This window comes from Micromonospora sp. NPDC048063, assembly GCF_043202855.1.
GTDB lineage: Bacteria > Actinomycetota > Actinomycetes > Mycobacteriales > Micromonosporaceae > Micromonospora.
This window is the reverse complement of sequence record NZ_JBIDBG010000001.1, coordinates 734,110-789,991: the sequence shown is the minus strand read 5'-3', so window position 1 is coordinate 789,991 and position 55,882 is coordinate 734,110. Positions and strand designations below refer to the sequence as shown.

Genomic DNA, 55,882 nt, shown 5'->3' with positions numbered 1-55,882 from the left:
CGGGCGGCACCCGCTCGTCGGAGGCGCGCCGCGTCCCACCTGGACGGCGCCGGGCGGGGCCCGACCCTCCCACGGGAGAGCCGGGCCCCGATCCGGTCGGACGGTCAGTCCGTGCAGGACGGCTGGTCGAAGTGCCCCGGGGTGCCGGGGAACGCCACCCCGGCGCCCTGCTCGCGGTTGTCGCGCGGGTAGACGTACGACAACTCGAGGAACGCCGAGGTGCCGGCCGTGGTCACGTCGGTCGCGCTCCGACCGGCGCCGGAGGCCCAGGCCAGGCTGGTCAGGAACTCCTGCATGGCCGGGCTGTGCTGGCGGACGTCGTTGAACCCGCCGTAGGCCGAGTTGCAGTGGGTGAACAGGTTGTAGGCGCCGTTCCAGTCGAAGAGCCGGTCACCGTTGTTCGGGCCGTTCGCCGTCACGTCACCCTGCAACACGTCCCGGTCCCAGCCGCCGTACATCCAGTCGGTGCCGTGGTGGTGCTGGTTGTCGGCCACGGCGTCGTTGTCCAGGTTCGTCATCTCGAACCACAGGCACGGGTCGACCGTGCCCGAGGCCAGGTCCACGGGCCAGGCCCCGGCCGCGCAGTTGTCCGGGTACGACCCGCGGGGACGGAAGTCCAGCAGGTCGGAACTGAGCACCGCGGTCACGGCCGGGCCGTCGGTCGCCCCGGCGCCGCCGAAGAGGTGGTCGACGTACTGGTCGCTGTCACCTCGGGCGGCGGCGCTGAAGACGCCGTCCACCTGGCACTGCGGGTTGGCCGCGTCAAGCACCGGGTCGCAGCCCTTGCCGCCCCACAGCACGTCCGACCCCTCCGACCCGAACAGCTGGTCGCCGCCGCTGTCGCCGTTGGCGACGTCGTCACCGAACCCGGTGTGGATGTTGTCCGCCCCGGCACCGCCCCGGACGCGGTCCCCCGAGCCGGCGGTCAACCCCGAGTGCGGCATCGGCGCCGAGGTGGAGCTGCCGATCCAGGCGTCCCCGTCGGTGTCGTGCAGCAGATCCACGCGCCGGTCGTAGGCACCGGCCCGGAATCCGGTGTACGTCTCCTGCGGCACCGACGACAGCGTGGTGGTGAAGCCCAGCGCCGCCACGTCGTCGGGGTTGAGGTACTGGCTCACCACGCCGCCCCGGTCGCCGAGGATGGCGTCCCGGCCGTCGTCGCCGTACAGGGTGTCGGCGCCGAGCTCACCGAGGAGGTCGTCGTCGCCGTCGCCGCCGCGGATCGTGTCGTCGCCGTCCTGACCCCAGACGCCGTCGTTGCCGGCGTCGCCGTAGAGCTGGTCGCCGCCGAACGCGCCGGCCGGCTCGCAGGTGGCCTGGGCGGTGGTGCAGAACCGGGTGGACGGGCCGGGCAGGGCCGGATCGTGGGTACGGGCCCGGGTGGCGTCGGCCGGCACGGCGCCGGTCGGGTACCGCTCGGTGTAGACCCGCTCGGTCGGGCTGCCCTGGACCACGGTCACGGTCCGCAGCAGCGACCCGTTGTCGCCGAGGAGCACGTCGTCGGCGCCGTTGCCCTCGATCACGTCCCCGGTGTCCCGGAAGCCCGGGGCCGAGCTGCCGCCGATCAGGTCGTCCTGCCCGGCCGGCGTGCCGTCGCCGACGAGGTCGGCCACGGCCGCCGGGTCGCCCGGCCAGCCCGGGTCGGGCAGCGGGACGATCGTGGCCCGTCCCGCCGCCCCGAGGGCGCTGTCCCCACGCAGGACGTCCGCCCCGCCGTTGCCCTCCAGGTAGTCACCGTCGCCGTCACCGGTCAGGGCGTCGTCGCCGTCCTGACCCCAGAGCGTGTCGACGCCGTCGCCGCCGCTGATCCGGTCGTCGCCGTACCGGCCGGCGGTGGCCGCCGCCCGGTCCAGCAGCACCACGATCCGCGGGCCGAAGAGGGTGCCGCCGGCACCGACCCGGACGGTCGCCGAGGTCGGCTGCTCGCCGGCGAGCGGGCGCAGCACCGCGCCGTTGTCGCCGATGACGGCGTCGGACCCGGGGCCGCCGAAGACGGCGTCCGCGGTGTCCGGCTGACCCGTGGTGGCCGCTCCGGTTCCGTCGTACGCGGTGCTGGAACCACCCACGAGGTCGTCGTCGCCGTGGTTGCCCTCGACCCAGTCGGTGCCGGGACCGCCCTCGGCGAAGTCGGCGCCGCCGTCGGCGTGCACCCGGTCGGGCCCGCCCTGGCCGAAGATGACGTCGTCGGAGTCCCCACCGAAGATCAGGTCGCCGCCGCTGGTGCCGGCCGCCGGGGCGAACCCGAGGTCGAGCAGGGTCACCTTGCGCGGCGGGCCGGCCCGGCCCTGGGTCACCCGGGTCGCGTCGGCGTCCGCCGGCGCGAAGCGGGCGTTGTCCCCGGCGATCAGGTCGCTGTCGCCGTCACCGTGGAGCTGGTCGCCGACGTCGGGCCGGCCCGTGCCGGCGGTCGGCTCCTGGCCGGAGCCGCCGACGATCTCGTCCCGGCCGTGGTCGCCGTGGATGAGGTCGGCGCCGTTGTTGCCCTCCAGCCGGTCGTGCCCGACGTCACCGTTGATCCGGTCGTCGCCGAGCCCACCGTAGGCGAGGTCGTCGTCCCCGCCGCCGGAGATCACGTCCCCGGCGCCGGCCCCGGCCGCGTCGCCGGCCAGGTCCAGCGGGTACGGCCCGACGTCGCCGACGCGCGGGGTGCCGTTGTCGCCGACGATCCGGTCCGTCCCCTCCTCGCCGTAGAGGCGGTCTCCACCGTCGGCCGCGTCGGCGGTGCGCCCACCGCCGTAGAGCACGTCGCCGTCCCGGCCGCCGAAGACCTGGTCGCCGCCGGCGTTGCCCTCGGCGGTGTCCGCGCCGGTGCCGCCGAAGAGGCCGTCGTCCCCGGCGTTGCCGAAGAGCAGGTCGTCGCCGTCGTCGCCGTGCAGCTGGTCGACGCCCACCGCGCCCCAGGCCCGGTCGGCGCCGCCGCCGAGGTGCAGGGTGTCGTCGCCGAGCTGGCCGCAGGCGCGGTCGTCGCCGCCGCCGAGGTCGGCCCGGTCGTTGCCGCCACCGGCCGAGACCACCTCGACCCCGGCGCCGCCGAGGACGAGGTCGGCGGCGCCGGGGTCGGCGGGGGCCGGCTGGGCGTCGGCGAGGGTGGCGTCGGCGCAGGTCTCGGCGGGCAGGTGCCGGTCGCCGAAGACCGTCGCGCCGCCGTCGCCGCCGATCACGTGGTCGCTGCCGAGTCCGCCGACGAGCAGTTTGGTCTGCGACTGCGTGCCCGCGGGCAGCGGCTCGTGGGTGACCTGGCGGAACGGACCGTAGCCGTCCGACCCGTCCGGCTCGCCGACCTGGGAGGGCTCGGCGATCACGTAGTCGTCGTCGGGGCCGCCGAAGAGCTCGTCGGTGCCGTAGCCGCCGACCAGCACGTCGTCGCCGCCGTAGCCGTAGACGCGGCCGGTCTGGCCGTTGGCCGAGTGCGAGACGACCAGGTCCACGCCGGCGCTGCCGTGCACGACGTCCTGGCCGGCGCCGGTGTCGACCTGGTTGACCAGCCCGGCGTCGCCGGTGCCGGCCTGGTCCGCGTCAACGGGGACGTCGGTGTCGTACGTGTGGATGGTGTCGTCGCCCCTACCGCCGTTGACGGTGTCCGCGCCGGCTCCGCCGACCAGCGTGTTCGCGCCGTTGGGCCGGTCGTCGACGAGCACGCCGAGCACGTCGTCGCCGCCGTTGCCGTAGACGGTGCTGGCGCCGTGCCCGACGGTGACGTGGTCGTCCGCGCCGGCGTGGTCGCCGGTGGGGGCGTCCAGGGTCGTCCAGTCGACCAGCCCGTTGAGGGTCTTGTCGCCGGCCCCGGTGCGCACGGTGGTGGCGCCCCGGTCGGTGCCGCCGAGGCCGCTGTCGCCGGCGACCACGTTGTCCCCGTCGCCGGTGGTGATGCTGTCCTGCCCGGCGCCGCCGGCGACCCGGCTGACCGTGCCGGCCGCCTCGGCGGTGACGATCACGTCGTCGCCGCCGCGGCCGTCCACGTACGCCGGCCCGGTCCCGGTGCGGATCCGGTCCTTGCCGTCGGAGCCGAGCACCACCGCGGTCTTGTCGAACGCCGAGGTCCTCGTGCCGTCGCCGCTGGTGTCGCCGTCGCCGAGGAGCAGCACCGACAGGGACGTCTTGTCCGGGTCGGCGACCTCGTAGCCGCGCCCGTCGACGACCACCCGGGTCAGGGCCGGGTCGAGGAACTCCTGCCGGCGGCCCAGGGCCTCGACCGCGAAGCCGTCGAAGTCGTCCGTGGCGCCCGGGGTGTCCGCGTCGGCGTAGTGCAGCGCGTACACCTTGACCACGTCGCCGGCGTAGGTGTCGGCGCCGTTGTCCCACGCCTTGTCGCCGCGCTGGTCCTTGGTGCCGAACTTGCCGGCGAAGACGACCAGGGTGTCCCCGGCGGTGCCGGCGAGTTCCGGTGGCGGCGGGGAGCAGTCCGGTTGCGCCCGGAAGTCGAGCAGGGTCGCGTCGACCAGGGTGAAGGCGAATTTCTTCTTGAACAGGAACAGGTCGATGGTGACGTAGACCCGCAGGAAGACCGAGAGCCGCCCGCTGGTGGTGAACAGGCAGATCGGGTTGACCAGGAGCGCCTGGAGGAACTCGCTGGTGCGGAACTTCCCGTCGTTGTTCGGGTCGTTCCAGCTGAAGCCGACGGTGAGCTGGATGCCGCCCTCGATGCCGACCTTGACGATCAGCACGCTCACCTCGGCCCCGGCGGCGATCTCACCGCGCAGGGTGACCACCGGGACGGCCTTGCCGCTGCTGTCGGCGGTCTTGAAGTACAGCCCGTCGAGCAGGCTCACCGCGTCGACGGACGTGCCGTCGGTGGCCGCCTCGATCGCGTGCCGGATGCCGGCGGTGTCCAGGCCGGCGATGAACCGGGCGGTCACCGAGGCGCTGCCGGACAGCGTGACGAAGACCGGCGGCGGGGCGTAGACCGGGCCGAACGACTGCCGCCAGCTGAAGCCCAGCTCCAGCGGGCCCGAGTCGAAGCTGATCAGCTCGACGTCCTGGCCGAGCAGGAGCCCGAACAGCGAGCCCGGGTTGTCGAAGATCGGGAAGCTGAAGCCCGTCTTCTGAGCGTTGCTCTTGCCGTCGGCGGCCGGGGTGAACAGCTTCTCGCCGTCGTCACCCGCGGCGTCGTCGACGCGCGCCTTCACCTGGGCCCCGGAGGCCGGGTTGTACTCGGAGGTGCGGTCGATCAGGCTCTCGGCCGAGGCCGGCGAGACCTCCGTGGTCAGCGCCTTGGCGCTGTCCATCTTGAACCCGCCGAGCGGGATGGAGCAGCCGGAGTCGCAGTCGGGTATCCGGTTGATGAACGTGACCACGGCGCGGACGGTGTCGATGAAGTCGAGCTTCGGACCACCGTTGAGGGTGCTGAAGGTCTTGGCGAGCCAGACCAGGGTGATGTCGGGGCCGCCGGTGGCCTTCGACAGGTCCGACAGCACCGGGATCGGCGCGTACAGGGTGTCGATGACCGGCTGCAGCGGCCCGGTGACGGCCTTGAGCTTCTCCACCACCGGCTTGAGGATCTTGTCGAAGAAGGCGCCGGCGTCCAGGGCGATGTCGGTGAACGTCACCTTCAGCGGCGTGGTGACGCCGTCGCCCGTGGCGGTGAGCCCGCCCCGCTTGTGCTTCAGGCCCCACTGCAGGCCGAAGGTGGCGCTGATGCCGGGCAGCGCGGAGTCCTCGCCACCGGTGTCCACCGCCGCCGCCAGCTTCCAGTCGATCTTGACCTCGGCGGTGAGGTCGGTGGCGAGCAGCGAACCCAGGTCGGCGAACTCGGCCAGGGTCAGCCGGTCGTCCGGGTTGGCCGTGCAGTCGGCGGTGACGGTGGGGTCGAAGCAGCTCTTCTCCCCCGGCGAGCCCTTCAGGTCGATGCCGAAGTACGCCTTCACCAGCGGGTCGGTGGCCCGCTTCGTCGCCTTCACCTGGATGAAGGCGAGCTGGGCGGCGAGGTCGCCGGTCATGTCGAACTGGGCGCCGACCTGCACCTCTGGCGAGGTGTCCCCGTCGTGGGTGGGGACGTAGAAGCCCTCGTCCCGGTCCAGGACCAGGTCCAGGTGCAGCTTCCAGCCCAGCTTGGCCTGGATGCCGTCCGGGGCGCCCTTCTTCGCCTTCAGCGACAGGCCGGGGATGCCCAGGTCGAGCGGCACGTTGAGCTTGAGGCACTCGTCGGACGCGCTCGCGTCCTTACACCCGTCGGCCGCGGAGGGCGCGCCCTTGGAGGTGGTGAGCTTGATCCGGATCGCCTGGAAGTCCTCGGGCGCGCAGGGCGCCGTGACGCCGCTGCGGCAGCTGACCACCGCGCTCACGCCCGGGTCCAGGTCGGCGAGCACCTCGTTGAGGGCCGCCTGCACACCCGCGCTGTTGAGCGTGGCGTTGGCCAGCACCGGCCCGATCGCGGCCTTGACGTCCTCGCGCAGTTGCGCGACGAAGCGCTGGCCCTGCTGCAGGTCGTCGCCGACCAGGGGCAGCTTGCCGTCGAAGCTGGCCAGCCGCAGCGCCTCCTCGACCTTGGCCAGGTACCCGTCGATTCCGACGTTGAAGTCGGTGAGCTTGAGCGACAGGTTGGCGAAGCAGGAGTCGAGGTTCGGGATGCCGGCCGTGGGCGTCAGGTCCAGGCCGACGGTGAAGGTGAGCAGGTTGGTGTCGTCGTCCGGGTCGCAGTTGTTGACGAACAGCGGCGCCTTCGCGCAGAGCGGCACGTCCGCGCCGCCGATCCCGTCGCCGCAGTCGACGCCCGCGGTCGTGAACTTCGGCGTCAGCCCGAGCAGCCCGCTGATCGGCCCGTCCTCCGTCAGTCCGTTCAGGCCGACGCTCAGGTTGGCCTTCACGGTGGCAAAGTCGGGGTCCTTGCCAAGGTCGAGGGCGAGCGGCCCGACGCGCGCGGCGATCGCCGCGTCGGTGACCCCGCCCGCGACGGTGACGCTGGCCGAGGAGCTGCGGTCCAGCAGCGGCGCGGCGTTCAGTCGCAGGGGCAGCAGCAGGCCGAGCTGCGCCCGGGCGTCGACGTCGACCGCGAACGTGCCGGAGCTGTCCAGGGTGATCAGCTCGCGGTGGGCGTCCCAGGCGAAGTTGAGCGGCCCGCCGGTGTGGAACTTGCGCTTCCAGTCCAGCCCGAGCCGCAGGAACGGCCCGCCCGCGCGCTGGTCCAGGGTGAAGCTGATCCCGCTGTCCTCGCCGATCGCCGCGTTGAGCTTGTCGAGGGCGTCCTGGAGGTTGTCGGGGGGCGAGGCGAGCAGCTTGTCCAGTGCGTCGGCCAACTCCGGGCGCAGGGCGTACGCGCTGCCGTCGGCCGGCTTCGGCGTACCGGCCGCCTCGACGCGCAGCGTCTGCCCGTCGATCTGCTTCAGTACCCGGTACGCCTTGCTGCCGATCACGACGGTACGGCCCTCGAGCCGGGCGTCGAAACCGGAGTCGCCGTCGCGGGAGGCGTCCTTGAGCAGGAAGTTCGCCCCGTCGGCGACGAACGTGACGTCCTTGCCGACGCCGCTCTCGTCGGCGCCGAGCAGCTGCCGCGCGGAGCGGCCGAGCAGCGGGATCTCCTTGTCCAGCGGGCCGCTGCCGCCGGGCTGGGACAGCGCGACGTTGATCAGCCGCAGCGCCTCGACGACCACCGCGAAGAGCGCCTTCGGGTCGTCGGGGTTGAAGTCGACGGCGAACAACTCGGACAGCGCCGAGGTGTCCACCACCGGCTGCCCACCTGCCGTCCAGCTCACGTCGACGCCGATGCCCTCGCCGAGGGCGCCGGTGGCGCCGGGCACGCTGACCGTGACCCGGCCGGTGGTCTTCACCGACGACGACACGGCCAGCAGGTTCCCCGGGTCGGACTTCAACCGCGCGAAGAGCGTGCCGAGGCTGATCTCCTGCGCCTGCTTGAAGCTGACCTGGAGCATCCGCTCGCCGGCGGCGGCCGGGCCGACGGCGAGGTCGCCGGCCAGCTTGACCTTGAGGAAGCCGGCGGTGGCGAAGAAGTCCACCCCGGTGGTGATCGGGAAGTCGGCGGCGAACAGCGGCGTCGCCGGGTCCGTGCGCAGCAGCACCCGGTCGACGTTGGCCTTCGGGTCGGTGATGCCGTCACGCAGGTCGAGCACGAGCGTCACCGACGCGCTGTAGCGGGGCTTCACCTTGGCGAAGCTGGCCTGCGCGTTCGCCGCCCGCAGGCCGACCTTCTTGTCGTCGCCGACGGGCTTGGCGAGCGTGCCGGCCAGCTCGACGGCGCCGATGTTCGGGCTGGAGCCGCTGATCACCCACACGCTGTCGTTCGGCGGCTGCCCGCCGATCCAGTCCTGGGTGAGGGTGACGGAGTTGGCGGTGTTGGCGGCGACGGTGCCGGCGGAGGTGCCGGCCACCACCCGCTGGCCGACGAGCTGGCCGGGCGTGAACCGGTCGCCGCTGACGCTGAAGCCCTTGGCGGCGAAGGTCGCCCCGCGCCCGGACAGCTCCGCGGCGCCGGGGTCGAGCGGAACCTCCACCGTGGACTCCCGCTCCAGCTTGACCCGGAACACCAGCTTGTCGTTCTCGAAGGAGAGGTTGTCCACCGGCAGCCCCTCGGCGGCGAGCAGGGCGAGCAACTGCTGGATGGAGCTGAACTTCGGCTGCCCGGCCAGGGCCGGGTCGTCAGTGTCCGGGTCGAACTGCGGGTCGTCCGGCCGCGGGTGGACGTACTTGCGGAGGAAGTCGGTGAGCTTCTCGTTGACCTTCACCGCGTCGGCGAACGTGCCGCGCAGGAAGGGCAGGTTGAGGTTGCCGGCCGGGCCGCTCTGTTGCACGCCGCTGAGCAGGGTGGCGAGCTGCGCGAGCCCGGAGGCCAGGTCCAGCGGGCTCATGTTGCGGAACTTGGCGATCGTCTCGTCCAGGCCGGTGGTGGTCACCGTGGGGGTGCCGACGGAGATGTCGTTCCAGTCGACGTTCACGGTCGCCGCCACGGCGGGCAGCGCGAAGGGCGCGCCGGAGACGGCCGCGCCGAGCTTGACCACGCCGTGCACCGAGCCGGGGCCGGGCTCGGTCTCGGTGTCGGAGATCTTCCCACCACCGGAGTTGTCGAGGGCCACCTGCAACAGGCCGGCGAGAGAGCCCGCCGCGCCGAGTTCGCCGGTGTTCGCGCCGGCGGCCGTGTCGAAGGCGAGCCGGCCGTCGCCGTTGGGGTCGGTCACGGTGACCTTGAGGTGGGTCCGCGCGGTGAGGGTGCTGCCGGCGGTCAGCGTGACCCCGAGGATGCCGACCGAGGCGGTGGCCTGGTCGAGGTCGGCGCGCAGCCGCGCCGCCGCGTCGATGTCGATGCGCGGGGTGTCCCCGTCGCGCACCAGGTAGGTCTCCCCGGCGGCGGTGTGCCGGGCCCGCAGGTGGAGGGTCGCCCAGCCGGTGACGCTGACCGCCTTGTCCAGCGTCACCCCGGCCAGGGTGAGGTCCTTGTCGACCACTTCGCGCTTCGTGGTCAGCAGCACGTCCAGCAGGTGGTCGCCGCCGCTGGTGCTCACCGAGCTGGTGAGCCGGGTGCCGCCGCCGAGGTCGACGTCGTCCTTGGTCAGGCCGCTGGCCAACGCGTCGGACGCCCTGTCCACGAGGGTGTCGGCGTCGACGAGCGCGCCGGGGCTGACGCCGAGCAGAGGCAGCGGCTGGCCGAGCAGCCCCAGCTGGGAGAGTCCGCCGTCGGCCCAGGCGGCCGTGCGGGACATCAGGTTCTTGAACCCGCTCTCCCACGCCTCGTCGGCCTGGGCTGGGGCCGCCGTCCACACCAACCCCATCGCGGCGGTCACCGCCGTCGCGATCGCCACGGCTAGCAGCCGTCGTAGAGCCACCATGAGCCACCTCGTTCTTCCGATGGCCGTCACCGACGGCGCTGGTCCGCGCCAGCACATCGATCGCGGGAAATGCTCACAACTCGTGTGTCGGCATGGTGACAGTGCGTCAGACCGAACGGTCGGCACCACCGGACCGGGTGGCCCGGGAAGACTGCGCTGCGGGCCGTACCGCCCGGCCATGTCGCGCCCGTCCCCGCCCCCACCGTCACCGCCACCCCGGCCGAGGGACGCGCCAGCCATCGGCCTCGGGGTGCGTCCCCGTTTCTGGCACCGTCGGAGGAGCCGCCCGTACCGCGCCCGGTGAGGAGACGATCGTGGGCCACGCCGCCGTGCACCACCGGACCGTCGACGTCGACGGGATCAGGATCTTCTACCGGGAGGCCGGGCCGGCGGAGGCCCCGGCGGTGCTGCTGCCGCACGGCTATCCCGCGTCGTCGTTCCAGTTCCGTCACCTCCTGCCCGCCCTCGGCGACAGGTGGCGGGCGATCGCGCCCGACCAGCCCGGCTTCGGATACAGCGACGCACCCGAACCGGCCCGGTTCGCGTACACCTTCGACGCCCACGCCGAACTGCTCCGCCGGTTCGCCGAGACACTGGGCCTGACCCGGTACGTCATCTACCTCCAGGACTACGGCAGCCAGTTCGGGCTGCGCCTCGCGATGTCCGCGCCGGGGCGGGTCGCCGGCCTGGTCATCCAGAACGGCGACATCTATCCCGACCAGCACGGCCCCAAGTACGAGCCGCTCAAGCAGTTCTGGCGCAGCCCCACCGACGAGGGCCGGGAGCGCCTCGCCGCGGCGGTCGGCGAGGAGGGCTTCCGCAGCGAGTTCCTGGGCGAACTGCCCGACCGGCTCAGGGACCGGGTGAGCCCCGACCTGTGGCGACTCGCCGCGGCTTCCGCCGCCACCCCGCAGCGCCGCGCCAATCTGGTCCGCCTCCTCGCCGACCAGGGCAGCACCGTCGCCTGGTTCCCCCGGCAGCAGGCGTACCTGCGCGACCATCAACCGCCGACGCTGATCGTCTGGGGACCGCACGACGGCTACATGCCCGAGGGTGCCGCGCGCGCCTATCTGCGCGACCTGCCCAACGCGGAACTGCACCTGCTCGACGGCGGGCACTGGCTGCTGGAGACGCACCTCGACGAGGTGGTCCCACTCGTCCGCGACTTCCTCGGGCGGGTCCATCCCTGACCACCCACGCGGCCGCACGCCGCACCCCGCCGGGCCGGCTCGGCGGAGTGGGTCGTCCTGCTGACCGGGAGGTGCTTCCGCTAGGTTCCGACGCATGACGGTCGCCCGCTCGATCCTGCTGTTCCTGTTCGCCGCGCTCGCCGAGATCGGTGGCGCATGGCTGGTGTGGCAGGGCTGGCGCGAGCACCGAGGGCTGCTGTGGATCGCGGCCGGAGTCATCGCGCTCGGGTGCTACGGCTTCGTCGCCACCTTCCAACCCGACCCGAACTTCGGCCGCGTCCTCGCCGCCTACGGCGGCGTCTTCGTCGCCGGCTCCCTCGCCTGGGGCATGGTCGTCGACAAGTTCCGCCCCGACCGCTACGACATCATCGGCGCAGCCATCTGCCTCGTCGGCGTCGCCGTCATCATGTACGCCCCTCGCAGCGGCTGATCCCTGGTACTCCGCGACCCAGACCTTGAAGCGGAACCACGAGTCGCTATCCCGCGACCAGCGGCAACGGTGGTCGGCACCTGCTCGGCCCCTGCCCGTGACCGGCTAGATCAACGGCTGCGTCCGGCACCGTCGGGCCGCGCGTCGCCCACCGTCGCCGTGGCAGCGTTCAGCACGGCCCGGAGCGGGGCGTGTGGAAACCTGTCGCCCGTGCCGGTGTCCGGCCCTAGCCGGGTGCTGTAGAAGGGTTCGTCGTGGCGGTCGTCCTGACGGGCCCACAGGTTGCCGGCCTCGTCCCGCTGCCAGATGACGTTCTGACCACGGAAGTCGGCGCGTTCGAGCCAGTCGGCGCCGCACGGCCAGTAACCCTCCCACTGCGGAGGGCGCAGTGCGGCGTATGCCTCGTCGACGGCGGCGACGGCCTGGTCCACGTCGTCATCGTCAAAGACGGCCGCGAATCGGCACAGCAGGGCCAGCGGCGCCCCGGGGTGCTGTAGCTGCGGATCCCGCGCGGCGATCGCCCGGCAGATCAGGTCGAGCTCGGACCAGCGCAACGCGTACGGGTGCCAGTGTGCGAGATCGTCCCATCCGAGCTCGGCCGGCTCGGCCGAGTCAGGGGTGGTGACCTCCAGGCTGTAGGAGTCGACCGAGGCGTCCATGCTCAGGACGACGTGGTGGCCGTCGCCGACCTCGAAGGCCACGTCGAGCGACGAGTCGTCGGAATCCTCATCCGCATCGTCGTCATCGTCGTCGTCCAGCAGGTCTTCGAGGTCACCGAGCCGATCCGCCCCCGGTCCCTCCTCGTGGGCGAAGGTGTACCGCGCCCAGAACACCGGATCACGCAATGACTCTTGCAACACTGATGGAGCCGCCACCACGAGAACTATAGGGACCGCACGAGCGGCATCCCGACCGGGGCCAGCGGCGTGGTGGGCCTCTGCCATGGGCACACCCTGAGACTGGACGCTGGTCCAGAGACAGGTCAGCGGCTGCCATAAGGGGGCGGCTGGTCGTGCGCGCCAGCGGGAGAGGTCTGTCGAGGGACCTGTCCCGGGGGCGGCTGACCGCTCGCCACCGGGGATCGTGCGAGCGTGCGGTGCTTGCCGGGGCTCACGCCGTGGATCCGTTTGAAGGCCGCGCTGAAGCCGAAGGCGTCCGCGTACCCGAGCCGGCGCGCCACGGCCGCGACCGTCTCGGTGGTCTCGGCCAGCATGTCGGCGGCGAGTGTCATTCGCCAGTCGGTCAGGTAGGTCAGCGGTGGCTCGCCCACCAGTTCGGTGAACCGTTTGGCCAGCGTCGTGCGGGACACCCCGGCCCGGGCGGCCAGGGAGGCGAGCGTCCACGGCTCACCCGGCGCGTCGTGCATGGCGCGCAGCGCCGGGCCCACCGTGCCGTCGCTCAGCGCCCGATACCAACGGGGTGCCTCGGCGCCCGGCTGGTCGAACCAGTCCCGGATCGTGCAGACCAGCAGCCAGTCCAGCAGACGGTCCAGCACGATCTGCCGACCCGGGCGGCACCCGCCGAGCTGGAAGTCCAGATAGTCGCGGAGCGATGAACAGTCGTGTCCATCCGGTACGACCAGCACCGGCGGGAGCACTCCGAGCAGCCGCTGCGGCGTCTGGCTCCGGACGTGGTACGCCCCGGCCAGCAGCACCATCTGCTCGGCCGGGCCGGTGTCCGGTGGCTGGGCCACCAGTGACTGGCCACAGCTGACGTCCCGCAGCTCGTCCGGCCGGAAGCTCGACCGGGGCTCGGCGGAGAAGACGAACGGTTCCGGTCCCCGCACCACGACGGCCTCGCCGACCCGTACCAGAAGTGGCTTGTCGCTCTCGGGGTGGACGATCCAGCCCTCGCCACGCAGCGGCACGCAGAGCGTCAGGGGCGCGCCGTCGGTGAACCGCAGCGCCCACGACGGTGACAGCACCGACCGGCCGAAGGCGGCACCCTCCGCGCGTACGTCCCGCAGCAGACTGTCGAACGGGTCCATTCCTTCACGATAGGGCGCGGACGATCACACATGCCCGGCGTACGACCAGCCATGTCCGGCCGGCGGTCGGGCCGGTTGACTCGTGGCCATGACGAAAGAAACGACCGAGATCCTCGTCATCGGGGCAAGCGGGAAGACCGGACGCCGGCTGGTGCGCGTGCTGCGGGCGGCGGGCGCGCGCGTCCGGGCGGCTTCCCGCTCGGGCGAGGTGCGATTCGACTGGACGCAGCCGACCACCTGGCGGCCGGCCGTGGAGGGAGCGTCGGCGGTCTATCTCATCGCTCCGGCGGACCCCGAGACGGCTGACGACTTCGTGTCGCGGGCGGTGAAGGCGGGCGTCGGCCGGTTCGTGGCGCTCTCCGGACGCGGAATCGACAAGATCGACGGGGATTTCTCGCCGAGCATGGTGGCCGCGGAGCAGGCCGTGCGCGACTCCGGCGCGGAGTGGACGATCATCCGCCCGAACAACTTCAACCAGAACTTCGACGAGGACGTGTGGCGCCAGCCGCTGGCCGACGGCCGCCTGGCCCTGCCGATGGGCGCCACGCCGGAGCCCTTCATCGACGCCCAGGACGTCGCCGACGTCGCCGCGACCCTGCTGACCGAGGACGGCCATCACGGGCAGGTGTACGAGCTGTCAGGCCGCCACGCGCTCACCTTCGCCGAGGCGGTGACGACGATCGCCAGGGCGGCCGGTCGATCCATCCGGTACGTGGAGTTGACGCCGGAGGAGTACCGGACCGAACTGCTCGCCGAGGGTTACTCGACGGCCGACGCGACGGCGCTCAACGCCATGTTCGCGGGGATGCGCGCCGGGTATCTCGCCGAGCCGACCGACGCGGTGCGGCGACTCCTCGGACGCGACCCGATCGACTTCGACGCCTACGCCGCGAGGGCTGCCGCGGCCGGCGGATGGTCGTGACGCAGCCGGGACAGCAGCCGATCCAGTAACCCAGCCCGGGTGAGTCGACGGATGAGCCGTGGACGGTGGTTGAGGCGTTGCTGCCCGCGCCGGGTCGGCGTTCGGGTCCGGTGGCGGGATCACCGGCAGGTGATCAACGGGATCTGTGGAAGCTGCTGACCGGGACGTGGGATCGGATCCTGGCCCACGCGCACGAGCCGGTGCTTGTTTGTCGCACCCACGCGGCTTTGGTAGGAATGCACTCTTGCCTCTCGTCGGAACGGGGTCACGGTGACAACAACCGACTACGACAACTTTGCGGACGCCTACTCGGCGGAGAACGAGTCCGGCCTCTTCAACGCCTACTACGAGCGACCCGCAGTGCTTCGCCTCGCCGGCAACGTCTCGGGCCGCCGAATCCTCGACGCGGGGTGCGGTTCCGGCCCGTTGTCAGCTGCGCTGCGCGCCAAGGGAGCCGTGGTCACCGGCTTCGACGTGAGTGCGGCCATGGTCGACCTGGCCCGTCAGAGGCTGGGTGAAGACGCCGACTTGCACGTGGCGGACCTGAGCGCGCCGCTGCCGTTCGCAGACGCCGAGTTCGACGACGTCGTCGCGTCCCTGGTCCTGCACTACCTGGAGGACTGGTCCGGCCCTCTCGCCGAGCTGCGTCGCGTGCTGAAGCCAGGCGGTCGCCTGATGCTCTCGGTCAACCACCCCGCCGGCTATGCGATCGAGTATCCCGAGGCCGACTACTTCGCGCTTACGAAGTACTCCGAGGACTACATCCTGGACGGCCAGACTGTGTGGCTGACCTTCTGGCACCGGCCGCTGCACGCCATGGCAGATGCTTTTGCTGCTGCTGGGTTCCGCATCGCGACGATCAGCGAGCCGCCCCCTTCTCCGGACACTCCTGCAGAGCTGCTTCCACCCGTCAAGGGCTCCGGGTCCTTCATGTGCTTTCTCTTCTTCGTCCTCGAGTCCGCCTAAAGGCGTGTTTCATAAGCCGCTCGGTTATGAAACGCCGGGGGCGGCTTCGGGCCAGACGAGCAGGACGGGACAGGGGGCATGGTCGACGATGAAGCGGCTGGCGGGGCCGATACTGCGAGGCCCGAGGTGGTTACGGCCGCCATCGCGGGCGAGGATGAGCAGGTCGGCGCCCTCGGCGGCGGCCACGACCTCCCGCTCGACGCGGCCGGTGCGCTCAACACGCTTACAGGGACGCCCCAGGCGCTGCGCGGCTTCGGCGAGGAGCCGTTCGGCGGAGGCGGGGGCCAGGTGCTCGACCGCGGTGCCGGGGTCGCGTTCGGGATGGCCACGGCCGAGCAGCCCGGCAAAGGCGCCGTGCGCGGCGCCGGGGGCTTCGGGGCCGGTGACATGCAGCAGCACGATGTCGGCGGCCTCGGGTGCGTGGCTGCGGGCGGCGTCGATGCAGGAGGGCCAGGTGCCCTCGGTGATCCAGGCGATGACTCTCACGGTGATCAGCCTCCGATAACGGTGAGCGAGGCCCACAGTGCCACCACCGCGAGCAGCAGGGCGGCAGGCACGGTGAACAGGCCGAGCCGGGTGAACTCACCGAACTCGACGTCACTGTCGTGTTCGTGCACGATGCGCCGCCACAGCAGGGTGGCTAGGGAACCGGCGTAGGTGAGGTTGGGTCCGATGTTCACCCCGAGCAGCACCGCGAGGACGGCACCGGGCCCGGACGGTGCGGTCAGCGGCAGCAGCACCAGCACGGCGGGCAGGTTGTTGATGACGTTCGCCAGCACCGCGGCCAGCACCGCGATAGCGAGCAGGGCCGCAAAGCCGGTGCCGCCGGGGACCAGATGGCCCAGGCCGGTGGCAAGGCCGTTGTCGACGACCGCGCGGACCACGATGCCCAGGGCCAGAACGAAGGCGAGGAACGGGACCGCGGCGGCGCGCACGATGGCGGTGGGACTGGTGCGGCGCTGCCCCAGAGCACGCACGGCCAGGACGACGGCACCGGCGAAGGCCGCCCAGGCAGGATTGACTCCGAGCGCGGAGGTCAGGACGAACCCGGCCAGTGTGCAGGCCACGGTGGCCAGGGCGAACACCGGCAGCTCACGGGATTCGGCGGTGGGTGGGGCCTGGGCTCCGGCGTCCAGGTCGGTGGCGAAGAACCGGCGGAAGACCACGTACTCGGTACCGATGGCGGCCAGCCAGGGCAGGACCATCAGGGCGGCGAAGCGGGTGAAGCTCAGTCCGCTGGCAGCGAACGCGAGCAGGTTCGTGAGGTTGGAGACCGGCAGCAGCAGCGAGGCGGTGTTCGACAGGTGGGTGCAGGCGTAGACGTGCGGTTTGGGCCGGGCACCGAGCCTGGCGGCGGTGGCGAAGACCACCGGGGTGAGGAGCACGATGGTGGCGTCCAGGCTGAGCACCGCGGTGATCACTGATGCGGCTGCGAACACCTGGACCAGCAGGCGGCGCGGGCGACCTGCCGCGGTACGGGCCATCCATGCTCCGCACGCGTGAAACAGGCCCTCGTCGTCGCACAGCTGGGCCAGGACCAGGACGGCGGCGAGGAAGCCGATCACCGGTCCGAGCCGCGCGGCCTCGTCGCGGGCATGGTCCAGCGAGATCGCTCCGGTGGCAATGACCACGCCTGCGGCCGGAACGGCGACGACCGCCTCCGGCCAGCCGAACGGGCGGACAACGGCGCACGCCAGCACCGCCAGGAGCAGAACGACGGAGACAGCCTCCGCCAGCGAGGAATTCACGATCAGGTCTTCTCCGCGATGGTGCGGACTTCGGAGACCTGCCGGGCCAGCACGCTCACCCCCGGCTGCAGCACCCGGTTCCGGCGCAGCCAGCCCACCGAGTGATCGAACAGCGCCTTCGGCCCCTCCGCGTACGCCGTCCACGCCCGGCCGTGCAGGAACGCCCTGAACCGCCGGCCCTGGGCATGGTCCTCGTACGGGTGGTTGCCGTACGCGTCACGGATCTCCCACGCGTGCTCATACGCCGTCTTCAGCCGCTCGGTGTACTCCTTGACGCAGGAGACATCCTCAATCTCCAGCTGCTCGGCCAGACGCTCCACCACCGGCCACGGAACGGCCAGGGAGTCCTCCAGGAACAGCCCGATGTACCTCACCCCGTGCACATCTCAAGCGCGAAGCCGAGACGGTTGTGGTCACCGCGCCGGTTCGCGATCAGCTTCCAGTCCTCGTCGTCGAGAAAGAAGAATCGCTCCAGCCCGGGCCTCGCCGGCTCCTCAGCGAACTTCCCGTACGCCTCAGCCTGCTTATCAGTCAGAAATTCCACCGGCATGCGGCGGACGGTAGCCACTCCTCACCAGTGATCGAGGATCTTCCGGCGAACCCCCGAAGAAGACCGATCACCTGTGCTAAACGTGTTTCGTAAGCCAGGCTGACGGCATCGAGGTCACGGCGTGGCCGCCGAAGTGGGAGAAACGACAACTCATCGACGGGATCCGGTGGCGAATCCGGATCGGTGCCCCATGACGTCCCGGCCGAGTACGCGCCCTGGCCCACCGTCTACGGCCTGTTCCGCCGCTGGCAGCGTGACGGGACCTGGGACAAGATGCTGTCCGCGTTGCAGGCGGCCGGCGACGCGACCGACCGGATCGCCTGGACGGTGAGCGTGGACTCGATGACCAGTCGCGCCCACCAGCACGCCACCGGCGCCCGCACCGACGGGCATCCGCAGAAGGAACCGCCCGGCGGCGTGCACGACGAGCCGGCCGACCACGCGCTGGGACGATCGAGAGGCGGGCTGACCACCAAAATTCATCTGGCCTGCGAGCAGGGACAGAAAGTCCTCGCCCTGATCGTGACCGCCGGGCACCGTGGTGACAGCCCGCAGTTCATCCCCGTCCTGCGCCGCATCCGCGTGACCCGCCTCGGTGTCGGCCGGCCCCGCACCTGCCCCGACCTGGTCCTGGCAGACAAGGCCTACACCAGCCGCGGCAATCGCAGCCATCTCCGCTCACGCGGAATCAAGTCCTGCATCCCCCGCAAGACAGACCAGGACGCCTACCGCAAGGCCAAAGGCTCCAAGGGCCGCCCACCCACGTTCGACAAGGACCTCTACCGGCTACGCCACGCCGTCGAGAACGGCATCAACAGGCTCAAACGCCACCGTGGCGTCGCCACTCGCTACGACAAGCTGCCGGTCCGCTTCCAAGACCATCACCATCATCACCGAGCCGGTTTATGAGACACGCCTTGGTCGCCAACCGGCGCCGTCCGGAACGTTCGCCGATACGCACGCGGCGACACCCCGGTGGCGGCCAACAGGTGCTGCCGCAGCGAACCACCCGATCCGAACCCGGCCTGCTCCGCGATCCTGTCCACCGGGAGGTCCGTGCACTCGAGCAGTTCCCGGGCGCGTTCGACCCGCTGCTGGGTGAGCCAGGTCATCGGGCTCACCCCCACTTCGTCCTGGAACCGCCTGCTGAATGTCCGCACGCTCATGTTCGACCGGGCGGCAAGCTCGGCCAGGACCAGCGGCCGATCAAGGTGTTCGAGCGCCCACGCTCGGGCCGGTGCCGTCGTCGTCGTGTCCGCTTCGACCACGGGCCGCCGGATGTACTGGGCCTGGCCCCCGTCGCGCCAGGGTGGGACGACGCAGGAACGCGCCGCCTCGTTGGCGATCTCACTGCCGTGGTCCCGTCGGATCACGTGCAGACACAGATCGATTCCCGCCGAGACGCCCGCCGAGGTGAGCACGCTGCCGTCGTCGATGAAGAGAACATCGGCATCGACCATGAGGTCCGGGTAGAGGCCCTGAAGGTGGTCGGACTCACGCCAGTGAGTGGTCACCCGGCGTCCGTCGAGGATGCCCGCCGCCGCCAGGACGAAGGAACCCGTACAGATCGCCATGACGCGCGCGCCGGGGCGGACGAGCCCCAGCGCGTCCCGCAGCGGCGCAGGAAGTTCCTTCTGTTCACCCCATTCTCGCCCGCTGGCCGAGGGAGGGATCACCAGGGTGTCCGCCTGGGCCAGCGCCGTGTGGTCGTGGTCCACGGCGATCGCGAAGTCGGCCGAGGTGCCGACCGGGCCGCCATCGAGCGAGCAGGTGGTCACCGAGTACAGCGGCTTGCCGTCGGGGCCGAGGGCGGCGCCGAAGAGCCGCGAGGGGATGGCCAGCTCGAACGGGACGACGCCGGGAAGCGCGAGCACAACGACGCGATGCATGGCCAGATCCTGACACATGTTGTCCATCTGGCCACTGTAGCGGCCCTGCCCCTCCGGAGATGCTGGACGGGCGCGGCCGCCCGATGCGGCCGGGACGACAGGTGAGGAGCACAGTGACAACCAGCTCAGGGCGAGCGCCAGACCGCATGCTCGCCGTCAGCCAAGACGTGGCCGGGACACCCGACGTACTGAAGATCATCGAGATGGAGCGCCCGGTCCCCACACTCGGCGAGATCCTCGTCCGCGTCCATGCCGCTGGGGTGAACCCCACCGACTGGAAGACCCGCGCTCGAGGCCAGTTCGCCACCGGCGCGCTCCCCCCGTTCGTCCTGGGGTTCGACGTCTCCGGGGTGGTCGAGGAGGTGGGGCCCGGGGTGACCCTGTTCGCGCCGGGCGACGAGGTGTTCGGCATGCCGCGCTTCCCGCATCCGGCGGGCGCGTACGCGGAGTTCGTGACCGCCCCCGCCCGGCACTTCTGCCGTAAACCGACAAACATCGACCACACGACCGCCGCGGCGTTGCCGCTGGCGTCCCTGACCGCGTGGCAGGCTCTCGTCGACACCGCCGACATCCAGCCGGGCCAGCGCGTCCTCGTCCATGCCGCCGCCGGCGGAGTCGGGCACCTGGCGGTGCAGATCGCCAAGGCGCGCGGCGCACGGGTCGTCGGCACCGCAAGTGCCGGCAAGCACGACCTTCTTCGCGGGCTGGGCGCGGACGAGTTGATCGACTACACGACGGAGGACTTCGGCGTCCTCCGAGACATCGATGTCGTGCTCGACACCGTCGGCGGGGACTACACCCCGCGCTCACTCCGGACCCTGCGCAGGGGCGGGATCCTCATCTCGCTTCTGCCCATGGCCCCGGACTTCCCCGTCGACCTTGCCGAGGAACTCGACGTCCGCGCCACCCGAATCCTCGTCGAGCCCGACCATGCGGGCATGAAGGCGGTCGCGGATCTCGTCGCTCGCCGGCAGCTGCGGCCACTCGTCGACACCACTCTCCCGCTGAGGGAGGCGGCTCGGGCCCACGAGCGCGGCGAGACCAACAGCACCACCGGGAAGATCGTCCTTTCCGTCGTCGCCTGAGGCCCGCCCTCGCACGCGACGCTGCTCCAACCACGTCACTGACAAAGGAGTTCCATCCGCATGAGCAACACGACACCTCCCAGCACGGCCGCCGTCGTCGAATCCTTCTTCGCGCGATTCGGCGCCGGTGACGTACCCGGACTCGTCGACCTCTTCGCCGACACGTTCGACTTCGCGGTCAACGGGACCCCCAACATCCCCTGGTCCGGGCAGCGCTCCACCCCGGCCGAGCTGCCGGACTTCTTCGGCTCGTTCGGACGCGTACTCGGACCGGCTCAGGAGTACAACGTCACGGCGACGGTCGTCGACGGGGAGAACGCGGTCGTGCTCGGGCACAACAAGTTCGAGGTCCTCGCCACGGGGAAGACGTTCACCAACCACTTCGCGCTGCACATCGGAGTCAAGAACGGCAAGATCACGACCTATCACATGTACGAAGACACCTATGCGATCGACGCCGCGTTCGCCGCATGAGCCGCGGACGAGCTGACCACGGTTGAGCCGTGCGGTGATCGGAATCGGCTGTCCGGATCCGATCACCGCACGCTGTGCCTCACCACCCGTTGCCGAGCAGCGAGAACCGCGGTCATGCGATCGACGCAGCCCGATAGCGATCCGATACACGCTCAAGCAGCAGTACCCGACTCTGTTTGCTCCCTTGCGGCTGGCTCGGTTGCCGCATTTCCCCGCTGCGCAGCCGGCCAGGGCTCTCCGCCATGAAGACCGGCCACCTCGCGTTTTGGGATCCGTGCCACGAGAACAATCACCCGCTCGGGGTCAGCCGGTGCCCGTCCGAGCACGCGCACTTCGGCCTGCTCGGCGAGGGTTGCGTCAGCCAGGATGGAGAACACGAGGTCGCCGTCCGTCCGGCTGTACCCATCGGCCGCCAACTCGACGACCGCGCCAGAATGCAGCTCAATGACCCAGCGGGTCGGTGGTCCGGCAGCGAACCTCACGGCTCGAAGGCTAACGCCCGGAACAGCTGGGCCAACGCCGAGTCGGAGGTCCATGCCAGCGGCACACGGTTTAGGAAGGCGACTGCGGCGGGTTGGTGAGCTTGCCCTTGACCTGGACGTTCGCGTCGGTCATGCGCCGGACGAGTCAAGATCATTGCACATACTCTGCACGGCTCTCGGTCCGGCGCCTTCGACTGCTGGGTCCGCCCGACCTGCCGCATTGGGGTCCGTGAGCCAGCGATGGTCGTAGCCAAGGTGGTCCCAATGGGAACGCATCCACTGCTGCTTCCGGGCAGAGGAGGTGCGCCACAGGTACCTCAAGTTGTCACTCACCAGATGCCGCCGCTCGGGAGCGACACAACCGGGTAGCCCATGGCACAGGTCGGCGAGTTCGTTGATCTGTTTACGCCGCTTCAGCAAGGTCTCCAACGCCTGGTCGTCGTCCACCGGAGCCGTGTAGAGCCGGATCTCCAGGAAGGCCAGGTGCAGGAGTTGCAAGACGGCCTTCTCTGTAACTACCTGCGGCGGCTCGACGATCGTCACCGGACGATTCTCTCCTGGGCCGCTGACGAGTCGACACGCGTGCAGTCGTCTTTCGGCAACCGCAGTTTGGAAGATCTGCTGGACTACGCCGTCGCGTTCCTCACCGAACGGGTGCTGGCCGACGGCGACCGGCTCTCCCCCGCCTACACCGTTGACGGCGACCCGGTCCCGGACCAGGAGGAGCTGGGTTACCTGGCGGGCTATCCAGGGGCGCCGCCGCGGGTCGGCAACTGGGTCCGCGGGCAGTTCCAGCTCGATGTCCTCGGCGAGACGCTGCTGCTGCTGGCCGTCGCCGGGCGGCACGACCGGCTGGACCAGGCCTCGTGGCGGGCGTTGGAGCTGACGGTCCGGATCATCGGGAAACGCTGGCGCGAGCCGGACTCCGGCATCTGGGAACTGCCGCCCCGCCAGTGGACCCATTCGAAGCTGATCTGTGTGGCCGGGCTGCGCGCGGCGGCCGGGGTCGCGTCGGGCGGACAGGCAGGACGATGGCTTGCCCTGGCCGATGCGATCCTCGCCGACGCGGCAGCCCACGGGCAGCATCCGTCCGGGCGCTGGCAGCGGGCGTACGACGACGGGCGGGTCGACGCCGCGTTGCTCTTCCCCGGCATCCGGGGCGCGGCGCCGGCAGGGGACGCGCGGACCGAGGCGACCCGGCGGGCGATCCTGGCGGAGCTGGAATGCGACGGATACCTGTACCGGTTCCGCCCCGACAGCCGCCCGCTGGGGGACGCCGAGGGAGCGTTCCTGCTCTGCGGTTTCGCGGCCGCGATGGCCGCCTGGCAGGCCGGCGACGTCGTGGAGGCGAACCGGTGGTTCGAGCGTAGCCGGGCCGCCTGCGGCCCGGCGGGCCTCTTCACCGAGGAGTACGACGTGCAGCAGCGGCAGTTGCGCGCGAACCTGCCCCAGGCGTTCGTGCACGCGCTGATGTTGGAGACGGCGGTGACCCTGGGTCAGGCGGTACCCTGCCCATCGCCCGGCTGAGCGGTCTACCCGCCGCCCGTGCCCGAGATGAGTGCCAGCCCGGTCTCCGGGTCCACCCGCTTGGCCAACTCAGGCGCCACCTCGGAGATCATCACCTCCAGTGTCGGCCAGACCCGGCCCCGGAGCAGGTGCCCGCCCATGGTGCTGCCGTCGGCGCGGCCGAGCACCGCGTGCACGTGCAGCGCCGGCGCCCCGTCCCGCTCGGCGACGTCGCCGAGCAGGGAGAGCACCTCGACCTGCTCGCGTACCGGGATCCGGCGGTAGTCGCGGGTCTCCCGGTCGAACCACCCGACCTCGGCGTCGGCGAAGCCGCCGACGGCGGTCACCCGGGCGGCGTGTATCCGCTGCTCACGCAGCGCCGCCCCCACGGCCTCGACCGCCTCCTCCCCCTTGTCGCAGACGACCACGAGGACCCGTCCGGTCTGGTGGTGCAACTCGTGCGCCCTCATCGCCGACCGTCCCGCCGCCAGCCGCCCGGCAGGGCGGTCACCGTGCTGCCCCGACCGGTCGGGCGGCCACTGGTGTGCCAGGCCGGCACCGCCGTCGTCGCGTCCATCGCACATTGTTCCTCTCTCCGGCGCGGCCTCAGCCCACCCGGTACCGCTCCGCCTCGGCGGCACGCAGCTCCATCCCGTGGCCCGGCCGGTCCAGCGGCACCGGGGCGCCGCCTCCCGCCGCGGACACCGCACCGTCGAAGAGCATCGCCTCGATCCGGACGTGGTCGTGGAACCACTCGATGTGGCGCAGGTTCGGCGTCGCTGCCGCCACGGCCAGGTGCTGGTGGGGCGCGCAGTGCGCGGACACCTCCAGGCCCGAGGCGGCGGCCACCGCCGCCGCCCGAAGGAATTCGGTGATGCCACCGCACCGGGTGACGTCGATCTGCAGGCAGTCGACGTACGGGGCCATCCGATGGAAGTAGACGAGGTCGAAGCCGTACTCCCCCGCCGCGACGTCGGGCAGCACCTGGTCGCGGACCAGCCCGAGGCCGACCAGGTCGTCTGAGCTGACCGGTTCCTCGTACCAGCGCACGTCGAGGTCGGCCGCGGCCCGGGCCATCCGTACCGCCTGCTTGCGCTGGTACCCGCCGTTCGCATCGACGTACAACTCGGCGTCGTCGCCGATGGCGCGTCGGGCGGCCACCATCCGGGCCAGATCCCGCGGCGCGTTGGTGCCCCCGGACTCGCCAATCTTGATCTTCACCCGGGGGATGCCCTGGTCGTGCACCCAGCCAAAAAGCTGCCGGTGCTGCCGCTCGGCGTCGTAGGTGGTGAATCCGCCGCTGCCGTAGACCGGCACCTGCCGGCGGGCAGTGCCGAGCAGCCGGGCCAGCGGCAGGCCGTGCCGGCGGGCCTTGAGGTCCCAGATCGCGCAGTCGGCTGCGGAGAGCGCCAAGCCGGCGATTCCGGGCCGCCCGGCGTTTCTCAGCCGCCGCCGCATGGCCGACCACGCAGCCGGTACGTCGTCCGGGTCGAGCTCGGCCACCACGGGCGCGAGCAGGTCCGTGACGACCGGGACCACCGCTGCGGGCCCGTACGTCCAGCCGGTGCCCACCTGGCCGTCGGCCTCCGCGCGGACCAGCACCATGGTGGTGCTGTCCCAGGCGAAGGTGCCGTCGCCCTCGGGCGCGTCGGTCGGCACCCGGTACGCCGCCGCGCTCAGCCGCACCGCCGTCACCGCCCCCGGCGGCGGCTGGCCAGCGCGGCGACCGGCGCCAGCGCGGCCAGCCCGACGAGGCTGGTGGCGAGTACGCGGGCAGCCCGGGAGGGCCGCTCCGGACGTTGCCCCCACCGCTGCTCGGGGCGGGCGGTCACCCGCTCACCACGCAGGCCGGCCCGCAGCAGTTCGGCGAGGTGGATCGCGGAGCGACCGCCGGTGGCGCTCTGCTCGACCTGCGTACGGCAGCTGAAGCCGTCGGCCAGGATGACGTCAGTGTCGGCGGCGCCCCGGACGGCCGGCAGCAGGACCCGCTCGGCGCAGGCCGCGGAGACCTCGTAGTGCCCCGCCTCGAAGCCGAAGTTGCCGGCCAGCCCGCAGCAGCCCGAGTCGAGAATTTCGGCCTGGACCCCCGCCTCGGTGAGCACCGCCTGGTCCGCGGTGGTGCCGAGGATGGCGTGCTGATGGCAGTGGGTCTGGATCAGTGCGTGCGCGGGCAGCTTCGGCGCCTGCCATCCGGGGCTGTGCTCGTGCAGCAGCTCGGCCAGGGTGACGGTCTGCTGCCGCAGACGGTGCACGTCCTCGTCGCCGGGGAAGAGTTCCCGGGCGTCGCCGCGGAACACCGCGGTGCAGCTCGGTTCCAGCCCCACGATCGGGGTGCCGGCCCGCAGGTGGGGTCGGAGCACCTCCACCGTCCGCCGTAACACCTGCTTCGCCATGCCGAGCTGTCCCGTGGAGATCCAGGTGAGCCCGCAGCAGACCGGCTGCTCCGGCACCCGGACCCGCCAGCCCGCCGCCTCCAGCACCTCGACGGCCGCCTGGGCGATGCCCGGCTGAAAGTGGTTGGTGAAGGTGTCCGGCCAGAGCATCACCTCGCCGCGCCAGCCGTCGCCGGTCGGCCAGCGGTCCGCGAACCAGTGCTGGAAGGTCTCGGTAGCGAAGACCGGGATCTCCCGCCGCTGGTCGATGCCGCCGACCAGCTTGGCGAGCCGGCCCAGCCCGGGCCCCTGGGCCAGCGCGTTCACCACCCGGGGCGCCCGGGCGGCGACCGCGGCCACCACCGGCAGCCAGCCCATCGAGTAGTGCGGGCGGGGTCGGAGCCGGCCCTGGTAGTGATGGGACAGGAACTCCGCTTTGTACGTCGCCATGTCCACGTTGACCGGGCAGTCGGACTTGCAGCCCTTGCAGGCCAGGCAGAGGTCGAGCGCGTCGCGAACCGCCTCGGAGCGCCAGCCGTCGGCGATGGTGCCGCCGCGGGCGGTGCCGTCGAGCATCTCGAACAGCAGGCGTGCCCGGCCCCGGGTGGAGTGCTCCTCCTCCCGGGTGACCATGTAGGACGGGCACATCACCCCGCCGTGCTGTCGCCGGCACTGGCCGACGCCCACGCAGCGCAGCACCGCCCGGCCGAAACTGCCGTCGTCGTCGGGATAGTGGAAGTGGGTTGCCACCTGGCCGTGGTTGTAGTCGACGCCGAGCCGCAGGTGGCTGTCCAGCGGGTAGGGGGGCGCCACCTTGCCCGGGTTCATCCGGTCGTCCGGATCGAAGATCGCTTTGAACTGCCCGAACGCGCGGACAAGCCGGTCGCCGAACATCTTCGGCAGCAGTTCGCCGCGGGACTGCCCGTCGCCGTGCTCTCCGGAGAAGGAGCCCCCGTAGGAGACCACCAGATCCGCGGCGCGCTCGACGAACGAGCGGAACTGGCGTACCCCCTCGGCGGTCGTCATCCTGAACGGGATGCGGGTGTGGACGCAGCCCTGCCCGAAGTGCCCGTAGAGCGAGGCCTGTTCGAAGCCGTACTCGCGGAACAGCGCGTCGAGATCGCGCAGGTAGTCGCCGAGCCGTTCGGGAGCGACGGCCGAGTCCTCCCAGCCCTCCCAGGTGTCGGGTTCACCCGGCACCCGGGCGGTGGCACCGAGTCCGGACTCGCGGACCAGCCACATCTGGTGCTCGTCTGCCTCGTTGTCGAACCGGTGCGCGGTCGGCCCGCCGTCGCGGCACAGATCGTTGATCATCCGCTCGGCCGCAGCGTCGGCCTCCTCGCGGGTGTCGCCACCAAACTGCACCATCAGCCAGCCGCCGCCCGCGGGCAGCTTGTGTAGCGCCTCCGGGTGCAGGTGCTTACGCTTCTCGAAGTTGATCAGCTTGTCATCGAGCCCCTCCAACGCGATCGGGTCGTACGGCAGGACCCGCGGTACGTCGTCTCCGGCGGCGGCGATGTCCGGGTAGGACAGGAACACCATCGACTTGGCCCGGGTCACCGGCACCAGCGTCAAACGGGCCCGCAGCACGGTGACCAGTGTCCCCTCGGAGCCGACCAGCGCCTGTGCGACGTGAAAATTGTTCTCCGGCAGCAGGCTGTCCAGGTTGTATCCGGAGACCCGGCGCGGGATGTGCGGGTAGCGGGTACGGATGTCGCTCTGGTACTCGTCCCGCAGCGCCCGCAGCTGGCGGTAGATCTCGGCCTGCCGACCGCCCCGTCGCTCGATCTCGGCGTACTCCTCGTCGCTGGTCTCGCCGACCCACATCCGGGTGCCGTCGTAGAGCAGTACCTCCATCTCGACGAGGTTGTCGACCACCTTGCCGGTGCGCTGCGCGGTGGAGCCGCAGGAGTTGTTGCCGATCATCCCGCCGATGGCGCAGTGGCTGTGGGTGGACGGGCGCGGCCCGAACTCCAGCCCGTGCGATGCCAGCAACTCGTTGAGCGTGTCGAGCACGATGCCGGGCTCCACCAGGCAGGTGCCGGCCTGCGGGTCGACCTCCAGCAGCCGGTTGCAGTACTTCGACCAGTCGATGACCACGGCCACGTTGGTCACCTGTCCCCCGAGGCTGGTACCACCGCCCCGGGAGAGCACCGGCGCGCGGTGGCGGCGGCAGACGGCGACCGCGGCCACCGCCGCCTCGACGGTCCGGGGCACCACCAGGCCGAGCGGCACCTGGCGGTAGTTGGAACCGCCGGTGGCGTACGCGGCCCGTGAGCCGGCGTCGAAGCGCACCTCCCCGTCCACCTCGGCGCGCAGGTCCGCGGCGAGCGCGGCCAGGTCGACGTGGTGCGCCGGCTCGGGCGGCCGCAGGACGGGCGCGGGCAGGGACACCGGCTCCGTGGCCGGAGCTGCCCTCCGTGCCGTGCCCGTGACTCGCCGGGTCATGACCGCAGCTCGTCGATCTTGTCTCGGGCCACGGTGGCGAGGGTGGCGACCTTGTGCGGCTGGCCCCGCAGGAACGCCTCGGTGAAGTGCTTGGCCTGTTCGTACCGGACCTTGCCAGGCATCGGCGGCTCGTCCGGGTTGACGTCACAGTCGACCAGCGCCGGGCCCGGATGAGCCAACGCCGCACGGATCGCGTCCGGCACCGCCTTCGGGTCGGTGACCTTCACGCCGTACCCACCGCAGGCCCGTGCCCACGCGCCGAAGTCGGCCTCGGGCTGCCGGTGCCGCACCGCGTACTCCGGGTAGCCGAGGACGATCTGCTCCCAGAGGATCTGGCCGTACGAGTTGTTGTTGTTGACCACCACCTTGATCGGCAGCTCGTGCCGCACGGCGGTGAGGAACTCGGCCATCAACATCGCGAAGCCGCCGTCGCCGACGAACGCGATGACCTGCCGGCCGGGGAACGCGTGCTGCATGGCGATCGCGTACGGCAGGCCTGGCGCCATGGTGGCCAGGTTGCCGGAGAGGTAGAACTCGCGACCGCCGCGGATGGTCCAGTGCCGCGCCGCCCAGGTGGCGATCGTGCCGGAGTCGCAGGTGAGGATGGCGTCCGAGGTGGCGGCCGCGTCGACGCAGCTGATCAGGTACTGCGGGGCGATCGGATCCCGCCCCGGGTCCTGCAGGGCGATCATGTCCGCGCGCCAGGCGTCCCGCGCCTGCTGGTACTTCGTCAGGAAGGACCGGTCCGATCGGGCCTGGATCATCGGCAGCAGTTGCTGCAACGCCAGCTTCGCGTCCGCGGTCACCGCCGCGTGCACCGGCAGGCGCAGGCCGATCAGGCTCGCGTCGATGTCGATCTGGACCACCTTGGCCTGCCCCGGCGCGGGCAGGTACTTCCCGTACGGGAAAGAGGTGCCCACCATCAGCAGGGTGTCGCACTCCTCCATCAACTCCTCGCTCGGCTTCGTGCCGAGCAGGCCGAGGCCGCCGGTGGTGAGCGGGTGGTCGTCCGGCACCACCAGCTTGCCGGGCAGGGTCTTGACGATCGGGCTGGCCAGCGCCTCGGCCACCGCGAGCACCTCGTCCCGGGCGTGGCGGGCGCCGACGCCCACCAGCATGGCCACCCTCTTCCCGGCGTTGAGCACCTCCGCCGCCCGGGCCAGGTCGGCCTGCGCCGGCGCCACCGGCGGCTGCGACACCACCGCACTGCTCGCCGGTGGCACCCCCGGGCTGACGTGCCGGTAGGGGTCCTCGCCGGCCGTGGCGACCTGCACATCGTTGGGAAAGGTCAGATGGGCGACGCTGCGCCGCGCCAGGGCGTGCCGGATGGCGATGTCGACCACGCCGGGCACCTGCTGGGGGTTGGTGACCATCAGGTTGTACGCCTCCGCCACGTCCTGGTAGAGCAGCGCCGTGTGCACCTCCTGCTGGTAGTGGGAGCCGAGCACGGACGTCTCCTGCATGCCGGTGATGGCGAGCACCGGGACGTGGTCGAGCTTGGCGTCGTACAGCCCGTTGAGCAGGTGGATGGCGCCCGGCCCGGAGGTGGCGGCGCACACCCCGATCCGGCCGGTGGCCTTGGCGTACCCGGTGGCCATGAAGGCCGCCGCCTCCTCGTGGTGCACCAGCACGAACCGCAGCTTCTCCCGCTGCCGGCGAAAGCCCTCCATCAGGCCGTTGATGCCGTCGCCAGGGAGGCCGAAGACGGTGTCGACGCCCCACTCCACCAGTCGTCGGGCAAGGCCTTCGCCTACGATCTCCTGCACGTCACGCCTCCTGAATCCGTACCCCCGCGGTCCCGGACGGCGCCCGGCATCCGATCCGTCGCGAGCTACCCGTGGCGATTCGCGGCAAACGTCCGAACTGGCGTTTTCGGCCGAGCGGCGGTGACATGCCGGGCCGATGCCGCCGGACCACCCGCTGCTCGCCCCCGCTCGTAAGCTGCGGGTGCTCCGGCCCGCGACCGCTCAGCGGCGGCGGCGGCGGCGCGAGATCAGCAGGCCGAGGACCAGACCCGCCAGGAGCAGGGCGATCTGCTTACCGGAGACCGACGACTTCAGCTGGCCGAGTCCTCTCCTGGGGTCGACGAGGGTGCCCGCGGCGTCACCAATCCTTCCGATGATCACGTCGTCGATCCGGCTCCGTTTCATCGCCCACCGTCCATTCCTGTATGGCCCCGCAGGTTCCCGGGCCGCCGTGGCCGCCCATGTCGACGATGTTTCAGCGCCCCAGCTCGTCGCGGACGGCCGAGGAACCGGCCGGCACCACCCGGCCGGCGGTGCTGGTCACCGCGTCGCGTACCTCGTCCGCCAGCCGGGCGGACCTTCCGCCCGCCGCACGCAGCCGCTCCAGGCCCGCGGCGCCGAGGAACACGGCAGCGGCCACGTACCCGGCGGTCATCCCGGCAGCCGCCAGCCGTCGCGGCAGGAACGCCTCCAACATGCGCAGCGAGGTCGCCGAGGCCGCCCCGACAGCCAGCACCGCACACCCTCCGGCGGCGGCCAGCAGCACGAAGCCGAGCCCGGCCGGGCGGGCGGCGTCCGCGAGCTGGGTGCGTACCGCTCGAACCTCCTCGCGTACCACCTCGGCTACGTCCTCGGCCAGGCGGTCGGTGGGACTGGCTGGTCGGCCGCCATCCCCGGGCTGGTTCGCCATGCCCATCGGGCCTCCCCTCCGCTCGTCTCGGCGCGGTCGGGTACCCCGAAACAGCGCCCCCATTCGCTCCCGCCCCACAGCGGCGGCCGGAAGACCGCGCAGCACGAGCCGGACGGCAGAAGAGTGTCGGACGGGGTGAGCCGGCCCTCGAGGCGATCTGGAAGGCGTACAACGGCGGGTTCATGGAGCCAGAGGATCGCCGAGAGTGGGCGAATCTCGGCTCGTTAGCCTTGGCAATCATGGCGGACTGGGAGATGCGACCGGCTTCGGTGGCGGACGTCGAGGCGGTGGCCGAACTGCGGGCCGTGGTGCTGCGGGCGGATCTGGAACGGCTCGGGCGGTACGACGAGCAACGGGTGCGGCAGCGGCTGCGGAACGCCTTCGCGCCGGCGCACACCTGGGTGATCGAGGTGGGCGGCGCGTTCGCCGGCTGTGTGTCGCTGCGGCCGGCCGAGGACGCCCACTGGCTGGAGCACTTCTACCTGGCCCCGCACCTGCAGGGCAGCGGCATCGGTACGGCCGTACTACGCCGGCTGCTGGAGCAGTGCGACCGCGATGACACCCTGGTCCGGCTGAACGTGCTGCAGGGCAGTCCGGCCCGGCGGCTGTACGAACGGCACGGATTCACGCTCGAGACCGAGGATCCGGTGGACGTGTTCATGGTGCGCGAGCCGGCCTTGGCCGTGCGGGACAAATGATCAACTGGCCGGTTCACGGGTCAACAATGGGCGCTGCGGGTTCTCCTCCGACGGCCTGGAAACGGCATGATCTTGGTCCCTGCTCGACCATCGACGGGCGCGGTAGTCATCCGGAAGACTCTGCCCGAGGGATGGCGGCCGTCGCGCGCAGGCGGCGGCGCCTGCGGCCCGTCAAGGGCCGCCTTGAAGCGAGTGCCGGTGGAGTTGAGCGTGATCGAACTGCGGAGCGTCGGGAATCTCAACTGCTCCCAGTGACCGAGGTCGGTGAACGGGCGGGCCCGCCTCTATGCTCCCCGCATGCCGATCACCGCCGTGCTGCGCCGACGACAGGGCGCAGCCGTCGTGGCCTGTTTGCTCCTACTGCCCGTCCTGTCTGGCTGCTTCGACCAAGAGCGAGATGGCACCGTGCCACCGGGCACGTTCCCGGCAACGACGATGTCTCCGCACACGGCGGGGGGCACACGGGCCGGCACCCCCACGCCGTCACCGACCCCGGTGCCCGTGGTGTCTCCTTCCACCTCGGCCACCCCCATCGGGACGGCGGCACAACGGGTACCCGGGATCCGGTCACTGGTCGCGACCCCAAGCCGAGTGGATCCACTCTCCTGTACACCGCCGGACCCGCCCGAGCGGCCCGAGGTGGTCGTCCGGCTGGACGAGACGGGCCCAGGCCTCGCCGCCATTGTGGTAACGCTCAGCTACGGGGTCTCTGCGACGGACTATCAGGGCGAAGTCCGGATGCGGTACGACCCGGACCGGAAGGTGTTTACCCACCGGTTGCCGCCAGTGACTAGGACGGCGGCCGTCGAGAGGGCGCATGGCATCTGGCTGTCGGCTCAGGCCGAGAACCCGTCGATCCGGCCGAATTGGGTGCCGCCCCCGACGAGAGGTTGGATCGCCTTCGCCAGCCGGTGCCTCGGTGACCTCCAGAATGGCCCGCTCCCGGAACCGGTGCCGGAAGTGGCCCAGTCTCTCTTGCCAAGTGGGCAAGGCCGTGCAGGCGAGGGATGGGACACCCCTTCGTGATCGTCTAGCCGAAGGTGTCACCCAACATCCGACATCGATCCGTCACGCATCACGTGAAGCCCGACATCACCGGCAGCCGGCTGTCGTACTCCGCTTAATGTGCGACAGGTTGACGCCAAATGATGCGTGACGCTCTGCCGAGGCGCTTCGCTACGCGCCGTGACACATGCGGTCAGGCGGACTCGGGGCGGACGATGAGTGTCACGTCGCTGCTGGTCGCGATCACCAGGGTGCGGCCGGACGGGGAGAATCCGGCGGCACGCAGTTCGGAGTAGTCGGAATGGAAGACGTGCCACCAGGCAGTGCCCGGTGGGCCCTGATAAGCACCGCCATCGGTAGACAACAGGATGCGATCGTTTGGCCACTCGGGCGCCACCACGTCGATGGTCCAGCCGTCGTCGGTCGTGGCGTGTAGGCCGCCGCCGAACAACCCGGCGATGCGTACCCACGTGCCCGCCAACACACCGATGCCCGGACAGGCCAGTTCTGGCCCGGACGGTTCCGCGTCATCGGGGTTGGGGTGACGGTCCCGGGCGATCTTCGCGCCCGTTGTGGCGTCGATCAGGCCAAAGCCGTCCATCGAGACGACCATTAGCAGGTCTACTCCGGTCTGCGGGTGGACACCGAAGCCGACGCCTTGCAACCCGCCCACCGGTATGTAGCGCCGCGTCTGGTCGAGGTGCCGCCATGGCTTTGGCGGCGCGACGACCGGGGCGGCCAGAAACTTCGCCCGCAACTGCTGTTGGTAGTCCGAGAGCATTCCGTTGTCCTTCAACGCCAGCGACGGGCGGCCTCCCGGCTTTCTGCCGATCCGATCGCGTTGAGTGGCGGTCCGACGCTACTCTGGGCCATCGGTGTCACGCATCATTCGACGCTGATCCACAACTCATCAAGTGGAGCCCGACATCACCGGCGGCCGGCGGCTCGCACACCCGTTTCTGTAGGTGCCCGGCGTGAACAGTTCGGCGAGTCCGCCTCCCACACTCGCCAGCCGCTTGCTGATCGCCGATTATCAAACCGCCATGGGTGTTCGGCGTCAGCCATCCTTGTAGGCCTGCCCCACCAGATCGGCCAGACGTGCACAGTGACCGTCACGCGCTCATCGCCCTGGTCCTCGACGTCGAACGGTCCCACCATCTCATCTGGTCACGCAGATCCCAGCCTCACCCTCCGGACCTGCACCCACCTCCTGCCTAGCAGGGAGGACCGTGCTCGCCGCGCCCTCGACAAGGCGTTCGGTGAGGTCCAGGCCGCCGACGACGGCCCGAAAGCCGGTGACGGCCTGGCAACGGCATGATCATGCTCGGCGACCCTCAGCGGGGATGAAAGTACAGCTCAGAGCATTAGCCCCGATTATTTGGCGTTGAAGTAGCTCGCCTCCGGGTGGTGCACCACGATCGCGTCCGTGGCCTGCTCCGGCATCAGCTGGAACTCCTCCGACAACTGCACACCGATCCGCTCCGCACCCAGCAGCTCCACGATCTTCGCGCGGTTCTCCAGGTCCGGACAGGCCGGGTAGCCGAACGCGTACCGGCAGCCCCGGTAGTCGGTGCGCAGCAGCCCCGCCAGATCGGCCGGGTCGTCGTCGGCCACCGTACGGCCGCCCGGCAGGGTCAGCTCGGACCGGATCCGCCGGTGCCAGTACTCCGCCAGGGCCTCGGTGAGCTGCACGGAGAGCCCGTGCACCTCCAGGTAGTCGCGGTACTCGTTGCGCGCGAACAGCTTGGCGGCATACTCGCTGACCGGCTGCCCCACGGTGACCAACTGCAACGCCACCACGTCCAGCTCGTCGCCGCGCGGGCGGAAGAAGTCGGCCAGGCAGAGCCGCCGCTCCTGGCGCTGCCGGGGGAAGGAGAACCGGGCCCGCTCGGCGTGCCCGTTCTCGTCCAGCACCACCAGGTCGTTGCCCTCGGCGTACGCCGGGAAGTAGCCGTACACGACGGCGGCCTCGAGCACCTGGTCGGCGATGAGACGGTCCAGCCAGTAGCGCAGCCGCGGCCGACCCTCGGTCTCCACCAGCTCCTCGTAGGACGGTCCCTTGCCGCCCCGCGCGCCGCGCAGCCCCCACTGCCCGAGGAAGGTGGCCCGCTCGTCGAGCAGCGCCGCGTAGTCCGCGAGCGGCACGCCCTTGACGACCCGGGTGCCCAGGAACGGCGGGGCGGGCACCTCGACGTCGGTGGCCACGTCGGAGCGGACCGAGGCGTCGTCCAGCGCCGGCAGCGCCTCGCTGACGATCGCCCGCTGCCGCTCGCGGCGGGCCCGGCGGGCCGCCAGGGCGGCCTCCCGCTCGGCGTCGACCACGGGCGCCCCGCCACGCTTGGCGGTCATCACCCGGTCCATCAGGGACAGCCCCTCGAAGGCGTCCCGGGCGTAGTGCACCTGGCCGGGGAACATCGCCCGCAGGTCGTCCTCGACGTACGCCCGGGTCAGCGCGGCCCCGCCCAGCAGCACCGGCCAGCGCTCCGCGACCCCGCGCGAGGCCATCTCGGCCAGGTTCTCCTTCATGATCACGGTGCTCTTGACCAGCAGGCCGGACATGCCGATGGCATCGGCCCGGTGCTGCTCGGCGGCCTCCAGGATCGCGTTGATCGGCTGCTTGATGCCGATGTTGACGACCTCGTAGCCGTTGTTGGACAGGATGATGTCGACCAGGTTCTTGCCGATGTCGTGCACGTCGCCCCGCACGGTGGCCAGCACGATGCGGCCCTTGCCGCCGTCCTCGGCGGTCTCCATGTGCGGCTCCAGGTACGCCACCGCGGTCTTCATCACCTCGGCGGACTGGAGCACGAACGGCAGCTGCATCTGGCCCGAGCCGAACAACTCGCCGACGACCTTCATGCCGTCGAGCAGGATGTCGTTGATGATGGACAGCGGGCTGCGCCCCTGCGCCATCGCCGCGTCCAGGTCGGCCTCCAGGCCGTTGCGCTCGCCGTCGATGATCCGCCGCTTGAGCCGCTCCTCCAGCGGCAGCGCGGCCAGTTCCTCCGCCCGGCCGGCCCGCGCCGACGCGGCGTCCACGCCCTCGAAGATCTCGATGAACCTCTGCACCGGGTCGTAGCCCTCGCGACGCCGGTCGTAGACGAGATCCAGCGCCACCTCCCGCTGCTCGTCGGGGATCTTGTTGAACGGCAGGATCTTGCTGGCGTGCACGATGGCGCTGGTCAGGCCGGCCTGGCGGCACTCGTGCAGGAAGACCGAGTTGAGCACCTGCCGGGCGGCCGGGTTGAGCCCGAAGGAGACGTTGGAGATGCCGAGGGTGAAGTTGACCCCCGGCCAACGGCGGGCGATCTCCCGGATCGCCTCGATCGTCTCGATGCCGTCGCGCCGGGTCTCCTCCTGGCCGGTGGCGATCGGGAAGGTCAGCGCGTCGATCAGGATGTCCGCGCGGTCCATCCCCCACCGCCCGGTGAGGTCCTCGATCAGCCGGCCCGCGACCCGCACCTTCCAGTCGGCGGTCCGCGCCTGCCCCTCCTCGTCGATGAGCAGCGCCACCACGGCGGCTCCGTGCTCCTTGACGATGGGCATCACCCGTGCGTACCGGGATTCGGGGCCGTCGCCGTCCTCGAAGTTGACCGAGTTGACCACGCACCGCCCGCCGAGCATCTCCAGCCCCGCCTCGATCACCGCCGGCTCGGTCGAGTCCAGCATGATCGGCAGGGTGGAGGCGGTGGCGAAGCGGCCGGCGAGTTCCCGCATGTCCTGCGTGCCGTCGCGGCCGACGTAGTCGACGCACAGGTCCAGCAGGTGCGAGCCGTCGCGGGCCTGGCTACGGGCGATCTCCACGCAGGCCCGCCAGTCGCCGGCGAGCATGGCCTCGCGGAACGCCTTGGAGCCGTTGGCGTTGGTCCGCTCCCCCACCATCAGCAGGGAGGCGTCCTGGGCGAACGGCACCGGGTGGTAGACCGACGAGACCCCCGCCTCGTGCCGCGGTTCGCGGGGTACGGGGCTCGTGCCGTGCAGGCGCTCGGCCAGGACCCGGATGTGCTCGGGGGTGGTGCCGCAGCAGCCGCCGACCAGCGACACGCCGTACTCGGTGACGAACCGCTCCAGGGCGTCGGCCAGCTCCACCGGGCTCAGCGGGAAGTACGCCCCGTCCGCGGTCAGCACCGGCAGGCCCGCGTTCGGCATCACGGACAGCGGGATGCGGGAGTGCTGGGAGAGGTAGCGCAGGTGCTCGCTCATCTCGGCCGGCCCGGTCGAGCAGTTCAGCCCGATCAGGTCGACCCCCAACGGCTCGATGGCCGCCAGCGCCGCCCCGATCTCGCTGCCCACCAGCATGGTGCCGGTGGTCTCCACGGCGACGTGGCAGATGATCGGGACCGTCCGGCCGAGCCGGGCCATCGCCCGCTTCGAGCCGACCACCGCCGCCTTGACCTGGAGCAGGTCCTGGCAGGTCTCCACGATCAGCGCGTCCGAACCGCCGTCGATCAGGCCCTCGGCGTTCTCCTGGTAGGCGTCGCGCAGGGTCGCGTAGGCGGCGTGCCCGAGGGTGGGCAGCTTGGTGCCCGGGCCGATCGAGCCGAGCACGAACCGGGGCCGCTCCGGCGTGGCGTACGCGTCGGCGGCCGCCCGGGCGATCCGCGCCCCCGCCTCGGAGAGCTCGCGGATGCGGTGCGGGATGTCGTACTCGCCGAGGTTGGCCAGGTTGGCCCCGAAGGTGTTGGTCTCGACGCAGTCCGCGCCGGCGGCCAGGTAGGCCTCGTGCACCCCACGGACCACGTCCGGCCTGGTGACGTTGAGGATCTCGTTGCAGCCCTCGAAGCCCTCGAAGTCGTCGAGGGTGAGGTCAGCCGCCTGCAGCATCGTGCCCATGGCGCCGTCGGCGATAAGGATCCGGTCTGCCAGCACGTCGAGCAATGAGGTCCGCACGGGGTTCAGGTTAGTGCCGCCGCGACCCGATGGGTTCCCCCGTGCTTGTCTTCCCACATTCTGTCAGCGGGATCACGCCGTCCGGTTCATCGCGGTATGACCGCCCGACGTCGGGCCCGACCGGCGCGGCCGACGGGCCGCTTCCCGCGCCGGGACGTAGGCTGACGGACGTGAAGGACTACAGCGACAGCACCACGCCCGGCGGGCGGGCGACCGGGTACGGTCCCGGCACCGCCCCCGACGAGCAGGGTGAGGTGACGGCGTGACCGAGTTCGACGGACTGCCGGTGCTGCGGTCCCCCGTGGCGATCGCCGCGTTCGAGGGCTGGAACGACGCCGCCGACGCGTCCACCGCCGCCGTGGAGCACCTGGAGCAGGTGTGGCAGGCCCGCCAGGTCACCGAGCTCGACCCGGAGGACTTCTACGACTTCCAGGTCAGCCGCCCCACCATCACGATGGCCGAGGGCGAGACCCGCCGGGTGGAGTGGCCCACCACGCGCTTCATGGTGGCCAGCCCCGAGGGCACCGAACGGGACGTGGTGCTGATCCGGGGCATCGAGCCGAGCATGCGGTGGCGCACCTTCTGCGAGCAGGTGCTGGAGATCTGCCACAGCCTGGAGGTCGAGCGGGTGGTCGTGCTCGGTGCCCTGCTGGCCGACGTGCCGTACACCCGACCGTTGCCGATCAGCGGCAGCGCCTCCGACGCGGAGGCCGCGCAGCGCTACCAGCTCACCCCCACCCGCTACGACGGCCCGACCGGGATCGTGGGCGTGCTGCACGACGCCTGCAACCGCGCCGAGGTCGACGCGGTGTCGTTCTGGGTGCACGTGCCGCACTACGCCAACAACCCGCCCTGCCCGAAGGCCACCCTGGCCCTGCTGCACCGGGTCGAGGAGGTGCTCGACCTGCCGGTGCCGATGGCCGACCTCGCCGAGGAGGCCGCCGAGTGGGAGCAGCGGGTGCGCAGCGCCGCCGAGCAGGACGCCGAGCTCGGCGAGTACGTGCGCGAGTTGGAGGAACGCGTCGGCGACGCGGGCATCACCCCGCTGACGGGCGACGAGATCGCCCAGGAGTTCGAGAAGTACCTGCGCCGCCGCGGCGGCTCCGCCGGCCCGACCGCCGGCTCCTGGTAGCGCCTCTCCCCTGCCTGCCCCGGGCCCCGGACGTATGTCGTCCGGGGCCCTCTTTCTGCGTGTCCGGGGTGGCGCCGTCACCACCTCTAGGGCATCCTAGGAACCTAGCTGTGATCAAGGAGGCGGGCATGCAGATCAATCCGGGGGCGGCCGAGTTCCCGCACCGGCAGATCGCCGCGCAGCTCAAGGCGCAGATCCGCCGCGGCGACTGGGGGCCGGGCGAGCGGCTGCCGTCCATCCCGGCGATCGCCGAGATGTTCGGCGTGGCGAAGCAGACCGTGCAGCGGGCCGTCGACCAGTTGCGGGTCGAGGGCATCCTGATCACCAAGCCCGGCTCCGGGACGTACGTGCGGGGCACCCGGCGGCGGCTCAACCGGCTCTCCCGGGGCCGGTACGGCGGCTTCCGCGGCTACCACACCGACCTGGCCGCCCGGTACCGGCAGCAGCTCGTCTCGGTCGGCCGGGCCCCCGCCCCGCCCGAGGTGGCCGACGCGTTCGGCGTGGCCGACGGCACCGAGCTGCTCTGCCGGCGCCACCTCGTCCGCACCGAGGACTCGCCGGTCGAGGTGGGCGCCTCGTGGTTCCTGCCCGCCGACACCGCCGGCACGTCGCTGGAGCGCGCCGAGGCGTTCGGCCGGCCGCTCTACCAGGAGGCCGAGGAGGCCACCGGCCGGCGGTACGTCTCGGCCACCGACACGATCAGTGCCCGCCAGCCCAGCCGGGAGGAGGCGGAGATCCTCCAGATCCGTCCCGACACCCCCGTGCTGCACCTGCTGCACGTCGCGTACGACGGCCACCGCAAGCCGATCGAGGTCGCCCAGGCGACCTGGCCCGGCCCGGTCACCACGCTGACCGAGGAGTACAAGATCCCCTCCCCCACCCCGGCCCCGGACCCCGACCCGGGGCTGGTCCTGGGCTGACGCCGCCCCTCCCGCCTCGCCCGACCGCGATCTTGCACTTACCGCCGGGAGAAGGCGGACACCCGCCGCGCGTCGAGGGCCGAAAGTGCAAGATCGCGGTCGGGACCCGAGGCCTGGGGAGCGAGGGCTGGGTCAGAGGCGGATGCCCAGGAGGGCGTCGAGGGTGTCGGCGAAGAGGGTGGGGGCGGCCGGGTCGGTCGCGGTGCCGGCGAGGGCAGCCACGGCCCACTCGTCGGCCAGCACCAGGGCGCCCGGCGAATCGAGGTCGTCGGCGAGGCGGGCGCGTACGCCGGCCAGGAACGCCTCCCCCGACGGGCCGGCGGGCGCGGCGGCGGCCTGCCGCCAGCGGGCCAGCCGCTGCTGCGCGGTCGCCAGCAGCTCGTCGGTCCAGGTGCGGTCGGCGCGGTAGTGCCCGGACAGCAGTGCCAGCCGGACCGCCATCGGGTCGACCCGGTCGGCGCGCAGCCTGGAGACGAAGACCAGGTTGCCGCGGGACTTCGACATCTTCTCGCCGTCCAGGCCGATCATGCCGGCGTGCACGTAGTGGTCGGCGAAGGGCGCCGCGCCGGTGAGCCGCTCGGCGTGCGCGGCGGAGCACTCGTGGTGCGGGAAGATCAGGTCGTTGCCGCCGCCCTGCACGTCGATCCGGTCGCCCAGCAGGTTGAGCGCGATCACCGCGCACTCGATGTGCCAGCCGGGGCGGCCGGGACCCAGGTCGCCGCCCGGCCAGGAGGGCTCGCCCTCGCGGGCGCCGCGCCACAGCAGCGGGTCGAGCGGGTCGCGCTTGCCGGCCCGGTCAGGGTCGCCCCCGCGCTCGGGGAAGATCTCCAGCATCTGCTCGCGGGACAGGTTGGACTCGTAGCCGAACCGGGGCGCGGCGGCGATGTCGAAGTAGACGTCGCCGGTGCCGTCCTCCAAGCGGTACGCGGCCCCCTCCTTGAGCAGCACGAGGACCTTCTCGGCGATGTCGGGGATGGACTCGACCGCGCCCACGTAGTGCGCCGGCGGGATGATCCGCAGCGCCTCCATGTCCTCCCGGAACAGCGCCGTCTCGCGCATCGCCAGGACCTTCCAGTCCTCGCCGTCGCGCTCGGCCCGCTCCAGCAGCGGGTCGTCGATGTCGGTGACGTTCTGCACGTAGCGCACGTCGAGGCCGGCGTCCCGCCACATCCGCTGCACGAGGTCGAACGCGATCATGGTGGCGGCGTGGCCGAGGTGGGTCGCGTCGTACGGGGTGATGCCGCAGACGTACATGGTCGCGGTGCCGGACGGCTCGCTCGGCCGGACGCCCTGCCGCGCCGAGTCGAACAACGCCAGTGGCCCGCCCCTGCCCGGCAGCCGCGGCACCTCGTGCCCCACCCAAGAGTCCATGACCGTCAGCCTAACCAGCCGCCGGACCCGGACACGGCCACCCCACAAGTGATCATCGTGACAGCCCCGCCGGAGCGGTGTCGGGCGGTCACATGGGGGGCCAGGGCACCGCCGGCCAGTCCTGCGGCGGCTGCGGGAAGCAGCCGGTGTGGCGCATCCGGTCGACCCGGGCGGCCAGCTCGGCGATCTCCCCGATGGTGAGGTGGTCGGCCAGTTCCGCGCCGAGCGCGCCGGCGAGCTGGCCGGCGAGCGCGTCGAGCATCTCCACGGCATCCCCCGGCAGCGGCCGGCCGGCCCAGCCCCAGAGCACGGTGCGCAGCTTCTCCTCGACGTGGAAGCTCACCCCGTGGTCCACGCCGTAGATCCGGTCGTCCGGGCCGACCAGCACGTGGCCGCCCTTGCGATCGGCGTTGTTGATCACCGCGTCGAGCACCGCGAGGCGGGCCAGCCGCGGGTCGTCGGCGTGGGCGAGCGCGTAGGGCGTGCCGTCGTCGTCGCGGGCCGCGGCGATCGGGAACCAGCGGGGCGGCAGCGCGTCGGCCGGCACGAAGCCGACCAGCGGCTCGGCCTCCGCCGGCTCGTCGATCCAGAGCTGGCACGACCCCGGCCCCAACGGGCCGTCCCGCAGCACCGTGGGCGGGACCAGGTCCCACCCGGTGGCTCGGGAGACCACGTAAGCCGAGACCTCCCGGCCGGCCAGGGTGCCCTCGGGGAAGTCCCACAGCGGACGCTCACCCCGCACGGGCTTGTAGACGCACCGCGCGGTCGCCCCGTCGAGGGTCAGGATGCCACGCAGGGTGGTGTTGGAGGCGTCGACGAGTCGCCCCTCCAGGTCGAGCCGGCCGTCGCGGAGCAGTCGGAGCGCGGCGTCGCCGTCCTGTCGGGGCTGGAGTTCCGACGAGGTCACCGGTGATAACCGTTGTGGCGCGGGCAGAGGTGACCCGCCGGGTCGAGCGGCTGGCCGCACAGCGGGCAGGGCGGGCGGCCGGCGTTGACCACCCGCCGGGCCCGTTCGATGAACGCGCGGGTCGCCTCGGGGGTCAGCCGCACCCGGAGCCGGTCGAGGTCGTCGTCCGGCTCGTCGTCGACGTCCTCGTCGTCGTCCGGCTCGCCCAACTCGACCTCGGCCTCCGCCTCGCCGGCGGCGATGGCCTCGATCACCACGGTCACGGTGTCGACGTCGAAGGCCAGCCCGAGCGTGCCGACCCGGAACTCCTCGTCGACCGGCGTGTCCAGCGGGTCGTTGTCGCCGACGGCGGCCACCGGCTCGGGCAACTCCACACCGAAGCGGCGCTGCGCCTCGGAGAGCAGCTCCTCCAGCTTCTCGGCGAGCAGCGACACCTGGACCTTCTCCAGCGCGACGCTGACCAGCCGGCCGCCGCCGCGCGCCTGGAGGAAGAACGTGCGCTCCCCGGGCGGCCCGACGGTCCCGGCGACGAACCGCTCCGGCGGCTCGAAGGCGTGCACCTGGTGGGTCATACCCACGACCCTATCCGGCGCGCCACGGCACCGCGTACCCCACCGACGCGAATCGCCGCGCGCCCGCCGCGCCCGGCTGGGCGGCGGCCGGGCCCGGGCGTGGCGGTGGGCCGCCGCCGGGCCGTCACCGGCCTGCCCCCGCGCCGCCGCCCACCGCCGCGTCGGAGTCGGCCGCGCCGGCGGCCCGGGCCGCCCGGCGGCGTCGCCTGGGCGGCGGCGGCACCAGGGCGGCCAGGTCGCCGCCGGTGTCGTTGAGCCGCACCAGGAACGGCCGCAGCGGGGTGTAGCGGATCGCCGTCACCGACGCCGGATCGGCCACGATCCGCTGGAACAGGTCCAGGTGTACGCCGAGCGCGTCGGCCACGATGGCCTTGATCACGTCGCCGTGGCTGCACGCCAGCCACACCGCCTCCGGGCCGTGCTCCGCGGTGACCCGGGCGTCCCACGAGCGCACCGCGGCGACCGCCCGCGCCGCCATCGCCGCCATCGCCTCCCCCTCCGGGAAGACCGCCGCGCTCGGGTGCTGCTGGACCACCGGCCAGAGCGGCTCCTTGGCCAGCTTCTTGAGCGGCTGTCCCTCCCAGGTGCCGTAGCCGCACTCGGTCAGGCCCTCCTCCACCGTCGGGGTGGCCCCGGGCAACGCCAGCTCCAGGGTCTGCCGGCAGCGGATGAGGGGGCTGGTCACCACCGCCGCCAGCGGCACCGGCCGCAGCCGCTCGCCCACCGCGGCGGCCTGGGCCCGGCCGGTGTCGTCCAGCTCGACCGGCTGGCGGCCGGCCAGCCCGCCGTCCGCGTTCGCGGTCGTCCGGCCGTGTCGCAGAAGCAGAAGGGTCGCCACGGTGACACCCTATGATCCTGCGCCCGGCGGCGGGCGTACGCGGCGTCCGTCGTGGCCGCCGCATCCAGCCCCGCACCGACCCGCTGGCAAGTATTGTTGCCGGGCTGGCAAACTGGCGGCATGGACGACGATCTCGACCAGGCGCTCGGCGCGGTGGGACCCCGGCTGCGCGCGCTGCGCCGGCAGCGCGCGACCACGCTGGCCGACCTGTCGGGGGCGACCGGCATCTCGGTGAGCACGCTGTCCCGGCTGGAGTCCGGCTCCCGCCGGCCGACCCTCGAACTGCTGCTCCCCCTGGCCCGGGCCCACGGCGTCACGCTCGACGAGCTGGTCGGCGCCCCGCCCACCGGCGACCCGCGCATCCACCTGCGGCCCGTCACCCGGCACGGCATGACGATGCTGCCCCTGACCCGCCGGGCCGGCGGCATCCAGGCGTACAAGCTCGTGATCCCGGCCAGCAGCTCCCGCCGGGAGCCCGATCCGCAGACCCACGAGGGCTACGAGTGGCTCTACGTCCTCAACGGGCGGCTGCGGCTCGTCCTCGGCGAGCGGGACCTGGTGCTCTCCCCCGGCGAGGCGGCCGAGTTCGACACCCGGGTGCCGCACTGGTTCGGGGCCGCCGACGCCGAGCCGGTCGAGTTCCTCAGCCTGTTCGGCACGCAGGGCGAGCGGGCGCACCTGCGCGCCCGTCCCAGGGCTGCACTCTCGGAGGAACCGGACGGGCGCTGACCCCGCCGACGGTCTGCGCGGCCCGCCCCGGACCCGGGCCGGCCCCCGTCCGCACGAGGCGGAGGCGGGGGCCGGCGGGGCTGCGGGGCGGATCAGGTGGCGCTGATGGTGCCGGTCATCAGCAGGGCGAGCACCAGGGTGCCCAGCGCGACCCGGTACAGCACGAAGACGTACAGGGTGTGGTGCGCGACGTAGCGCAGCAGCCAGGCGATGGCCGCGTACCCGACGCCGAAGGCGATGATCGTGGCCACGACCATCTGGGCGACGCTCGGCACCGAGGTGCCGGGGGCCGCCGGCTCGAAGACGTCGCCGACGCTGAAGATCCCGGACATCACCACCGCCGGGATGGCCAGCAGGAACGAGTAGCGCGCCGCCGCCTCCCGGGTGAGGCTGAGCAGCAGCCCGGCGGTGAGCGTGCCGCCGGAGCGGGACACGCCGGGGATCAGCGCCATCGCCTGGGCGAAGCCCATCACCACGCCGTCGCGCATCCGGAAGTTCTCCAGGGTGCGGCTCTGCCGGCCCCAGTACTCGGCGAACGCCAGCACGAACGCGAAGACGATCAGCGTGGTGGACACCACCCAGAGGTTGCGGCCGGCGGTGCGGATCTGGTCCTTGAACAGGAAGCCGAACAGCCCGATCGGGATCGAGCCGACGATCACGTACCAGCCCATCCGGTAGTCGAGGCTGGAGCGGACCGACTTGTCCCGGATGCCGACCAGCCATGTCCGGGTGATCCGCCAGATGTCCTTGGCGAAGTAGATCAGCACCGCCGCCTCGGTGCCCAGCTGGGTGACCGCGGTGAACGACGCCCCGGCGTCGCGGTCGAAGAAGATCGCCGAGGTGATCCGCAGGTGCCCCGACGAGCTGACCGGCAGGAACTCGGTCAGTCCCTGGACGATGCCCAGGACGATGGCCTCGACCCAGGTCACTCGCCGACTCCCGAGAGCTCCAGCGCCTCGGCGACGGTACGCAGCGTCTGCACGCCGCTGTCCCGGTCCGCCGCGAACAGGGTCACCGACAGGGTGGTGACGCCGGCGGCCGCGTACTCGCGCATCCGCTCGGCGATGCGCTCCTTCGGGCCCAGCAGCGAGGTCCGGTCGATGAACTCCATCGGCACCGCCGCGGCGGCGTCACGCTGCCGCTTGGCCAGGTAGAGGTCCTGCACCTCGCGGGCGGCGTCGCCGTAACCCATCCGGGTGGCGAGCTGGTTGTAGAAGTTCTGCTGCCGGCTGCCCATGCCGCCCACGTAGAGGGCCGCGTAGAAGCGGACCAGCTCGGCGCAGGACGCGACGTCGTCGCCGACCACCACCGGGACGGACGGGACCACGTCGAAGCCGGCGAGTTCCTTGCCGGCCTTCGCCCGCCCGGCCCGGACCGACGCGAGCTGCTCCTCGGCGAACTCGGGGGCGTAGAAGACGGCGAGCCAGCCGTCGGCGATCTCCCCGGCCAGCTCCAGGTTCTTCGGTCCGACCGCGGCGAGGTAGATCGGGATGTGTCCGCGCGGCGGGTGGAAGCCGAGGCGCAGCGCCTTGCCGGGCCCGTCCGGCAGCGGCAGCGTGTAGAACTCGCCGTCGTACGCGACCTCCTTGCGGGCGACGGCCAGCTTCACGATGTCCACGAACTCGCGGGTCCGCGCCAGCGGCTTGCCGAACCGCACCCCGTGCCAGCCCTCGGAGACCTGCGGACCGGACACCCCCAGGCCGAGCCGGAACCGGCCGCCGGAGAGCGAGTCGATGGTGGCCGCGGTCATCGCGGTCATCGCCGGGGTGCGGGCGGGGATCTGCATCACCGCGCTGCCCACGTCGATCCGCTCCGTCTGCCCCGCCAGCCAGGCGAGCATGCTCGGCGAGTCGGAGCCGTAGGCCTCCGCCGCCCACACCACCGAGTAGCCGAGCCGGTCCGCCTCCTGGGCGAGAGCCAGGTGATCGGCCGGCGTGCTCCACGCCGTCTGGTATCCGAGGCTGAGCCCGAGTCGCACTAAGGTCCTCCCCCATCCGCACCACAGGTCGCATCAGGTTACGCAATGCGGGAGGACGCCCCGATCACCGGCTCACCGCAACCGGGGGCCGACCCGGGCGGTCGGAAACACGACGCGCCCGGCAGACTTGACGGGAGCGAGGATGTCCGCGCGGCCCGGTTCGAAATAAGGTTCACCCATGCAACAGCGACCGCTCGGCCGAAGCGGGCTGGCGGTTTCGCGGCTCGCGCTCGGCACCATGACGTGGGGCCGGGACACCGACGCCGACGATGCGGCCGCCCAGCTGAAGAGTTACCTCGACGCGGGCGGCAACCTGATCGACACCGCCGACGTCTACGGCGACGGCGACGCCGAGTCGGTCATCGGGTCGCTGCTGGGCACCCTGGTGCCGCGCGAGGAACTGCTGATCGCCACCAAGGCGGGGCTGCGGCCGGGCAGCGGCCGGCGCCGCGACGGCTCCCGGGGGCACCTGCTGCGGACGTTGGACGCCTCGCTGCGCCGCCTCAACACCGACCACGTCGACCTGTTCCAGGTGCACGGCTACGACCCCGACACCCCGCTGGAGGAGACCCTCGCGGCGCTGGACCACGCGGTGGCCAGCGGCCGGGTCCGCTACGCCGGGGTGTCGAACTTCTCCGGTTGGCAGACCGCGCGGGCGGCCGCCTGGCAGGCCGCCTGGCCGGGCCGCGCCCCGGTGGTGGCCGCGCAGGTGGAGTACTCGCTGCTGGAGCGGGGCGTGGAGCGGGAGGTGCTGCCCGCGTGCGAGGCCCTCGGGCTGGGGGTGCTGCCCTGGTCGCCGCTGGGCCGCGGGGTGCTCACCGGCAAGTACCGGCACGGCCGCCCCGCCGACTCGCGGGCGGCCTCGCCGCACTTCGAGCGGTTCGTCGCCACCTACCTGGAGCCGCGCTGCTCCAGCATCGTGGAGGCGGTCGCCACCGCGGCCGGCGGGCTGGGGGTCTCGCCGCTGGAGGTGGCGCTGGCCTGGATCCGCGACCGGCCCGGGGTGGTGGCCCCGATCCTCGGCGCGCGGACGGTCGGGCAGCTGCTCGGCGCGCTCCAGGTCGAGCGGATGACGCTGCCGGAGGAGATCATCACCGCGCTGGACGACGTGTCGGCCGTACCGGTCGGCTACCCCGAGCGCGACGGCTGACCTGCCCCGCCGCGACGGCGCGGCGCGGGACCGGCGTCCGCGCCGGTGCGGCGGGCGCGGTCGGTTCAGGCCGTGGGGCGCCGACCGGGGATGTCGCGTACGGCGGCGAGGAAGCGCGTCTGGTCGTCGCGGGTGGCCGGGTTGACGACCCGGATCCAGGAGCCGTCGTCGAACACGATGGTTGACGGGAACTGCACGAGGCGGGCGGCGCCGTGGTCGGAGTCGATCCGGGCGATGCGCCTGCGCTCCACGCTCCACAGCACCTGGGGGCGGCGGCGGTCCTCCCGATCGGGGTCGGGGCGGCGGCCCATCCGCAACAGGTGCAGGTGGGTGTCGGTGACGACGAGCGGGGTGCCGGTGTAGCGCTCCAGGAACAGCAGCAGGCTGCCGGCGAGCGTGGCGAGGTCGCCGCTGAAGACGTACCGCCGCCGGTAGGCGATCTCCGCGAGCTGGTCGGCCAGCGGCCGGTGGCGGCTGAGCCGGAACAGCGCCCGGAACGCCTCCTGTTCGGCGGTGAGCGGCAGCGGCTGCCGGGGCTCGGCGGCCCGGCCCGGCCCGTCCGCCTCGGCCGCGTCCGGGGTGTTCGCCGCGAGGACGGCCGCCCTGCCCGGCAGCAGCAGGACGCCCGCGACGACCCGCGCGGGCGTCATCACGGCGTCCACCCACGCGACCGGGTTGACGACGTGGAGCAGCCCGAACAGCGCACGCGGGTCGAGCGCCTCGGCCAGCTCCGTGTTCACCCGGTCGGCGAGCTGGCCGCCCGCCCGGTGGTTCTCGGGCGCCCGCACCGGCGCCAGGCCGACGTAGCGGATCTCCTCGCCGGGCAGCAGCGGCCCGACCAGGGCGCGCTCCGGCTCGTCGCTGGTGCGGAACTCGTCACGCAGCTCGCGGGCCCTGTCGCGGGCGGCCCGCGCCCCGCCGAGCACCGTGTCGGTCAGCCGGCCGAGTCGACCCCTGGCACCGGTCACGCCACACCCCTCCGATCGGCCCTCACCGGCCGGCCGGTTGCTCCGCCGGCTGCCCGAAGACATTCGGGTCGATCCACTCGGCGCCGCCCGCCACCGCCCCGTCGATCTTGTCGTCGAGCTGGTCCGTGCCGGGCACCGACAGCCCCGAGACCACCGCGACGGTGCCCCAGGTCGCGCCGTGCACCACCGCGTTCGGGACGTTCCACGGCAGGTTGGTGACGAAGTCCCGGCCGATCATCCGCGCCCCGTCTGCCATGCCGTGCGCCCGCAGCGCCCCGACGCGCTCGAAGGTGCTCATGTCGAACGGCGTGCCCGACTTGCCGAGCTTCCAGCTGCCCTTCGCCGGATCCGTGAACTTGTGGAACCACTTGCTGGATCAGTGGCCACGCCAGGGCCCGGCAGACGCTGTCGACCGCTCTGTCCACACCGGAGAGTGCGCCGTCGATGCCGTTCCACAGCTCGACGGCGGTTCCCGCCGGCCCGCTCACCGGGGCGCGGTCAGCGAGGTGGCCACCTGTTTCGCCGCCGCCTCCAGGCGCCGTACCGCCCGCACGTCGACGTCGATGTCCGCCATGCCGTTCCTCCCCGTCGCCCGGCGCGACGACGATACGATCATGCGGCTGCCGGTCGCCACCCCGGACCGGCACCGCGCCCGGGAGGTTGTCATGTCCGACCCGCTGTCCGCGTTCGACGCCCTCGCCGGACGGCTCGCCGACCTCGAACGCCGCTTCGCCGGCCTCAGCGACGACCTGGACGAGCTGAGCAGCACCGCGACCGACGACAGTGGACTGGTGTCCGCGACCGTCGACGCCACCGGCGAACTGACCGACCTGAGCTTCGCGCCGACCGCGCTGCGCGTGGACACGGAGGACCTCGCGGCGATGGTGCTGGCGGCGTACCGGCAGGCCCGGACGGCGGCGGCGGAGCAGCTCGGCGAGCGCACCGAGGGCCTCGACGTCACGCTCGGCGCGGGCCGCAACGAAATCTTCGGCACCCCCGGCGACTTCGCCTCGCTGGGCCGGTTGGAGGAGGCCATGGGGCGGCTCGACGGACGCCTCCCGGGGCCGCCGGCATGACCTCGCCGGGCTGGCCCGACGTCGTCGCCCAGCTCCACGACACGCTGTCCCGCTGCGACCACGACACCGATCTGGAACTCGCCGCCGGTCCCCGCCGGCTGCACCTCATGGTGCGCCGGAACCGGGTCCGGGGGATCTGCCCGGCCTACGACGAGCGGCACCTCGCGGAGCTCGGTTGGCAGGCGCCGCGGGGCGCCGGCGGCTGGTGGCACGAGACGCCGCGCACGCCCGAGGGCCTGCGTTGGTGGAGCGGGTTCGTGGCGCGGACCGCCGCCGCGGTGCTCACCACGGAACCCGACGCGCTGTCCTGCCAGATCCTCCCGCCCACCGGCCCCCGGGTGCGGCCGAGGCCGACCCTGCCGCGCTCGCCGCGACCCCGGCCCCAGGTGGCCCCGCCACCCGTCCGGCCGGTGGCCGCGCCACCCGCCCGGCCGATGGCCGCACCGCCCGCCCGGCCGCCCGCCGGCCCGGCCGTGCCCGTGGCCCCGCCAGCCGCACCGCCGCCCCCGCCCGTTCCCGCCGCTCCGCAGCCGCCCGCCGGGGACCGGCCGGAGCGGAGCGGACGGGCCGCCACCTCGGCCCACCGGCCCGCCGACGGCACCGCGCCCACCGCCGACGCCCGGGACGGGCCGACCCGCACCGGGTCCGGGCCGGCCGGCGCCGCCGAGGACGGTTCGGCGGGGGGCGGCCGGACGGTGCAGGAGCTACTCGGCGACGCCGTCGCGCGGCGGGACCTGCCGGCGTACCTCGGCGTCCTGGCCGCCGCGACGGTGTGCGTACCGCTGGCGGCGGAGCCGGGCCCGGACCGCGACGTGCCCTGGACCGTCGTCGCCGACGCGTCCGGCGCGTCGCTGCTGCCCGTCTTCACCACGCCGGACGCCCTGGCCGCGTTCGCCGGGCCGGGCGTGCCGTTCGTCGCGGTGCCCTGCGCTGACCTGCTCGCCGACTGGCCGGACCCGGCGTGGGGGCTGGCGGTGGACGCCGGCACCCCGCGGACGCTGCTCCTGGCGCCGCCGGCGCTGGCCGCCCTGCTGGCGGCGAACCCGCCCGTCGACAGCGTGCCCCTCGACTAGGAGGTGTCGGGACCGGCCGGTGTCGGTGGACCGGCCGGGTATGGGGGCGACGACCGGCCGGGGTGGGCCACGTCACACCCCGGGGCCGGACGGCGGCGCGGGTCACCGGCGAGGGGGTGGCGGACGGCCGCCGGGCTGGGCAGCATAGGGCTCATGGACTACGAGTACGCGCCGCTGCGGCTGCCGCCGAACGTCGACCGGTTGACCGCCGCGGCGCAGTTGGCGATCCAGGCGGAGTTCTCCGGGTGGGAGTTGGCCCGGGTGCGGCTGTTCCGCGACGGCACGCGCCAGGTGGTGCTGCGCCGCCGACGGGTCAACCAGCCGCAGCCGGGCCTGTCGTACTGATCACCGGCGGCACCGCCGGTACGCGGACGCCCCGGGGCCCGGCCGAACTGCCGGGGGCCCCGGGGCGCCGCCGCCCTAGTGGGCGTGGTCGTGCTCGTCGTCGAGCTCCAGGAACGGGTGCTCGTCGAGCCGGCCCACCAGCCGGTCGTCGGGCGCCGGCTGGAACGGGCCGACCGGGTCGTCGTCGTCGAAGGACTCCAGGTCCACCGGGGTGCCGACCTCGCTGACCATCACCACACCGTCCAGCGGCTCCAGCTCCGGCACGTCCAGTGCGCCGAGCGAGCCGTCGCCGCTCTGGAGCAGCTCCAGCACCGCCTCACCGACCCCCTCGACGGGTGCCGGCTCGTCGTCGGCCGGGGTGCCCTCCCGGCGGGCCGCCTCGGCCACCCGGATCAGCGCCGACACGCTCGGCACCCGGTAGTCGCGCCGCTGGCGCACCGAGATGACCCGCGGGTGCGGGTCGGTGGGCTCCACGCCCTCCCCGCCGAAGCGCTCGTCGGCCTCGTCCGGGTCGATCGACTCGACGTCCCAGGGGGTGACCTCGCCGAAGGCGTCCAGGAGTTGCTCGTCGTACGCGAAGGAGGCGTTGTTCAGGGCGACGTACGCCTGCCAGACGTCGTCGTCGTCGACGCGGCCCTGCGCGGCTCGGACGGCGGCCAGGTGGTGGCGGGCCGCATCGATCACGCGCTCGAGGGCGGCGTCCAGCTCACCGTGCTGGTCGGTCATGTGGGTCAGTCCCTTCACGATGGGGAGGTTCCCCGGCGGAACACTGGCGTTCCGGACGGGGGCTAGCAGGTGCGGAGGAACCGGTCGAGAACCCGCACGCCGAACTGTAGTCCGTCCACCGGAACGCGCTCGTCGATGCCGTGGAACAGCGCGGAGAAGTTCAGGTCGGCGGGCAGCCGCAGCGGCGCGAAGCCGAAGCATCGGATGCCGAGCTGGGAGAACGCCTTGGCGTCGGTGCCGCCGGAGAGCATGTACGGCACCGGCCGGGCCCCCGGGTCCTCCGCGCGCAGCGCCGCCGACATCGCGTCGACCAGGTCGCCGTCGAACGTCGTCTCCAGCGCGGGCTGGCGCTGGATGTACTCGATGACGATGTCCGGGCCGACCAGCTCGCGCAGCTGTCGCTCCAGCAGCTCCGACTGCCCGGGAAGGCTGCGGCAGTCGATGGTGGCGGTGGCCCGGCCGGGGATGACGTTGTCCTTGTAGCCGGCGGCGAGCCGGGTCGGGTTGGCGGTGTTGCGGATCGTCGCGCCGATGATGTTGGCGATCGGCCCCAGCTTGGCGATGGCGGTCTCCGGGTCCTCCGGGTCGAGTTCGATTCCGAGCAGGTCGGAGACCTCCTCCAGGAAGGCCCGGACGGTGTCGGTCACCACCACGGGGAAGCGGTGCCGGCCGACCCGGGCCACCGCCTCGGCGAGCGCGGTGACGGCGTTGTCGTCGTGCACCATCGAGCCGTGCCCGGGCCGGCCCTTGGCGCGCAGGCGCAGCCAGTCGATGCCCTTCTCGGCCGTCTCGATCAGGTAGAGCCGCTGCTCGTCGTTGACCGAGTAGGAGAAGCCGCCGACCTCGCCGATGGCCTCGGTGCAGCCGTCGAGGAGATCGCGGTGCCGCTGGACGAGGAAGTGTGCGCCGTAGTCGCTGCCGGCCTCCTCGTCGGCGGTGTACGCGAGCACGATGTCGCGCGGCGGGCGCACCCCGGTGCGCTGCCAGTGCCGCACCACGGCCAGCACCATCGCGTCGAAGTCCTTCATGTCGATCGCGCCGCGGCCCCACAGGTAGCCGTCGCACAGCTCCCCGGAGAACGGGTGCACCGACCACTCGTCGGCGTCGGCGGGGACCACGTCGAGGTGGCCGTGCACCAGCAGGGCGCCGCGGCTCGGGTTTGCGCCCGGGATGCGGGCGACCAGGTTGGCGCGGCCCGGCGCCGACTCGTGGATGGCGGACTCGACGCCCACCTCGGCCAGCTTCTCCGCCACGTACTCGGCGGCGACGCGTTCGCCGACGCTGGTGTCGTTGTCCCCGGTGTTGGTGGTGTCGATCCGCAGGAGGTCGCGGCACAGGCCGACGACCTCGTCGGTGGGGTCGGGAAGGGCGGAGGCGGGGTCGCTCGTCATCGCTTCTTCATACCAGCCGACCGGTCCGCTCCGGTCGCCCCGTCCCGCCCCTGTGGCGCGGCGGGGCGGGGCCGCCGGGGCGGGCGCGTACCGCCGCCCGGTTTCGCCGCCGGCGCGGTCGGGTACCGCCGGTCGCGACCGCACCCCACCACGTGCTCCGCCCGCCGCCCGAGGAGGGCACCATGACCGTTCCCCTGCCGCCGCTGCCGCCCACCGGAGAGGACGAGACCTTCCGGCCGGGCGGGCGCAGCATCGCCGACATCGTCGACGCCGAGCACCGGCAACTGCGGGAGCTGCTGCGCCGGCTCACCGACGCCGACGCCGAGCCCGCACCGGAACGCGGGTGGGAGGTGCTGACGGCGGCGCTGTCCCGGCACCTGTCCGCCGAGGAGCAGTACCTGCTGCCCACGGTCCGGGCCGCGCTGCCCGACGCCGCCGACCGGGTGGACCGGGTGCTCGCCGACGACACGGCCCTGCTGACCGCCCTGGGCGGGCTCGCCGACGACGGGCTGGCCGAGGTCGACGCGCGGGTCCGCCGCCACGTCGAGGAGGTCGGCGCCCTGGTCGCGGCGCTGCGCGAGGTGGCCAGCCCCGAGGAGCTGATCCGCCTGGGCAACCGGCTGGAGATCGCCGAGGAGGCGGCCCCGACCCGACCGCACCCGGGCACGCCGGCGACCCCGCCCTGGAACCGGGTCGTCGAGCCGGCGGTCGGCGTGGTCGACAAGGTGCGCGACGCCGTCACCGGCCGCCCCACCTACCTCGCCGACCTGGCCGAGCCGCCGTCGAGCTGAGCCGCCGGCTTCCCCGCCGGGCGCCCCGGCCACCGGACCGGCACACATCGGAAGGCGTTGATCCGTTCAGGGCCTTCCGCCAGCCGCTGCGGGGTCATACCGTCACTCTATGAATCTGGAGCTGCGTCACCTGAGGGTGGTCTGCGCGATCGCGGAGACGGGGAGCGTGACCAAGGCGGCCTCGGCGCTCGGCCTGGCCCAGCCGGCGCTCACCGCCCAGCTCCAGCGCATCGAGCGGACGCTGGGCGGGCCGCTGTTCGAACGGGACCGCCGCGGCGCCCGGCCCACCGTCCTCGGCGAACTGGTCCTCGCCCGGGCCCGGGTGCTGCTGCCGGCCATGAAGGGCCTGCAGGACGAGGCGGCCCGGCTCGCCGGTGCCGGGGACGCCCCCCGTCGCTACCGGTTCGGCGGGGTGAACAGCCCGATCCTCGGTCGGCTGGTGCACCGGCTCGCCGCCGACCCCCCGCCGGCCCAGATCACCACCCAGGCCTCCTGGTCGGCGGAGGAGCTGACCCACCTGGTCGCGGGCGGCCGGCTGGACTTCGCGCTGATCGGGGTGTGCGGCGATGCCGCCCCGCCGGCCGAGTACGGGTTGAGCTGGCGGGAGGTGGCCGTCGACCCGGTGCTCGTCATGCTGCCCGAGCAGCACCCGCTGGCCGGCCGGGCCGAGGTGCCCCTGGCCGACCTGCGCCGCGAGCAGTGGGTCGCCGCGCCCGGCGACGGCTGCTTCGGCGACTGCTTCGCCGCCGCCTGCGCCCGCGCCGGCTTCACCCCCCGCAAGCTGTACGAGGCCGACGTGCGCGTGTGCATCGACATGGTCGACTCCGGCGAGGCGGTGGCACTGTGCCAGGCGACCTTCCGTCCGGTCGCCGGGCTGGTCACCCGGATGCTGGCCGGGACCCCGCTGCGCTGGCGGCTGATGCTCGGGTGGCACCCCGACTCCCCCGCCGCCCGGGACGCCGAGGTGGTGCTGGAGACCGCGCTGGCCGCGTACACCGACTCGCTGGCGGCACATCCGGAATACCTGTCCTGGCTGCTGCGCAACCCGGGCTTCGGGGCGCAGGGGCTGACGGCCGCCGGGACGGACCGGGTGCGAACGGCGTGATGTCGGGTATCTGGCGGGCATGACCGATCTCTACCCCGCCGCCGACGACCGGGAGATCCTCCGGCAGGCGGCCGCCGCGCACACGTCCGCCGCCCGCGACGTGGAGGCCTTCCTGCGCCGCCTGCCCGAGGTGCCCGACCCGGCGGACATCACGGAGTACGCCACCCTGCTCACCCGGGAGGAGCGGGCGCGCGCCGACCGGGAGGCGGCGGCCGACGCCGCGGGCCTGACGATCGGCAGCCTGGAGAGCGACCAGGGCTGAGCACACGGGGCCGGCGGCGCCCGGGAGATGTTCCCGGGGCGCGCCGGCCCGCGTGTCGACGGGGACGGTTCAGCGTTCGACGAGGACGTCGTGGCCCAGGTCGAGCAGCGAGTGCCGCCACTCGTCGTCGGCGTTGCCGCGGTCCGGCTTGGCCTCCAGCAGGTTCTCGATCTCGTCGATCGCGTCCTGCATCACCTTGATGTCCTCCGGGGTGAGGTCGACCTTGCGCTTGGTGAGCACCTTGAGGATCTCCCGGCCCAGCGCGGGCAGGTCGAGGTCCGGGTTCGGCCCGAACGCCTCCTCCCCGGAGCCGCGGGTGAGCAGCCACTGCCGCAGCTTCTCCGACGGGACGTTCACCTGGGCGTGGAAGTCGTCCCAGAGCACCTCCACCTCGGGATCGAGCCGCTGCTCGCGTACCATCAGCCCTCCTCTCGACGGCGACGGTCGGACGCCGCCGGCTCCGGCTCGTCGCCCTGCTGCTGACCCAGGCCCTCCGGCGGCACCTGCACCCGGGCGGGGTTCGCCGTCGGCGGCGCCAGGATCGGATCGGTGCGGTCGGTCTCTTCCTGGGTCTCCTCGGGTTCGGTCATGTCCGCCCTCCGGGTCATCGGGGATGGGACGTGCTGGCCGCGGTGTATCCGCGCTCGCCGGCGGTCACGTCGAAGGCGAGTCGGCCGTCGCGGGCGTCGACGACGACCTTCTGGCCGGGCGAGATGGCCGATTCCAGCAGCATCCGGGAGAGGTGGTTGTCCACCTCCCGCTGGATGACCCGGCGCAGCGGCCGCGCGCCGAACTCCGGCTGGTAGCCGTGCTCGGCGAGCCAGTCGATGCCGGCGGTGGTGAAGTCGACCTCGATGTCCTGGGCGTGCAGGCGGCGGCGGGTCTCCTCCAGCATCAGCTCGGTGATCTGGCGCAGCTGCTCGGCCTCCAGCCGGCGGAAGATGATCACCTCGTCGATGCGGTTGAGGAACTCCGGCCGGAAGTTCTCCTGGAGCCGGCGCATCAGCCGCTCGCGCAGCTCGTCGCGCTCGGCGTCGGTGCCCGGCGCGCCGGTGCCGAACCCGACCGCGCGCTGGGTGCCGGTGATCAGCTCCGAGCCGAGGTTGCTCGTCATGATCAGCACGGTGTTCTTGAAGTTGACCGTACGTCCCTGGCTGTCGGTGAGCCGCCCGTCGTCGAGGACCTGGAGCAGGATGTTGAACACGTCCGGGTGGGCCTTCTCGATCTCGTCGAGCAGCACCACCGCGTACGGGCGGCGGCGCACCGCCTCGGTGAGCTGGCCGGCCTCCTCGTAGCCGACGTACCCGGGCGGGGCGCCGACGAGCCGGCTGACCGTGTGCCGCTCCTGGAACTCGCTCATGTCCACCCGGACCATCCGGTCGGCCTCGCCGAAGAGCGCCTCCGCGAGGGCCCGGGCCAGCTCCGTCTTGCCGACGCCGGTCGGCCCGAGGAACAGGAAGCTGCCCATCGGCCGTTCC

The 55,882-nt window shown here is 72.4% G+C and carries 48 protein-coding genes and 2 pseudogenes (1 of these 50 cut by a window edge); 19 read left to right on the top strand and 31 right to left on the bottom strand.

The features are described from left to right. Nucleotides 1-104: 104 nt before the first annotated feature. Nucleotides 105-9,773, bottom strand: a complete 9,669-nt coding sequence (locus ACGFZ2_RS03515; RefSeq protein WP_393449760.1) for a calcium-binding protein — start codon at nucleotides 9,771-9,773, stop codon at nucleotides 105-107. A gap of 314 nt (nucleotides 9,774-10,087) precedes the next feature. On the opposite strand from ACGFZ2_RS03515, the gene ACGFZ2_RS03510 reads away from it, so the two are divergent. Further along, nucleotides 10,088-10,963 (top strand): alpha/beta fold hydrolase, encoded by an 876-nt coding sequence (locus ACGFZ2_RS03510; RefSeq protein WP_393449757.1) that lies wholly within the window; start codon nucleotides 10,088-10,090, stop codon nucleotides 10,961-10,963. Between the two features lie 94 nt (nucleotides 10,964-11,057). After that, the gene (locus ACGFZ2_RS03505; RefSeq protein WP_393449754.1) at nucleotides 11,058-11,393 is read left to right on the top strand and encodes a YnfA family protein; all 336 of its coding nucleotides are present in this window, start codon (nucleotides 11,058-11,060) and stop codon (nucleotides 11,391-11,393) included. Between the two features lie 110 nt (nucleotides 11,394-11,503). Here the strand turns inward: ACGFZ2_RS03505 and ACGFZ2_RS03500 are convergent, their stop codons facing one another. Continuing rightward, nucleotides 11,504-12,337, bottom strand: coding sequence for a hypothetical protein (locus tag ACGFZ2_RS03500; protein WP_393262212.1), 834 nt, complete (start codon nucleotides 12,335-12,337; stop codon nucleotides 11,504-11,506). 38 nt (nucleotides 12,338-12,375) lie between these two features. Next, nucleotides 12,376-13,380, bottom strand: coding sequence for an AraC family transcriptional regulator (locus tag ACGFZ2_RS03495; protein ID WP_393449751.1), 1,005 nt, complete (start codon nucleotides 13,378-13,380; stop codon nucleotides 12,376-12,378). An 88-nt stretch (nucleotides 13,381-13,468) separates the two neighbouring features. Between ACGFZ2_RS03495 and ACGFZ2_RS03490 the strand changes: the two genes are divergently transcribed. Then, nucleotides 13,469-14,302, top strand: coding sequence for an NAD(P)H-binding protein (locus ACGFZ2_RS03490; protein WP_393262217.1), 834 nt, complete (start codon nucleotides 13,469-13,471; stop codon nucleotides 14,300-14,302). A 270-nt stretch (nucleotides 14,303-14,572) separates the two neighbouring features. Next, entirely contained in the window at nucleotides 14,573-15,268 is a 696-nt protein-coding gene (locus ACGFZ2_RS03485; RefSeq protein ID WP_393449748.1) for a class I SAM-dependent methyltransferase, read from the top strand. Nucleotides 15,269-15,292: 24 nt separating this feature from the next. On the opposite strand, the gene ACGFZ2_RS03480 is transcribed toward ACGFZ2_RS03485, so the two are convergent. Genes ACGFZ2_RS03480 through ACGFZ2_RS03465 form a run of 4 tightly spaced genes read right to left on the bottom strand, consistent with a single transcriptional unit; the run spans nucleotide 15,293 to nucleotide 17,566 of the window. Beyond that, a complete protein-coding gene (locus tag ACGFZ2_RS03480) occupies nucleotides 15,293-15,754 on the bottom strand; it encodes a universal stress protein (RefSeq protein ID WP_393449745.1) in 462 nt (153 codons plus the stop codon). Nucleotides 15,755-15,759: 5 nt separating this feature from the next. After that, the gene (locus tag ACGFZ2_RS03475; protein WP_393450222.1) at nucleotides 15,760-17,004 is read right to left on the bottom strand and encodes an SLC13 family permease; all 1,245 of its coding nucleotides are present in this window, start codon (nucleotides 17,002-17,004) and stop codon (nucleotides 15,760-15,762) included. 14 nt (nucleotides 17,005-17,018) lie between these two features. After that, the gene (locus ACGFZ2_RS03470) at nucleotides 17,019-17,390 is read right to left on the bottom strand and encodes a DUF4158 domain-containing protein (protein WP_393449742.1); all 372 of its coding nucleotides are present in this window, start codon (nucleotides 17,388-17,390) and stop codon (nucleotides 17,019-17,021) included. Next, the gene (locus tag ACGFZ2_RS03465) at nucleotides 17,387-17,566 is read right to left on the bottom strand and encodes a DUF4158 domain-containing protein (protein ID WP_393449739.1); all 180 of its coding nucleotides are present in this window, start codon (nucleotides 17,564-17,566) and stop codon (nucleotides 17,387-17,389) included. The genes ACGFZ2_RS03470 and ACGFZ2_RS03465 overlap by 4 nt, the downstream gene beginning before the upstream one ends. Nucleotides 17,567-17,691: 125 nt before the next feature. On the opposite strand from ACGFZ2_RS03465, the pseudogene ACGFZ2_RS03460 reads away from it, so the two are divergent. Further along, nucleotides 17,692-18,475 (top strand): annotated as a pseudogene (locus ACGFZ2_RS03460) (IS5 family transposase); the annotation flags it as partial. Here ACGFZ2_RS03460 and ACGFZ2_RS03455 read toward each other — a convergent pair. Continuing rightward, complete coding sequence (locus tag ACGFZ2_RS03455) at nucleotides 18,457-19,482, bottom strand: GlxA family transcriptional regulator (protein WP_393449736.1); 1,026 nt, start codon at nucleotides 19,480-19,482, stop codon at nucleotides 18,457-18,459. The pseudogene ACGFZ2_RS03460 and the gene ACGFZ2_RS03455 sit on opposite strands and share 19 nt — an antisense overlap. Nucleotides 19,483-19,514: 32 nt before the next feature. Here ACGFZ2_RS03455 and ACGFZ2_RS03450 point away from each other — a divergent pair, with 32 nt between their 5' ends. Then, entirely contained in the window at nucleotides 19,515-20,540 is a 1,026-nt protein-coding gene (locus ACGFZ2_RS03450; RefSeq protein ID WP_393449733.1) for an NADP-dependent oxidoreductase, read from the top strand. Nucleotides 20,541-20,600: 60 nt separating this feature from the next. Beyond that, nucleotides 20,601-21,014 carry a nuclear transport factor 2 family protein gene (locus ACGFZ2_RS03445; protein ID WP_393449730.1) on the top strand — a complete coding sequence of 138 codons (414 nt, stop codon included), beginning with the start codon at nucleotides 20,601-20,603 and terminating at the stop codon, nucleotides 21,012-21,014. A gap of 152 nt (nucleotides 21,015-21,166) precedes the next feature. Here the strand turns inward: ACGFZ2_RS03445 and ACGFZ2_RS03440 are convergent, their stop codons facing one another. Next, on the bottom strand, nucleotides 21,167-21,496 hold the full coding sequence (locus ACGFZ2_RS03440) for a hypothetical protein (RefSeq protein WP_393449727.1): 330 nt from the start codon (nucleotides 21,494-21,496) through the stop codon (nucleotides 21,167-21,169). A gap of 129 nt (nucleotides 21,497-21,625) precedes the next feature. Then, nucleotides 21,626-22,039, bottom strand: a complete 414-nt coding sequence (locus ACGFZ2_RS03435) for a hypothetical protein (RefSeq protein WP_393449724.1) — start codon at nucleotides 22,037-22,039, stop codon at nucleotides 21,626-21,628. 69 nt (nucleotides 22,040-22,108) lie between these two features. Between ACGFZ2_RS03435 and ACGFZ2_RS03430 the strand changes: the two are divergent. Further along, nucleotides 22,109-23,023, top strand: a pseudogene (locus tag ACGFZ2_RS03430) (glycoside hydrolase family 15 protein); the annotation flags it as partial. 5 nt (nucleotides 23,024-23,028) lie between these two features. Here the strand turns inward: ACGFZ2_RS03430 and ACGFZ2_RS03425 are convergent. The 6 genes from ACGFZ2_RS03425 to ACGFZ2_RS03400 all read right to left on the bottom strand — a co-directional run bounded on the left by ACGFZ2_RS03425 (nucleotide 23,029) and on the right by ACGFZ2_RS03400 (nucleotide 30,483). Then, a complete protein-coding gene (locus ACGFZ2_RS03425) occupies nucleotides 23,029-23,586 on the bottom strand; it encodes a PPC domain-containing DNA-binding protein (protein WP_393449721.1) in 558 nt (185 codons plus the stop codon). A 22-nt stretch (nucleotides 23,587-23,608) separates the two neighbouring features. After that, complete coding sequence (locus ACGFZ2_RS03420) at nucleotides 23,609-24,688, bottom strand: enolase C-terminal domain-like protein (RefSeq protein ID WP_393449718.1); 1,080 nt, start codon at nucleotides 24,686-24,688, stop codon at nucleotides 23,609-23,611. Between the two features lie 5 nt (nucleotides 24,689-24,693). Continuing rightward, nucleotides 24,694-27,822 (bottom strand): FAD-binding and (Fe-S)-binding domain-containing protein, encoded by a 3,129-nt coding sequence (locus ACGFZ2_RS03415; RefSeq protein WP_393449715.1) that lies wholly within the window; start codon nucleotides 27,820-27,822, stop codon nucleotides 24,694-24,696. Beyond that, a complete protein-coding gene (locus ACGFZ2_RS03410) occupies nucleotides 27,819-29,588 on the bottom strand; it encodes a thiamine pyrophosphate-dependent enzyme (protein ID WP_393449712.1) in 1,770 nt (589 codons plus the stop codon). The genes ACGFZ2_RS03415 and ACGFZ2_RS03410 overlap by 4 nt, the downstream gene beginning before the upstream one ends. Nucleotides 29,589-29,789: 201 nt before the next feature. Then, on the bottom strand, nucleotides 29,790-29,972 hold the full coding sequence (locus ACGFZ2_RS03405; protein ID WP_393262250.1) for a hypothetical protein: 183 nt from the start codon (nucleotides 29,970-29,972) through the stop codon (nucleotides 29,790-29,792). A gap of 70 nt (nucleotides 29,973-30,042) precedes the next feature. After that, on the bottom strand, nucleotides 30,043-30,483 hold the full coding sequence (locus ACGFZ2_RS03400; RefSeq protein ID WP_393449709.1) for a phage holin family protein: 441 nt from the start codon (nucleotides 30,481-30,483) through the stop codon (nucleotides 30,043-30,045). A gap of 233 nt (nucleotides 30,484-30,716) precedes the next feature. On the opposite strand from ACGFZ2_RS03400, the gene ACGFZ2_RS03395 reads away from it, so the two are divergent. After that, nucleotides 30,717-31,175 (top strand): GNAT family N-acetyltransferase, encoded by a 459-nt coding sequence (locus ACGFZ2_RS03395; RefSeq protein WP_393449706.1) that lies wholly within the window; start codon nucleotides 30,717-30,719, stop codon nucleotides 31,173-31,175. 1,198 nt (nucleotides 31,176-32,373) lie between these two features. Here the strand turns inward: ACGFZ2_RS03395 and ACGFZ2_RS03390 are convergent. Together ACGFZ2_RS03390 and metH are read right to left on the bottom strand one after the other, a co-directional pair. Next, complete coding sequence (locus ACGFZ2_RS03390; protein ID WP_393449704.1) at nucleotides 32,374-32,961, bottom strand: hypothetical protein; 588 nt, start codon at nucleotides 32,959-32,961, stop codon at nucleotides 32,374-32,376. Between the two features lie 593 nt (nucleotides 32,962-33,554). Then, the gene (gene metH, locus ACGFZ2_RS03385; RefSeq protein WP_393449701.1) at nucleotides 33,555-37,070 is read right to left on the bottom strand and encodes a methionine synthase; all 3,516 of its coding nucleotides are present in this window, start codon (nucleotides 37,068-37,070) and stop codon (nucleotides 33,555-33,557) included. A 262-nt stretch (nucleotides 37,071-37,332) separates the two neighbouring features. Here metH and ACGFZ2_RS03380 point away from each other — a divergent pair, with 262 nt between their 5' ends. Both ACGFZ2_RS03380 and ACGFZ2_RS03375 read left to right on the top strand, forming a co-directional pair. Beyond that, nucleotides 37,333-38,202: a PAC2 family protein gene (locus ACGFZ2_RS03380; RefSeq protein ID WP_357093678.1), complete on the top strand. Its 870-nt coding sequence runs from the start codon at nucleotides 37,333-37,335 to the stop codon at nucleotides 38,200-38,202. Nucleotides 38,203-38,330: 128 nt separating this feature from the next. Beyond that, nucleotides 38,331-39,122, top strand: a complete 792-nt coding sequence (locus tag ACGFZ2_RS03375) for a GntR family transcriptional regulator (RefSeq protein ID WP_393262267.1) — start codon at nucleotides 38,331-38,333, stop codon at nucleotides 39,120-39,122. A gap of 132 nt (nucleotides 39,123-39,254) precedes the next feature. Here the strand turns inward: ACGFZ2_RS03375 and mshC are convergent, their stop codons facing one another. From mshC to ACGFZ2_RS03355, 4 genes are all read right to left on the bottom strand, one after another. After that, entirely contained in the window at nucleotides 39,255-40,493 is a 1,239-nt protein-coding gene (gene mshC, locus ACGFZ2_RS03370; RefSeq protein WP_393449698.1) for a cysteine--1-D-myo-inosityl 2-amino-2-deoxy-alpha-D-glucopyranoside ligase, read from the bottom strand. A gap of 88 nt (nucleotides 40,494-40,581) precedes the next feature. Next, nucleotides 40,582-41,400 (bottom strand): SCO1664 family protein, encoded by an 819-nt coding sequence (locus tag ACGFZ2_RS03365; protein ID WP_393449695.1) that lies wholly within the window; start codon nucleotides 41,398-41,400, stop codon nucleotides 40,582-40,584. Then, the gene (locus ACGFZ2_RS03360; protein ID WP_393262275.1) at nucleotides 41,397-41,972 is read right to left on the bottom strand and encodes a DUF3090 domain-containing protein; all 576 of its coding nucleotides are present in this window, start codon (nucleotides 41,970-41,972) and stop codon (nucleotides 41,397-41,399) included. Before ACGFZ2_RS03360 ends, ACGFZ2_RS03365 begins: the two co-directional genes overlap by 4 nt. A 124-nt stretch (nucleotides 41,973-42,096) precedes the next feature. Further along, nucleotides 42,097-42,810 (bottom strand): histidine phosphatase family protein, encoded by a 714-nt coding sequence (locus ACGFZ2_RS03355; protein ID WP_350704367.1) that lies wholly within the window; start codon nucleotides 42,808-42,810, stop codon nucleotides 42,097-42,099. A 120-nt stretch (nucleotides 42,811-42,930) separates the two neighbouring features. Between ACGFZ2_RS03355 and ACGFZ2_RS03350 the strand changes: the two genes are divergently transcribed. Further along, nucleotides 42,931-43,539, top strand: a complete 609-nt coding sequence (locus ACGFZ2_RS03350) for a helix-turn-helix domain-containing protein (RefSeq protein WP_393449691.1) — start codon at nucleotides 42,931-42,933, stop codon at nucleotides 43,537-43,539. Between the two features lie 92 nt (nucleotides 43,540-43,631). Here the strand turns inward: ACGFZ2_RS03350 and ACGFZ2_RS03345 are convergent, their stop codons facing one another. Then, the gene (locus tag ACGFZ2_RS03345) at nucleotides 43,632-44,468 is read right to left on the bottom strand and encodes an undecaprenyl-diphosphate phosphatase (RefSeq protein WP_393449688.1); all 837 of its coding nucleotides are present in this window, start codon (nucleotides 44,466-44,468) and stop codon (nucleotides 43,632-43,634) included. Then, complete coding sequence (locus tag ACGFZ2_RS03340) at nucleotides 44,465-45,517, bottom strand: LLM class F420-dependent oxidoreductase (protein ID WP_393449685.1); 1,053 nt, start codon at nucleotides 45,515-45,517, stop codon at nucleotides 44,465-44,467. The genes ACGFZ2_RS03345 and ACGFZ2_RS03340 overlap by 4 nt, the downstream gene beginning before the upstream one ends. A 178-nt stretch (nucleotides 45,518-45,695) precedes the next feature. On the opposite strand from ACGFZ2_RS03340, the gene ACGFZ2_RS03335 reads away from it, so the two are divergent. After that, nucleotides 45,696-46,667, top strand: a complete 972-nt coding sequence (locus tag ACGFZ2_RS03335; RefSeq protein WP_357696938.1) for an aldo/keto reductase — start codon at nucleotides 45,696-45,698, stop codon at nucleotides 46,665-46,667. 65 nt (nucleotides 46,668-46,732) lie between these two features. On the opposite strand, the gene ACGFZ2_RS03330 is transcribed toward ACGFZ2_RS03335, so the two are convergent. After that, nucleotides 46,733-47,635 (bottom strand): hypothetical protein, encoded by a 903-nt coding sequence (locus ACGFZ2_RS03330; protein WP_393449682.1) that lies wholly within the window; start codon nucleotides 47,633-47,635, stop codon nucleotides 46,733-46,735. 22 nt (nucleotides 47,636-47,657) lie between these two features. Continuing rightward, nucleotides 47,658-47,933, bottom strand: coding sequence for a hypothetical protein (locus ACGFZ2_RS03325; RefSeq protein ID WP_393449679.1), 276 nt, complete (start codon nucleotides 47,931-47,933; stop codon nucleotides 47,658-47,660). Between the two features lie 316 nt (nucleotides 47,934-48,249). Here ACGFZ2_RS03325 and ACGFZ2_RS03320 point away from each other — a divergent pair, with 316 nt between their 5' ends. The 3 genes from ACGFZ2_RS03320 to ACGFZ2_RS03310 all read left to right on the top strand — a co-directional run bounded on the left by ACGFZ2_RS03320 (nucleotide 48,250) and on the right by ACGFZ2_RS03310 (nucleotide 50,129). Next, nucleotides 48,250-48,711, top strand: coding sequence for a YbaB/EbfC family nucleoid-associated protein (locus ACGFZ2_RS03320; protein WP_393449676.1), 462 nt, complete (start codon nucleotides 48,250-48,252; stop codon nucleotides 48,709-48,711). Then, nucleotides 48,708-49,784: an SseB family protein gene (locus tag ACGFZ2_RS03315; RefSeq protein WP_393449673.1), complete on the top strand. Its 1,077-nt coding sequence runs from the start codon at nucleotides 48,708-48,710 to the stop codon at nucleotides 49,782-49,784. Before ACGFZ2_RS03320 ends, ACGFZ2_RS03315 begins: the two co-directional genes overlap by 4 nt. A gap of 153 nt (nucleotides 49,785-49,937) precedes the next feature. Further along, the gene (locus ACGFZ2_RS03310) at nucleotides 49,938-50,129 is read left to right on the top strand and encodes a DUF5703 family protein (protein ID WP_053655860.1); all 192 of its coding nucleotides are present in this window, start codon (nucleotides 49,938-49,940) and stop codon (nucleotides 50,127-50,129) included. 75 nt (nucleotides 50,130-50,204) lie between these two features. Here ACGFZ2_RS03310 and ACGFZ2_RS03305 read toward each other — a convergent pair whose 3' ends face one another. Together ACGFZ2_RS03305 and ACGFZ2_RS03300 are read right to left on the bottom strand one after the other, a co-directional pair. After that, on the bottom strand, nucleotides 50,205-50,855 hold the full coding sequence (locus tag ACGFZ2_RS03305) for a hypothetical protein (RefSeq protein ID WP_350704635.1): 651 nt from the start codon (nucleotides 50,853-50,855) through the stop codon (nucleotides 50,205-50,207). 62 nt (nucleotides 50,856-50,917) lie between these two features. Then, nucleotides 50,918-52,246, bottom strand: coding sequence for a M20/M25/M40 family metallo-hydrolase (locus ACGFZ2_RS03300; protein WP_393449670.1), 1,329 nt, complete (start codon nucleotides 52,244-52,246; stop codon nucleotides 50,918-50,920). Between the two features lie 182 nt (nucleotides 52,247-52,428). On the opposite strand from ACGFZ2_RS03300, the gene ACGFZ2_RS03295 reads away from it, so the two are divergent. The 3 genes from ACGFZ2_RS03295 to ACGFZ2_RS03285 all read left to right on the top strand — a co-directional run bounded on the left by ACGFZ2_RS03295 (nucleotide 52,429) and on the right by ACGFZ2_RS03285 (nucleotide 54,404). Further along, nucleotides 52,429-53,037 (top strand): hemerythrin domain-containing protein, encoded by a 609-nt coding sequence (locus ACGFZ2_RS03295; protein WP_393449667.1) that lies wholly within the window; start codon nucleotides 52,429-52,431, stop codon nucleotides 53,035-53,037. 109 nt (nucleotides 53,038-53,146) lie between these two features. Next, nucleotides 53,147-54,142 carry a LysR family transcriptional regulator gene (locus tag ACGFZ2_RS03290; RefSeq protein WP_393449664.1) on the top strand — a complete coding sequence of 332 codons (996 nt, stop codon included), beginning with the start codon at nucleotides 53,147-53,149 and terminating at the stop codon, nucleotides 54,140-54,142. Nucleotides 54,143-54,161: 19 nt separating this feature from the next. Next, nucleotides 54,162-54,404 (top strand): hypothetical protein, encoded by a 243-nt coding sequence (locus tag ACGFZ2_RS03285; protein WP_393262304.1) that lies wholly within the window; start codon nucleotides 54,162-54,164, stop codon nucleotides 54,402-54,404. Nucleotides 54,405-54,473: 69 nt separating this feature from the next. On the opposite strand, the gene ACGFZ2_RS03280 is transcribed toward ACGFZ2_RS03285, so the two are convergent. The 3 genes in view from ACGFZ2_RS03280 to ACGFZ2_RS03270 are tightly spaced (at most 14 nt apart) and all read right to left on the bottom strand, a layout consistent with a single transcriptional unit that may run on beyond the window. Then, nucleotides 54,474-54,824, bottom strand: coding sequence for a DUF3140 domain-containing protein (locus ACGFZ2_RS03280; RefSeq protein ID WP_350704392.1), 351 nt, complete (start codon nucleotides 54,822-54,824; stop codon nucleotides 54,474-54,476). Beyond that, on the bottom strand, nucleotides 54,824-54,994 hold the full coding sequence (locus ACGFZ2_RS03275; protein WP_350686336.1) for a hypothetical protein: 171 nt from the start codon (nucleotides 54,992-54,994) through the stop codon (nucleotides 54,824-54,826). Before ACGFZ2_RS03275 ends, ACGFZ2_RS03280 begins: the two co-directional genes overlap by 1 nt. Before the next feature lie 14 nt (nucleotides 54,995-55,008). Beyond that, nucleotides 55,009-55,882: the 3' end of an ATP-dependent Clp protease ATP-binding subunit gene (locus ACGFZ2_RS03270; RefSeq protein ID WP_393449661.1), read on the bottom strand. Its footprint extends 1,682 nt past the window's final position; the window shows 874 of its 2,556 coding nt (coding positions 1,683-2,556); the start codon falls outside the window, past its right edge — the gene reads right to left on this strand; it ends in the stop codon at nucleotides 55,009-55,011.

Excerpts from the sequence above, each read along its gene's own strand:
- ACGFZ2_RS03515 (WP_393449760.1), bottom strand. The coding sequence starts at position 9,773 with ATGGTGGCTCTACGACGGCTGCTAGCCGTGGCGATCGCGACGGCGGTG.
- ACGFZ2_RS03490 (WP_393262217.1), top strand. The coding sequence starts at position 13,469 with ATGACGAAAGAAACGACCGAGATCCTCGTCATCGGGGCAAGCGGGAAG.
- ACGFZ2_RS03325 (WP_393449679.1), bottom strand. The coding sequence starts at position 47,933 with ATGAGCACCTTCGAGCGCGTCGGGGCGCTGCGGGCGCACGGCATGGCA.
- ACGFZ2_RS03445 (WP_393449730.1), top strand. The coding sequence starts at position 20,601 with ATGAGCAACACGACACCTCCCAGCACGGCCGCCGTCGTCGAATCCTTC.
- ACGFZ2_RS03285 (WP_393262304.1), top strand. The coding sequence starts at position 54,162 with ATGACCGATCTCTACCCCGCCGCCGACGACCGGGAGATCCTCCGGCAG.
- ACGFZ2_RS03400 (WP_393449709.1), bottom strand. The coding sequence starts at position 30,483 with ATGGGCATGGCGAACCAGCCCGGGGATGGCGGCCGACCAGCCAGTCCC.
- ACGFZ2_RS03335 (WP_357696938.1), top strand. The coding sequence starts at position 45,696 with ATGCAACAGCGACCGCTCGGCCGAAGCGGGCTGGCGGTTTCGCGGCTC.
- ACGFZ2_RS03500 (WP_393262212.1), bottom strand. The coding sequence starts at position 12,337 with ATGGCAGAGGCCCACCACGCCGCTGGCCCCGGTCGGGATGCCGCTCGT.
- ACGFZ2_RS03360 (WP_393262275.1), bottom strand. The coding sequence starts at position 41,972 with ATGACCCACCAGGTGCACGCCTTCGAGCCGCCGGAGCGGTTCGTCGCC.
- ACGFZ2_RS03305 (WP_350704635.1), bottom strand. The coding sequence starts at position 50,855 with ATGACCGACCAGCACGGTGAGCTGGACGCCGCCCTCGAGCGCGTGATC.
- ACGFZ2_RS03450 (WP_393449733.1), top strand. The coding sequence starts at position 19,515 with ATGCTGGACGGGCGCGGCCGCCCGATGCGGCCGGGACGACAGGTGAGG.
- ACGFZ2_RS03495 (WP_393449751.1), bottom strand. The coding sequence starts at position 13,380 with ATGGACCCGTTCGACAGTCTGCTGCGGGACGTACGCGCGGAGGGTGCC.
- ACGFZ2_RS03315 (WP_393449673.1), top strand. The coding sequence starts at position 48,708 with ATGACCTCGCCGGGCTGGCCCGACGTCGTCGCCCAGCTCCACGACACG.
- ACGFZ2_RS03375 (WP_393262267.1), top strand. The coding sequence starts at position 38,331 with ATGCAGATCAATCCGGGGGCGGCCGAGTTCCCGCACCGGCAGATCGCC.
- ACGFZ2_RS03320 (WP_393449676.1), top strand. The coding sequence starts at position 48,250 with ATGCGGCTGCCGGTCGCCACCCCGGACCGGCACCGCGCCCGGGAGGTT.
- ACGFZ2_RS03310 (WP_053655860.1), top strand. The coding sequence starts at position 49,938 with ATGGACTACGAGTACGCGCCGCTGCGGCTGCCGCCGAACGTCGACCGG.
- ACGFZ2_RS03455 (WP_393449736.1), bottom strand. The coding sequence starts at position 19,482 with ATGGACAACATGTGTCAGGATCTGGCCATGCATCGCGTCGTTGTGCTC.
- ACGFZ2_RS03405 (WP_393262250.1), bottom strand. The coding sequence starts at position 29,972 with ATGAAACGGAGCCGGATCGACGACGTGATCATCGGAAGGATTGGTGAC.
- ACGFZ2_RS03295 (WP_393449667.1), top strand. The coding sequence starts at position 52,429 with ATGACCGTTCCCCTGCCGCCGCTGCCGCCCACCGGAGAGGACGAGACC.
- ACGFZ2_RS03390 (WP_393449704.1), bottom strand. The coding sequence starts at position 32,961 with ATGCTCTCGGACTACCAACAGCAGTTGCGGGCGAAGTTTCTGGCCGCC.
- ACGFZ2_RS03395 (WP_393449706.1), top strand. The coding sequence starts at position 30,717 with ATGGCGGACTGGGAGATGCGACCGGCTTCGGTGGCGGACGTCGAGGCG.
- ACGFZ2_RS03275 (WP_350686336.1), bottom strand. The coding sequence starts at position 54,994 with ATGACCGAACCCGAGGAGACCCAGGAAGAGACCGACCGCACCGATCCG.
- ACGFZ2_RS03280 (WP_350704392.1), bottom strand. The coding sequence starts at position 54,824 with ATGGTACGCGAGCAGCGGCTCGATCCCGAGGTGGAGGTGCTCTGGGAC.
- mshC (WP_393449698.1), bottom strand. The coding sequence starts at position 40,493 with ATGGACTCTTGGGTGGGGCACGAGGTGCCGCGGCTGCCGGGCAGGGGC.
- ACGFZ2_RS03505 (WP_393449754.1), top strand. The coding sequence starts at position 11,058 with ATGACGGTCGCCCGCTCGATCCTGCTGTTCCTGTTCGCCGCGCTCGCC.
- ACGFZ2_RS03300 (WP_393449670.1), bottom strand. The coding sequence starts at position 52,246 with ATGACGAGCGACCCCGCCTCCGCCCTTCCCGACCCCACCGACGAGGTC.
- ACGFZ2_RS03350 (WP_393449691.1), top strand. The coding sequence starts at position 42,931 with ATGGACGACGATCTCGACCAGGCGCTCGGCGCGGTGGGACCCCGGCTG.
- ACGFZ2_RS03415 (WP_393449715.1), bottom strand. The coding sequence starts at position 27,822 with ATGACCCGGCGAGTCACGGGCACGGCACGGAGGGCAGCTCCGGCCACG.
- ACGFZ2_RS03290 (WP_393449664.1), top strand. The coding sequence starts at position 53,147 with ATGAATCTGGAGCTGCGTCACCTGAGGGTGGTCTGCGCGATCGCGGAG.
- ACGFZ2_RS03425 (WP_393449721.1), bottom strand. The coding sequence starts at position 23,586 with ATGTGCGATGGACGCGACGACGGCGGTGCCGGCCTGGCACACCAGTGG.
- ACGFZ2_RS03465 (WP_393449739.1), bottom strand. The coding sequence starts at position 17,566 with ATGCCGGTGGAATTTCTGACTGATAAGCAGGCTGAGGCGTACGGGAAG.